Annotated in this window: 42 protein-coding genes, 1 other RNA gene and 1 pseudogene (1 of these 44 running past the window's edge); 10 read left to right on the top strand and 34 right to left on the bottom strand. The window is 72.7% G+C overall.

What is annotated here, in order from left to right; translation table 11 throughout:
• From HHL19_RS00220 to HHL19_RS00185, 8 genes are all read right to left on the bottom strand, one after another.
• A protein-coding gene (locus HHL19_RS00220) for a (2Fe-2S)-binding protein (protein WP_169084307.1) crosses the window boundary here: on the bottom strand, window positions 1-294 show its 5' portion. It extends 1068 nt beyond the left edge of the window; the window shows 294 of its 1362 coding nt (coding positions 1-294); the start codon lies at window positions 292-294; its stop codon lies off the left edge, out of view.
• Window positions 291-1166 carry an FAD binding domain-containing protein gene (locus HHL19_RS00215; RefSeq protein WP_169084305.1) on the bottom strand — a complete coding sequence of 292 codons (876 nt, stop codon included), beginning with the start codon at window positions 1164-1166 and terminating at the stop codon, window positions 291-293. Before HHL19_RS00215 ends, HHL19_RS00220 begins: the two co-directional genes overlap by 4 nt.
• 304 nt (window positions 1167-1470) lie before the next feature.
• Entirely contained in the window at window positions 1471-3096 is a 1626-nt protein-coding gene (locus HHL19_RS00210; protein ID WP_169084303.1) for a beta-N-acetylhexosaminidase, read from the bottom strand.
• Between the two features lie 4 nt (window positions 3097-3100).
• A complete protein-coding gene (locus HHL19_RS00205; protein WP_346768216.1) occupies window positions 3101-3958 on the bottom strand; it encodes a carbohydrate ABC transporter permease in 858 nt (285 codons plus the stop codon).
• On the bottom strand, window positions 3955-4920 hold the full coding sequence (locus HHL19_RS00200) for a sugar ABC transporter permease (RefSeq protein WP_169084301.1): 966 nt from the start codon (window positions 4918-4920) through the stop codon (window positions 3955-3957). The genes HHL19_RS00205 and HHL19_RS00200 overlap by 4 nt, the downstream gene beginning before the upstream one ends.
• 5 nt (window positions 4921-4925) lie before the next feature.
• Window positions 4926-6230, bottom strand: a complete 1305-nt coding sequence (locus HHL19_RS00195) for an extracellular solute-binding protein (protein ID WP_169084299.1) — start codon at window positions 6228-6230, stop codon at window positions 4926-4928.
• Window positions 6231-6445: 215 nt separating this feature from the next.
• On the bottom strand, window positions 6446-6742 hold the full coding sequence (locus tag HHL19_RS00190) for a DUF3039 domain-containing protein (protein WP_043227505.1): 297 nt from the start codon (window positions 6740-6742) through the stop codon (window positions 6446-6448).
• Window positions 6743-6772: 30 nt separating this feature from the next.
• On the bottom strand, window positions 6773-7333 hold the full coding sequence (locus HHL19_RS00185; protein WP_169084297.1) for a YqgE/AlgH family protein: 561 nt from the start codon (window positions 7331-7333) through the stop codon (window positions 6773-6775).
• Window positions 7334-7621: 288 nt separating this feature from the next.
• On the opposite strand from HHL19_RS00185, the gene murA reads away from it, so the two are divergent.
• Window positions 7622-8962, top strand: a complete 1341-nt coding sequence (gene murA, locus HHL19_RS00180) for a UDP-N-acetylglucosamine 1-carboxyvinyltransferase (protein ID WP_169084295.1) — start codon at window positions 7622-7624, stop codon at window positions 8960-8962.
• Window positions 8963-9048: 86 nt separating this feature from the next.
• Here the strand turns inward: murA and HHL19_RS00175 are convergent, their stop codons facing one another.
• From HHL19_RS00175 to HHL19_RS00145, 7 genes and pseudogenes are all read right to left on the bottom strand, one after another.
• A complete protein-coding gene (locus tag HHL19_RS00175; protein ID WP_017237029.1) occupies window positions 9049-9330 on the bottom strand; it encodes an HU family DNA-binding protein in 282 nt (93 codons plus the stop codon).
• A 314-nt stretch (window positions 9331-9644) separates the two neighbouring features.
• Window positions 9645-11060, bottom strand: a complete 1416-nt coding sequence (locus tag HHL19_RS00170) for an NAD-dependent malic enzyme (RefSeq protein WP_169084293.1) — start codon at window positions 11058-11060, stop codon at window positions 9645-9647.
• A gap of 388 nt (window positions 11061-11448) precedes the next feature.
• Window positions 11449-13728, bottom strand: a complete 2280-nt coding sequence (locus tag HHL19_RS00165) for a UvrD-helicase domain-containing protein (RefSeq protein ID WP_169084291.1) — start codon at window positions 13726-13728, stop codon at window positions 11449-11451.
• A 62-nt stretch (window positions 13729-13790) separates the two neighbouring features.
• Window positions 13791-14224, bottom strand: a pseudogene (locus HHL19_RS00160) (GNAT family protein).
• A gap of 365 nt (window positions 14225-14589) precedes the next feature.
• On the bottom strand, window positions 14590-15708 hold the full coding sequence (locus tag HHL19_RS00155; RefSeq protein WP_169084289.1) for a uroporphyrinogen-III synthase: 1119 nt from the start codon (window positions 15706-15708) through the stop codon (window positions 14590-14592).
• An 84-nt stretch (window positions 15709-15792) separates the two neighbouring features.
• Entirely contained in the window at window positions 15793-17148 is a 1356-nt protein-coding gene (locus tag HHL19_RS00150; protein ID WP_169084287.1) for a nitrate/nitrite transporter, read from the bottom strand.
• Between the two features lie 109 nt (window positions 17149-17257).
• A complete protein-coding gene (locus HHL19_RS00145) occupies window positions 17258-18241 on the bottom strand; it encodes a LysR family transcriptional regulator (protein WP_346768215.1) in 984 nt (327 codons plus the stop codon).
• Between the two features lie 84 nt (window positions 18242-18325).
• Here HHL19_RS00145 and HHL19_RS00140 point away from each other — a divergent pair, with 84 nt between their 5' ends.
• Window positions 18326-19570, top strand: coding sequence for an MFS transporter (locus HHL19_RS00140; RefSeq protein WP_240981365.1), 1245 nt, complete (start codon window positions 18326-18328; stop codon window positions 19568-19570).
• Window positions 19571-19746: 176 nt separating this feature from the next.
• Here HHL19_RS00140 and ssrA read toward each other — a convergent pair.
• From ssrA to ftsE, 5 genes are all read right to left on the bottom strand, one after another.
• Window positions 19747-20115, bottom strand: a transfer-messenger RNA (tmRNA) gene (ssrA, locus tag HHL19_RS00135).
• Window positions 20116-20195: 80 nt separating this feature from the next.
• Complete coding sequence (gene smpB, locus HHL19_RS00130) at window positions 20196-20732, bottom strand: SsrA-binding protein SmpB (protein ID WP_206324451.1); 537 nt, start codon at window positions 20730-20732, stop codon at window positions 20196-20198.
• An 18-nt stretch (window positions 20733-20750) separates the two neighbouring features.
• Window positions 20751-21923 (bottom strand): S41 family peptidase, encoded by a 1173-nt coding sequence (locus HHL19_RS00125; RefSeq protein ID WP_169084282.1) that lies wholly within the window; start codon window positions 21921-21923, stop codon window positions 20751-20753.
• 78 nt (window positions 21924-22001) lie between these two features.
• Entirely contained in the window at window positions 22002-22919 is a 918-nt protein-coding gene (ftsX, locus tag HHL19_RS00120) for a permease-like cell division protein FtsX (protein WP_169084280.1), read from the bottom strand.
• Window positions 22920-22940: 21 nt separating this feature from the next.
• A complete protein-coding gene (gene ftsE / locus HHL19_RS00115) occupies window positions 22941-23630 on the bottom strand; it encodes a cell division ATP-binding protein FtsE (protein ID WP_053648390.1) in 690 nt (229 codons plus the stop codon).
• A 237-nt stretch (window positions 23631-23867) separates the two neighbouring features.
• Here ftsE and HHL19_RS00110 point away from each other — a divergent pair, with 237 nt between their 5' ends.
• Entirely contained in the window at window positions 23868-24050 is a 183-nt protein-coding gene (locus HHL19_RS00110; RefSeq protein WP_169084278.1) for a hypothetical protein, read from the top strand.
• Window positions 24051-24132: 82 nt separating this feature from the next.
• On the opposite strand, the gene HHL19_RS00105 is transcribed toward HHL19_RS00110, so the two are convergent.
• The 4 genes from HHL19_RS00105 to HHL19_RS00090 all read right to left on the bottom strand — a co-directional run bounded on the left by HHL19_RS00105 (window position 24133) and on the right by HHL19_RS00090 (window position 29886).
• Window positions 24133-25206, bottom strand: a complete 1074-nt coding sequence (locus tag HHL19_RS00105; protein WP_169084276.1) for a hypothetical protein — start codon at window positions 25204-25206, stop codon at window positions 24133-24135.
• A 365-nt stretch (window positions 25207-25571) separates the two neighbouring features.
• Window positions 25572-26681 carry a peptide chain release factor 2 gene (prfB, locus tag HHL19_RS00100; RefSeq protein ID WP_169084274.1) on the bottom strand — a complete coding sequence of 370 codons (1110 nt, stop codon included), beginning with the start codon at window positions 26679-26681 and terminating at the stop codon, window positions 25572-25574.
• 81 nt (window positions 26682-26762) lie between these two features.
• On the bottom strand, window positions 26763-28022 hold the full coding sequence (locus tag HHL19_RS00095) for a serine/threonine-protein kinase (RefSeq protein WP_169084272.1): 1260 nt from the start codon (window positions 28020-28022) through the stop codon (window positions 26763-26765).
• 148 nt (window positions 28023-28170) lie between these two features.
• Window positions 28171-29886 (bottom strand): serine/threonine-protein kinase, encoded by a 1716-nt coding sequence (locus HHL19_RS00090; RefSeq protein ID WP_169084270.1) that lies wholly within the window; start codon window positions 29884-29886, stop codon window positions 28171-28173.
• Between the two features lie 636 nt (window positions 29887-30522).
• Between HHL19_RS00090 and HHL19_RS00085 the strand changes: the two genes are divergently transcribed.
• On the top strand, window positions 30523-33879 hold the full coding sequence (locus HHL19_RS00085; RefSeq protein ID WP_169084268.1) for an FHA domain-containing protein: 3357 nt from the start codon (window positions 30523-30525) through the stop codon (window positions 33877-33879).
• Between the two features lie 339 nt (window positions 33880-34218).
• Entirely contained in the window at window positions 34219-35355 is a 1137-nt protein-coding gene (locus HHL19_RS00080; protein WP_169086139.1) for a glycosyltransferase 87 family protein, read from the top strand.
• A 150-nt stretch (window positions 35356-35505) separates the two neighbouring features.
• Here the strand turns inward: HHL19_RS00080 and HHL19_RS00075 are convergent, their stop codons facing one another.
• Window positions 35506-40467 carry an NAD-glutamate dehydrogenase gene (locus HHL19_RS00075; protein ID WP_169084266.1) on the bottom strand — a complete coding sequence of 1654 codons (4962 nt, stop codon included), beginning with the start codon at window positions 40465-40467 and terminating at the stop codon, window positions 35506-35508.
• Window positions 40468-40894: 427 nt separating this feature from the next.
• On the opposite strand from HHL19_RS00075, the gene HHL19_RS00070 reads away from it, so the two are divergent.
• Entirely contained in the window at window positions 40895-41449 is a 555-nt protein-coding gene (locus HHL19_RS00070; protein WP_169084264.1) for a DJ-1/PfpI family protein, read from the top strand.
• Between the two features lie 52 nt (window positions 41450-41501).
• Here the strand turns inward: HHL19_RS00070 and HHL19_RS00065 are convergent, their stop codons facing one another.
• Entirely contained in the window at window positions 41502-42164 is a 663-nt protein-coding gene (locus HHL19_RS00065) for an HAD hydrolase-like protein (protein WP_169084262.1), read from the bottom strand.
• Window positions 42165-42188: 24 nt separating this feature from the next.
• Entirely contained in the window at window positions 42189-42695 is a 507-nt protein-coding gene (locus HHL19_RS00060; RefSeq protein ID WP_169084260.1) for a hypothetical protein, read from the bottom strand.
• A 217-nt stretch (window positions 42696-42912) separates the two neighbouring features.
• On the opposite strand from HHL19_RS00060, the gene HHL19_RS00055 reads away from it, so the two are divergent.
• On the top strand, window positions 42913-43434 hold the full coding sequence (locus HHL19_RS00055; RefSeq protein ID WP_346768214.1) for an Rv3235 family protein: 522 nt from the start codon (window positions 42913-42915) through the stop codon (window positions 43432-43434).
• Window positions 43435-43532: 98 nt separating this feature from the next.
• Here the strand turns inward: HHL19_RS00055 and secA are convergent, their stop codons facing one another.
• Window positions 43533-46337, bottom strand: a complete 2805-nt coding sequence (gene secA / locus HHL19_RS00050) for a preprotein translocase subunit SecA (protein WP_169084258.1) — start codon at window positions 46335-46337, stop codon at window positions 43533-43535.
• 238 nt (window positions 46338-46575) lie between these two features.
• On the opposite strand from secA, the gene HHL19_RS00045 reads away from it, so the two are divergent.
• Both HHL19_RS00045 and HHL19_RS00040 read left to right on the top strand, forming a co-directional pair.
• Window positions 46576-47214, top strand: a complete 639-nt coding sequence (locus HHL19_RS00045) for a GNAT family N-acetyltransferase (protein ID WP_169084256.1) — start codon at window positions 46576-46578, stop codon at window positions 47212-47214.
• A gap of 9 nt (window positions 47215-47223) precedes the next feature.
• On the top strand, window positions 47224-48438 hold the full coding sequence (locus HHL19_RS00040; protein WP_169084253.1) for a crosslink repair DNA glycosylase YcaQ family protein: 1215 nt from the start codon (window positions 47224-47226) through the stop codon (window positions 48436-48438).
• Window positions 48439-48458: 20 nt separating this feature from the next.
• On the opposite strand, the gene HHL19_RS00035 is transcribed toward HHL19_RS00040, so the two are convergent.
• The 6 genes from HHL19_RS00035 to mtrA form a co-directional block, all read right to left on the bottom strand.
• Window positions 48459-49223 (bottom strand): response regulator transcription factor, encoded by a 765-nt coding sequence (locus HHL19_RS00035; RefSeq protein ID WP_169084251.1) that lies wholly within the window; start codon window positions 49221-49223, stop codon window positions 48459-48461.
• Window positions 49224-49424: 201 nt separating this feature from the next.
• Window positions 49425-50111 carry a ribosome-associated translation inhibitor RaiA gene (gene raiA / locus HHL19_RS00030; protein ID WP_169084249.1) on the bottom strand — a complete coding sequence of 229 codons (687 nt, stop codon included), beginning with the start codon at window positions 50109-50111 and terminating at the stop codon, window positions 49425-49427.
• 295 nt (window positions 50112-50406) lie between these two features.
• Complete coding sequence (locus HHL19_RS00025; protein WP_169084246.1) at window positions 50407-51288, bottom strand: ComF family protein; 882 nt, start codon at window positions 51286-51288, stop codon at window positions 50407-50409.
• A gap of 119 nt (window positions 51289-51407) precedes the next feature.
• Window positions 51408-53228, bottom strand: a complete 1821-nt coding sequence (locus tag HHL19_RS00020) for an LpqB family beta-propeller domain-containing protein (RefSeq protein WP_169086135.1) — start codon at window positions 53226-53228, stop codon at window positions 51408-51410.
• Between the two features lie 49 nt (window positions 53229-53277).
• Window positions 53278-55302 carry an MtrAB system histidine kinase MtrB gene (gene mtrB / locus HHL19_RS00015; protein WP_169084244.1) on the bottom strand — a complete coding sequence of 675 codons (2025 nt, stop codon included), beginning with the start codon at window positions 55300-55302 and terminating at the stop codon, window positions 53278-53280.
• Between the two features lies 1 nt (window position 55303).
• Window positions 55304-55981, bottom strand: a complete 678-nt coding sequence (gene mtrA / locus HHL19_RS00010) for a two-component system response regulator MtrA (RefSeq protein ID WP_030498730.1) — start codon at window positions 55979-55981, stop codon at window positions 55304-55306.
• A gap of 331 nt (window positions 55982-56312) precedes the next feature.
• On the opposite strand from mtrA, the gene HHL19_RS00005 reads away from it, so the two are divergent.
• A complete protein-coding gene (locus tag HHL19_RS00005) occupies window positions 56313-57476 on the top strand; it encodes a hypothetical protein (RefSeq protein ID WP_169084243.1) in 1164 nt (387 codons plus the stop codon).
• Window positions 57477-57671 lie beyond the last annotated feature (195 nt).

The following is a 57671-nucleotide window of genomic DNA, read 5'->3' as shown; positions in this document are numbered from 1 at the left end:
GTGCGGAAGCGACTCCGGAAGCGACTCCGGCAGCGGTTCGGCAAGCGACTCCGGCTCCGGCTCGGGCGCGAAGAACTCCACGCCCTCCGCGCGCGGCTGGAGCGGCAGGATCATCGGCGGCGTGTAGCCGTGACCGGGGGCCTCCAGGGGGATCCCGTCCAGCATGAACTCCGGCGGCAGCTGCACGAAGGCGGTCGCGCCCTCGTCGTACCCCTCGCTCTGCGGGATCGGCTCCCAGCCGCCCGGCGCGGCGGGTGCCACGGTCTCGTTCGGCTCGTTGTTGCCGGTGTTCACGACAGGGCCCTCCCCAGTGCCCGGCGGGCGAGAGTGGCGACGGTGCGCCGGAGGTGCAGGACGGCGGGCGACGGCTGTTCCCCGCCCGGCGGATCGGGGACGCAGGCGGCGGCCACGTACTCGCCGAAGGCGGTCAGCGCCTCCGGGGCGAGCCCCCGGTCGTTGTCCCAGTCGACCAGGGAGGCGATCCAGCGCTCGGCCTCCAGCGGGCGCAGCGGCATCGGGGCGACCGCGCCGACGGCGCAGCGGACGCCGCGCCGGGCGGGGTCGAGGACGACGGCGACGGAGGCGGTGGCGCGGGCCGGGCCGGTGCGCCCTGTGGCCTTGAGGAAGACCTGCGGGGCGTGCAGCAGCGGCACCCGGACGAAGGCGACGAGCTCGCCGGGGGCGAGGAGGTCACGGCCGGCGAGGAGGTGCGAGACGGGGATCTCGCGGCTGCCGAGCGGGCCGACGACGACGAGGTCGGCCTCCAGGGCGGCGAGCACGGGCAGCGAGTCGCCGGTGGGGGCGGCCGTGACGACGTTGCCGCCGAGGGTGCCGGCGTTGCGGATCTGGGGCGGTCCGGCCGCGCGGGAGGCGGCGGCGAGGGCCGGGATGAGGGCGGCGAAGTCGGGGCGGCCCATGCGGGCGTGGGTGAGGCCGGCGCCGAGGAGGGCGTGGCCGTCCTGGTACTGCCAGCCGCGGATCTCGTTGATGCGGCTGAGGCCGACGAGTCCGGCGGGGCGGAGCTGACCGCGGTTGACGGCGGCCATGAGGTCGGTGCCGCCGGCGACGGGGACGGCCGCCGGCATGGCGGTCAGCGCGGCCACGGCCTCGTCGAGCGAGGCGGGCAGCGTCACGGACTGCGCCGTCTGTGGTGCGTGCGTGGTCAACCCGCTGCCCCTTCCCGGTTGTCCCGGTCCGTCCCCGACTGTGCCCGGCCGCCGCGCGTGCGAGCGGGCGCACGGCGCGCCTGTGTGTGGGCGTACCGTACGTGCTCACAGGCCGGACGTGGCAACTCTGGCACAACTTCCGAGCCGTCCGGAGCGAGGGGCCGCGCGGGACCCTTCGCCCGGGACACCCGGCACGCCCGGCTTGTCCTCGGACACCCCGGACGCCCTGGACGCCCCGGACGCCCTGACAGAGAAGGTAACTCCCGTTTCGCCGCTCCCGGGTGACCCCGGGAAGCGAGCTGGCTCACACGATCGGGGGCGGTCCGTCCTTCGGGCGGCCGAGGAGACCGGGGCGGCGCTGCCAGGGCGCGGGTCCGGTGGGCGGGCGGTAGGCGACGCCGAGGGCGTCGAGGCGCCGGTAGTGGGTCTCCATGCGGCGCAGGAATCCGGCCGTGTCGCGCGCGTCGGGGGCGGGCAGCGTCGACCAGGCGACCTCGGCGAAGGCGGCGAGGCGGGGGAAGACCTGGTAGTCGACGCGGTCGCGGTTCTCCATGACCTCGGTCCACACGTTGGCCTGGGTGCCGAGGACGTGCCGGGCGGCCTCCTCGGAGAGGCCGGGCGGGACGGGCTCGAAGCGGTACACGTCCTCCAGGGTGCGGACGAAGCCGATCGGCACGGGCTCGTCCGGGCCGCCGTCCTGCCGGTGGTCGAGGTAGACGTGCTGCTCGGGGCACATGACGACGTCGTGCCCGGCCTCGGCGGCGGCGATCCCGCCGCCGTACCCGCGCCAGGAGGAGACCGCCGCGCCCTCGGCGAGGCCGCCCTCCAGGATCTCGTCCCAGCCGATGAGGCGGCGGCCCCGGTCGGCGAGCCAGCGGTCGAAATGGCGGATGAACCAGGACTGGAGCCCGTCCTCGTCGCCCACCCCGAGCTCCACGATCCGGGCCTGCGCGGCCGGGGACTCCTTCCACTGGTCCTTGGGGCACTCGTCGCCGCCGACGTGCACGAAGGTGGCCGGGAACAGCTCCAGGACCTCCTCGAAGACGCCCTCGTAGAAGCGGAGCACCTCCTCGGTGGGGGCGAGGACGTTCGGGTTCACGCCCCAGGTGTCCCAGACGGTGAGGGCGGCGGTGTCGACGGCGTCGGTGTTGCCGAGCCAGGGGTACGCGGCGATGGCGGCCTGCGAGTGGCCGGGGAGGTCGATCTCCGGGACGACGGTGATGTGCCGCTCGGCGGCGTACGCGACGATCTCGCGGATGTCGTCCTGCGTGTAGAAGCCGCCGTGCGGGGTGTCGTCCCAGAGCGGCGAGGCGCGGTGGCCGCGCTTGGAGCGGGCCCGCCGGGCGCCGACCTCGGTGAGGCGCGGGTGGCGCCGGATCTCGATGCGCCAGCCCTGGTCGTCGGTGAGGTGGAAGTGGAAGACGTTCAGCTTGTGCGCGGCCATCAGGTCGAGCAGCCGCAGGACGTCCTCCTTGGCGGTGAAGTGCCGGGACACGTCGAGGAGGAGGCCGCGCCAGCCGAAGCGCGGGCGGTCGGCGACGTCCGTGTGCGGCAGGCTCCAGGTCCGGCCGGGCAGCGGCGCCCGCCGGTACGCGTCGGGGCCGAGGAGCTGGCGCAGGGTCTGGGCGCCCCAGAAGAGCCCGGCGGGCCCGCCGCCGTCGAGGCGGACGCCGTCGCCGGTGACGGAGAGCCGGTAGCCCTCGGAGCCGTACTCCTCCTCCGTCTCGGGCGGGATCCGCAGCCGGATGGCACCGGCCCCCGTGCCGTCGGGGAGCGGCAGGCCGGTGGCCGCGCCGAGGACGGCGCGGAGCCATCGGGCGGCGGGCCCGGCGCCGGGTCCGGCGTCGAGGGCGGTGGCGGCGTCGAGCGGGAGCAGGCCCTCCCCGTGGACGGCCGCCAGGGGGGCGGGGATCAGATCCGTGTCTGCCATCGCGTCAGTCCTTCACCGCCCCGCCCAGTCCGGAGACCAGGCGGCGCTGTACGAGTACGAAGAAGACGAGCACCGGGACGGTCATCACGGTCGATCCGGCCATGATTCCTCCCCAGTCGTTCTCGTCGGGCTTGAAGAAGACGAGCAGCGCCATCGGGAGGGTGGACTGCGAGGTGTCGCTGATGAGGAACGACTTGGCGAAGAGGAAGTCGTTCCAGGTCGAGATGAACGAGAAGACGCTGGTCGCCACGAGCCCCGGCAGGACCAGCGGGAAGAGGATCGTCCACAGGAAGCGGGCGTGGCTCGCGCCGTCGATCCTGGCCTGTTCCTCCAGCGCCTCCGGCACCGCCCGGACGAAGCCGCGCAGCATCCAGATCGCGAAGGGCAGCGAGAAGGCGAGGTGCGGCAGGACGAGCGAGCCGAGGGTGTTGAGGAGTCCGGCGTCCCGCATGAGGAAGAAGAGCGGGATGGTCAGCGCCTCGACCGGCACCATCTGCGCGGCCAGGAACATGACGAGGATCGTGGTGCGGAACCGGAAGCGGAAGCGGGTGACGGCGGTCGCCGCGAGGAAGGCGACCGCGGCGGAGGCGAGGACGACGGCGGTCGCCACGAGGAGGCTGTTGAGGAAGTAGCGGCCGAAGTCCTGCTGCTCGAAGACCCTCCGGAAGGAGTCGAGGGACGGGGAGAGGGTCCAGGGCCGGGCGTCGGTCGACTGGATCTCGCCGGCCGGCTTGAGCGCCGAGAGCACCATCCAGTACAGCGGGAAGGCGACGACGACGGCGGCCAGGAGGGCCGTGGCCTCGGCGAGCAGCCGCCCGGGACGGCGTACGCCGGGTATCCGGAAGGCACGGAAACCGGTCACAGGTCCTCCCCCTGCCGCCGCAGGATCCGCAGGTACACCAGGGTGACCGCGAGCAGGATCAGCAGCATGACGACGCCGATGGCCGCGCCCAGGCTGTACTGGGAGGAGGCGAAGGCCTGCTGGTAGGCGTAGACGTTGAGGACGAGGTTCTGGCCGGCGATGCCGCCTCCGCCCGTCATGACGTAGATCTGGGTGAAGACCTTGAAGTCCCAGATGACGGACTGGATGGTGACGACGGCGAGGATCGGGCGGAGCAGGGGCGCGGTCACGGTGCGCCAGATCCGCCACGGGGAGGCGCCGTCGAGGGCGGCGGCCTCCAGGATCTCGGTGGGGACGGCCCGGATCCCGGCGTAGACGGTGACCATCACGAAGGGGAACGAGCACCAGACGACTTCGAGGAGGACGAGCGCGAAGGCGCTGTACCGCCCGTAGGTCCAGGAGAAGTCGCCGAGGCCGAGAAGCTTGTTGACGGGGCCGAAGTCGGCGTCGAAGAGGAAGACCCAGACGGTGGAGCCGGTGACGGCGGGGGTGGCCCAGGCGCCGAGCGCGGCGAGCATCAGGGCGAGCCGGGGAAGCGCCCGGACGCGGGTGAGGAGGACGGCGAGGGCGCAGCCGACGGCGAGGGTGCCGGCGACGCAGGCGGCGGCGAAGACGACGGTGGCGAGGAGGACCTGACGGAACTGGGGGTCGTAGAGCAGCGACTTGTAGTTGCCGAGGCCCTGGAAGGAGGTGGGTTCGCCGCCGCTGACCTGGGCCTGGGTGTACTCCAGGAAGGAGATGAGGCCCAGTTGGTAGACGGGGTAGAGGAGGAGTGCGCCGAGGACGGCGAGGGCGGGCAGGAGGTAGAGCCAGGGGGTCCAGGCGGAGGTGCCGGTGCGGGCGGTGCCGGTGCGGGTCTTGCCGGTCCCGCCGGTCTTGCCGGTACGGCTCCGGGGCCGGCGTTCGGTGAGGGTGGCCGTCATCGGGGTCAGCCCGCCTCGGCGAAGGCCGCGTCCATCTTCTTCGCCGCGTCGCGGGCGGCGGTCTTCACGTTCTTCCGGCCGCTGGCGATCTCCTGGAGCATCGTGGGGACGACGAGCGAGGAGTCGATGCGGCCCCAGGCAGCGGTGGCGGGCACGAACCTGGTGCCGGCGGCGAGGGTGTCGATGAAGGGCTTCACGAAGGGCTTGCGCCGGGCGGCGGCGGCGCGGACGTCGGTGAAGGTGGGCAGGAAGCCCATGGCGTCGAAGAGGGCGGCCTGGCTCTCCTTGCCGGCGAGTTCCTTGGTGAGTGCGACGGCGAGGGTGCGGTGGGAGGTGGACCTGAGGACGCCGATGTTGTTGCCGCCGGCGAAGGCGGGGGCGACGGAGCCGGGGGTGGTGCCGGGCAGCGGGACGACGGCGTACCTGCCCTTGACCCGTCCGGCCTCGACGGCGGCGTGGCTGAAGTCGCCGGCGATGGCCATGCCGGCCTTGCCGGCGGCGAAGGCGGTGACGGTGGCGTTGCCGCCCATCTGGGCGCAGGTGGCGGCGGGGCAGTTGTCGTCGCCGAGGAGCGAGGTGTAGGCGGTGAGGCCCGCGACGGCGGCGTCGGAGCCGAGGGCCGCCTTGTAGGTGCCGGAGCCGTCCTCGGTGGCCAGGTCGCCGCCGGCGGCCCAGATGAAGGGGAGGGCGCCGTAGGTGTAGGCGCCGCCGACGGCGATGCCGTACAGCTCGGGCCTGGCCTTGCGGATCTTCCGGGCGGTGGCGGCGAGTTCGTCCTGGGTCTTGGGGGCGGCGAGGCCGAGCTCCCGGAAGACGTCGGTGCGGTAGTAGAGGGCGCGGACGCCGACGAAGAGCGGGGCTCCGTAGACCCTGCCGCCGACGGTGACGGACTTCCGGGCGGTGGGGTCGGTGTCCTCGGCCTGGTCCCAGGCGGTGAACTCGGCGGTGATGTCGGCGAGTCCGCCGTCCTTCACGTAGCCGGCGGTGTCGGTGTTGCCGTACTCGATGACGTCGGGGGCGGACTTCGGGTCGTTGAAGGCCGCCTTGACGCGCTGGGCGCGGGTCTCGACGGGGATGTACTCGACCTCGACGTCGGCGCCGGGGTGCTTCTTCTCGAAGGCGGCGACGGCCGCGTCGACCACCTTCTCCTTGGGCTGGTTGGCGACTTCCCGGAAGAGCCAGACGCGCAGGGTGCCGGTCTTCTCGTCCCCGCCGGCGGCGGGGGCGGAGGTCTGGGGCGCGCAGGCGGCCAGGACGAGGGCGGCGAGCGGCAGGGCGACGGGGGCGGTGATCCGGGCAGGAAGCTTCATGGCGGTTCCCCTCCGAGCGTGCGTTGCAACATACGCAACGAGCGTTTCGTGCTGCACAACAACAGCGGTGAGGTTAGGCGCGCCCGGCGATCACGACAAGAGGTCTCGACCACTTCAGCCCCCGCACAGGGACCCGGAAACGCGGAACGGCCCCCGTCGTGCGCACCGCTGGTGCGCACGACGGGGGCCGTCCCCGACGATCCCGGAGGAGGGGGTTACTTCCCCTTGCCGCCGTCCTTGCCGCCCTTGTCCTTGTCCCCGCCCGAGCCCATGGACTCGTAGATCTCCTTGCACATCGGGCAGACCGGGTACTTCTTCGGGTCGCGCCCGGGTACCCAGACCTTCCCGCAGAGTGCGACGACGGGAGTGCCGTCGAGGGCACTCGCCATGATCTTGTCCTTCTGGACGTAGTGGGCGTAGCGCTCGTGGTCGCCGTCACCGTGGGACACCTGCGGCGTCGGCTCGACGAGGGTTCCCGTACCTGCCCCGCGCTCGGGCTCGAGAGTGCTCATGGGACCCAAGGGTACTGAACCCCGCGGCCCTCAGTTGAGCGACGGGTCGTCGGGGTAGGTGGCGACCATGGCGAGGTCGCCGCGCTGGCGGCGCAGGACCTGGCGCCAGAGGGTCTCGGGGGTGGGCGAGGAGACGTCGCCGGGCTCGGACTCGACGACGTACCAGGCGCCCTCGGTGAGTTCGATCTCCAGCTGGCCGGGGCCCCAGCCGGCGTACCCGGCGAAGATGCGGAGCGCGCCGAGGGCGGGGCCGAGGAGTTCGGGCGGGGCCTCCAGGTCGACGAGGCCGATCGCGCCGAAGACCCGGCGCCAGCCGAGCGGGCCCTCGTCGCCGGGGATGACGGCGAGGCCGAGGGCGGCGTCGAGGGAGACGGGGCCGCCCTGGAAGACGACGCCGGGCTCGCCGGCGAGCCCCGCCCAGGGTGCGAGGACGTCGCCGACGGTGACGGGGGTGGGGTGGTTGAGGACGACGCCGAGCGAGCCCTCGTCGTCGTGGTCGAGCAGCAGCACCACCGCGCGGTCGAAGTTCGGGTCCGCGAGGGCGGGCGTGGCCACGAGCAGCCGTCCTGTGAGCGAGGACACCTCGGTCATGCGACACATGATCCCGCATCTTCGGCGCGTGCGGGGGTTCTCGGGCGGAATCCCGGGAAAGCGGGGAAGGCGGGGGCGAGCCTCGCAGGTCGGAAGGGGCGGGACAGGACCGCCCGGACCGCCCGCCCGGAACAACCGGACGGTGACACTCCGCAAGATCGCGGAAACGGAGGGTGTTGTGCCGAATTCATTACCTCTGACAGGCACCCCGACCGGCCCGATCGGGGTCCAATGGCCCCTTACCCTTTTCTCTGGCCACCCGACCGACGACTCCGGAACGCGAGATTCATGACCGGCACAGACGATGTCCTGCTTGTCCACGGCGGAACCCCGCTGGAGGGCGAGATCCGCGTTCGCGGCGCGAAGAACCTCGTGCCCAAGGCGATGGTCGCCGCCCTGCTCGGCAGCGGCCCCAGCAGACTGCGCAACGTGCCGGACATCCGCGACGTCCGCGTCGTCCGCGGCCTGCTCCAGCTGCACGGCGTGACGGTCCGCCCGGGCGAGGAGCCCGGCGAGCTGGTGCTCGACCCGACGCACGTCGAGTCCGCCAACGTCGCCGACATCGACGCCCACGCCGGCTCGTCGCGCATTCCGATCCTCTTCTGCGGCCCGCTGCTGCACCGCCTCGGCCACGCCTTCATCCCCGGCCTCGGCGGCTGCGACATCGGCGGCCGGCCCATCGACTTCCACTTCGACGTGCTCCGCCAGTTCGGCGCGACCATCGAGAAGCGCGACGACGGCCAGTACCTGGAGGCCCCGCAGCGCCTTCGCGGCTGCAAGATCCGCCTCCCGTACCCCTCGGTCGGCTCGACCGAGCAGGTGCTGCTCACCGCCGTCCTCGCCGAGGGCGTCACCGAGCTCTCGAACGCGGCCGTGGAGCCGGAGATCGAGGACCTCATCTGCGTCCTGCAGAAGATGGGCGCCATCATCTCGATGGACACCGACCGGACCATCCGGATCACCGGTGTCGACAAGCTCGACGGCTACACCCACCGGGCGCTCCCGGACCGCCTGGAGGCGGCCTCCTGGGCGTCCGCGGCGCTCGCCACCGAAGGCAACATCTACGTGCGCGGCGCCCAGCAGCGCTCGATGATGACCTTCCTCAACACCTACCGGAAGGTCGGCGGCGCCTTCGAGATCGACGACGAGGGCATCCGCTTCTGGCACCCGGGCGGCTCGCTGAACGCGATCCACCTGGAGACCGACGTCCACCCCGGCTTCCAGACCGACTGGCAGCAGCCGCTGGTCGTCGCCCTGACGCAGGCCGCCGGCCTCTCCATCGTCCACGAGACGGTGTACGAGTCCCGGCTCGGCTTCACCTCGGCGCTGAACCAGATGGGTGCCCACATCCAGCTGTACCGCGAGTGCCTCGGCGGCTCCGACTGCCGCTTCGGCCAGCGCAACTTCCTCCACTCGGCGGTCGTCAGCGGCCCGACGAAGCTCCAGGGCGCCGACCTGGTCATCCCCGACCTGCGCGGCGGCTTCTCGTACCTGATCGCGGCGCTCGCCGCCCAGGGCACCAGCCGGGTCCACGGCATCGAGCTGATCAACCGCGGCTACGAGAACTTCATGGAGAAGCTCGTGGAGCTCGGCGCCAAGGTCGAGCTGCCGGGCGGCGCGCTCGTCTGAGCCCTCCAGGGGGTCTGGGAAGGGCATACGGAAGGGCGGCCACCCCGGAAGGGGGTGGCCGCCCTTTTCGTGCGCCTACAGGCCGCTTACTTGCCCTTGGCGGCTTCCTTGAGCTTCGAGCCCGCGGAGACCTTCACGCTGTAGCCGGCCGGGATGTTGATCGGGTCGCCGGTCTGCGGGTTACGAGCGGTGCGAGCGGCACGGTGGGTGCGCTCGAAGGTCAGGAAGCCGGGGATGGTGACCTTCTCGTCGCCCTTGGCGACGACCTCACCGACGGTCTCGGCGAGGGCGGCCAGCACGGCGTCGGCGTCCTTGCGGGTCACCTCGGCGCGGTCGGCCAGCGCGGCCACCAGCTCACTGCGGTTCATGTTGTTACTCCCGTGTTCTTCTTGCCTGTGAGGCGTGAGATCGAAGCCGATGCTGCCAGGGGCCTCGGACAGTCCCCGCACTCGGGTCTGCCTCTCGTGGATCCCTCGCGCCCTGGGGGTTCCCCCCTGGACGAAGTCCTCGGGGGAGCATCCTGCCCCCACCAGCGGCGGGAACGCCAATCCGGCACCCTCTGGGGTCACACGAAAAGCGCCCGAGGCCCCTGGTGGTGACGTAGCGTCGACTCCCCGCAAACGGTGCGGAGCCGAAAAGCCACCCTAAAGGCGGGTTTACGGCTCCGCGAATCGCGACACGCTCAGGCGCCCGCGGCCGCCGCCTTGGCGGCGTTCCTGACGGCCCCCGCGACGGCGCCCGCGACCTTGTCGTTGAAGACCGACGGGATGATGTAGTTCGGGTTCAGCTCGTCCTCGGTGACGACGTCCGCGAGGGCGCTGGCGGCGGCCAGCATCATCTCGGTGTTGACCGTGCGGGACTGCGCGTCGAGCAGGCCGCGGAAGACGCCGGGGAAGACCAGCACGTTGTTGATCTGGTTCGGGAAGTCCGAGCGGCCGGTGGCGACGACGGCGGCGGTCTGCCGGGCGGCGGCCGGGTCGACCTCCGGGTCGGGGTTCGCGAGCGCGAAGACGATGGAGTCCTCGGCCATCGCGGCCACGTCCTCGGCGCCCAGCAGGTTCGGGGCCGAGACGCCAATGAAGACGTCGGCGCCGACGACGGCCTGCTTGAGGGTGCCGGTGACGCCCTCCGGGTTGGTGTTGTCGGCGATCCAGCGCAGCGGGGAGTCCGCCGGGGCCGCCACCAGGTCCTCGCGGCCCGCGTGGACGACGCCGTGGATGTCGGCGACGACCGCGTGCTTGACGCCCGCGGCGATCAGCAGCTTGAGGATGGCCGTGCCGGCCGCGCCGGCGCCCGACATGACGACCTTGACGTCGCCGATGCCCTTGCCGACGACCCGGAGGGCGTTGGTGAGGGCGGCGAGGACGACGATGGCGGTGCCGTGCTGGTCGTCGTGGAAGACGGGGATGTCGAGGGCCTCGCGGAGCCGGGCCTCGATCTCGAAGCAGCGCGGCGCGGAGATGTCCTCCAGGTTGATGCCCGCGAAGCCGGGGGCGATCGCCTTGACGATGGAGACGATCTCGTCGGTGTCCTGGGTGTCCAGGCAGATCGGCCAGGCGTCGATGTCGGCGAAGCGCTTGAAGAGGGCCGCCTTGCCCTCCATGACCGGCATGGCGGCCATCGGGCCGATGTTGCCGAGGCCCAGCACGGCGGAGCCGTCGGTGACGACCGCGACGGTGTTGCGCTTGATGGTGAGGCGGCGGGCGTCCTCGGGGTTCTCGGCGATCGCCATGCACACGCGGGCGACGCCCGGGGTGTAGATCATGGACAGGTCGTCACGGTTGCGGATGGGGTGCTTGGACGCCATCTCGATCTTGCCGCCGAGGTGCATCAGGAACGTACGGTCGGAGACCTTGCCGAGGACGACGCCCTCGATGTCCCGCAGCCGCTCGACGATCTCGTCGGCGTGCGCGGTGGAGGTCGCGGCGATGGTGACGTCGATCCGGAGCTTCTCGTGGCCCGAGGCGGTGACGTCGAGGCCGGTGACGGACCCTCCGTGGGACTCGACCGCCGCCGTGAGCTGCGAGACCGCGGTGCCGCTCGCGGGCACCTCCAGCCGGACCGTCATCGAGTACGAGACGCTGGGCGCCGTTGCCATGGCCGGATTCCTCTGCTTTCCCTAGCTTCGTTGCTACCCCGCCCCGGCTGGTTGCCCTGGCGGCGCCCTCCGATCGTCGCACCTACCCGCGGGTAGCAGGTAATGCGGTCATTTTGTTTTCGGAAAGTAGTTTCCACCATACGAGAGTCTCACGGACAACAGAAGAGGCCCCGGTCATCGGAAGACGACCGGGGCCTCAACTTCGTATGTACGTCTAAGTGACACCGACCCGCCATGCTCGCCTCGCGGCAAGTGGTCCCTCTGAGGGACGAAGGTTGGGCCCGGGGGCTTGGATCGAGCCGGTGTCACGACCAGGCTAACAAACCCTCCCCGAAGGTGATTCCCCCGGCGCGCGTTGACCGGAAATCATCCCCGGAGGGCCCTGGCCTCAGTCCCGCAGCAGGTCCGGGACCCCGGCCTCGTCCGGCAGGTCCCGCTCGCCCGAGAGCACCGTCAGCGCCTGCGTCGAACGGGTGAGGGCGACGTACAGGACGCGCAGGCCGGCCGGGGACTCGTCGGCGATCTCGGCCGGGGAGACGACGAGCGTGGCGTCGTACTCCAGGCCCTTCGCCTCCAGCGAGCCGAGCGCGACCACCCGGTCGCCCAGGCCGTCGAGCCAGCGGGCGGCCTCCGCACGCCGGTCCATGGCGACGACCACGCCGACCGTGCCCTCGACCCCGGCGAGCAGCCGCTCCGCCTCGGACCGTACGGCTCCGGCCAGGTCACCGCCCTTGCCGACGGCGACGAACCGGGGCTCGACACCCGTCGAACGGACCGCCCTCGGCGACTCCTTGCCCGGCATCGCGAGGGCGAGGACCTTCGCGGCCAGCTCGGCGATCTCCGCCGGGTTGCGGTAGTTCACCGTCAGCTCGAAGCGGCGGCGCGGCCGGGAGCCCAGCGCCTCGTCGCGGGCGGCGGCCGCCTCGTCCGGGTCGGACCAGGAGGACTGGGCCGGATCGCCGACGATCGTCCAGGTGGCGTGCCGGCCGCGGCGGCCGACCATCCGCCACTGCATGGGCGTCAGGTCCTGCGCCTCGTCGACGATGACGTGGGCGTACTCGGTGCGCTCGGCGGCCAGCCGCTCGGCCCGCTCCCGCTGGGTCTCCTCGCGCACCGGCATCAGCTCCTCCAGGCCGGTGAGCTGGTCCAGCGGGTCGTACTCCCGCTTCCGCTTCGGCCGGGCGGGGGCGCCGAGCAGGGTGTGCAGCTCGTCGAGGAGGGCGACGTCGTGGACGGAGAGGCCCGGGCGGCGCAGCGAGCGGGCGACCCGGCGGACCTCGCCCGGGTTGAGCACCCGGCGGGCCCAGCGGCCGAGCCGCTTCTCGTCGGCCATCGCGTCGAGGACCTGGCGGGGGGCCAGCTCGGGCCACCAGGCGTCGAGGAAGCCGAGGAAGGAGTCCTCGGTGGAGACGTCCTCGTCGAAGGAGGAGCGCAGCTCGGCGGCGAGCTCGGGGTCGCTGTGCCGGCCGGCCGCGCCCGAGCGGGCGTACAGGGCGTCGAGGAGGAGCCGGCGGGCGCGGGGCCGCAGCAGGTTGACGGGGGCGGTGCCGGAGAGCACGTTCTGCCGGATCCGCCGCAGCTCGTTCTCCTCCAGCTCCAGGCGCCGCCCGAAGGCGACGACGCGCAGCAGCTTCGGCGAGTCGGGCCGGTCCAGGGCGCCGCGGGAGGCCTTGCGGAGCACGGCGAGCATCCGCGACGAGCCCTTGACGCGGGAGACGGCGGGCTCGTCGTACGCGTCGGCCTCGGCCCCGTCGACCAGATTCCCCAGCGCCCGGATGGCGACCTGCCCCTCCTCGCCGAGCGAGGGCAGCACGCCCTCGGTGTACGAGACGAGCAGCGGCGTCGGGGAGACGATGAGGATGCCGCCGGCGTACCGCCTGCGGTCCTGGTAGAGCAGGTACGCGGCCCGGTGCAGCGCGACGGCGGTCTTGCCCGTACCCGGCCCGCCCTCGACGTACGTGACGGAGGCGGCGGGCGCGCGGATGACGAGGTCCTGCTCGGCCTGGATGGAGGAGACGATGTCCCGCATGGTGTGCGAACGGGCCTGCCCGAGGGCGGCCATCAGCGCGCCGTCGCCGATGACGGGCAGCGCGGCCCCGCCCAGACTCGCCTTCAGCTCCGGCCGCATCAGATCGTCCTCGACGCCGAGCACCCTCCGCCCCTTCGAGCGGATGACGCGGCGGCGGACGACCCGGCCCGGCTCCACGGGCGTGGACCGGTAGAAGGGCGCGGCGGCGGGGGCGCGCCAGTCGATGACGAGCGGGGAGTAGTCGGCGTCGAGGACGCCGATGCGGCCGATGTGCAGGGTCTCGCCGATGTCGGCGGTGTTGTCGGCCCGGATGGCGTCGTCGGCGGGCTCGACGGACGTGTAGGCGCCGTCGGGCCCCTTCACCCCGTCCTTCCCCTCCAGCAGGTCGATCCGCCCGAACAGGAAGTCCTCGAACTCGTTGTTGAGCCGGTTCAGGTGGACCCCGGCGCGGAAGACCTGGGCGTCGCGCTCGGCGAGGGCGCCGGGCGTGCCGACGTGCCCCTTCTGCGCGGCGTCGTTCATCAGGAACTCCGCCTCGTGGATCTTCTCCTCCAAGCGGCGGTAGACCTGGTCCAGATGTTCCTGCTCGACGCCGATCTCACGGTCTCTGACCGTGTCGACGGCTTCCTGCGCGGCCACTAAGGCCCCCTTCTGACGTGCACTGGGCAGCCGTCAAAGGTACGCCACCGGTGGCCGCCGTGTCAGGCGCGGGGCGGGGGCTGATCGTGCAGAATCCGCTGGAAGAGGAAGTGGTCGCGCCACGCGCCGGCGATGTGCAGGTACCGGGGGGCGTATCCGATCCGCTCGAACCCGGCCTTGGCGAGGACCCGCTGGGAGGCGTGGTTGTCCGGCAGCGTGCTCGCCTCGATCCGGTGCAGCCCGAGCTCGTCGCGCGAAGCGCGCAGCACCTCGTCGACGAGGCGGGAGGCGATGCCGCGGCCCGTACGCTCCCCGTCCACCCAGTACCCGAGCGGGCGCTCCGGAAGGGCCCCAGCGCGATCCCCGAAAGGATCGCGGCCCCGACGATCCGCTCCCCCTCCACCGCGAACCACCGCCGTCCGCCGTCGGCCAGCCGCTCGGCCTGCCCCTCGGTGGTGTAGTACCGCTCCGCCCGGTACGGCTCGGTGGCCCTCATGTGCCCCCGATTCCGCCGGAGCGCCTCCGCCAGCGCCCCCGCGTCCCCCTCCGACGCCCCCCGAACCCCCACCGATCCATCCACCCGAGCAACCTACCCCGCCGCCGTTTCGTTGTGGGCATACGTTCCGCTAGGGCGGAACGGGTGGGCACAACGGAACGGCACCCTTTGCGGGTGCCTCCGCACATGCGCCTGAACCCGCACCGGTACGGACCCGTACATCGTGGTGCGGGTTCAGGCACCGGAGCCTGGGCGCGGCAGGGGCGCGCCGTGCCGTGTGCCCACCCGTCCCGCCCTGCGGGACGCCTGCCCACACGGGGGTGCGGCGAGGGCGCCATCCGCACCAGTACCAGGCGCGGCCCTCGTCACGGCGTCGGGTCGACCGAGAGGCGGTAGCCGCGTTTGACGACGGTCTGGATGAGCTTGGGGGTGCCGAGGGAGGCACGGAGCCGCGCCATCGCCGTCTCGACGGCATGCTCGTCCCGCCCGGCCCCGGGCAACGCCCGCAGGAGGTCCGCCCGCGAGACGACCCACCCCGGCCGCCGGGCAAGCAGCCCGAGGAGGGCCATGCCGGCCGGCGGCACGGGCCGGAGCGCCCCGTCGACGAGCACCGCGTGCCCCCGGATCTCGACGCGGTGCCCGGCGACCGGCAGCACCCGCGCCCGCCCGGGCAGCTCCGTGCAGAGGAGCTGCACGAGCGGCCCGAGCCGGAACCGTTCGGGCTGGTGCGTGGGGATGCCCTCGGCCTGCAGCGGCAGCGCCGTCACGGGCCCCACGCACATCGCCGGCACCTCGTGCCGCAGCGCCTCCACGAGCCGCTCCCGCACCCCCCGCTCCGCGGCCCGCGCGAAGAGCGAGGCGGCGGCCGGCGCGCTGGTGAAGGCGACCGCGTCGACGGAGCCGGCGAGGACCGCGTCGAGGAGCCGGTCGAGCGGCCCGAGGTCCTCCGGCGGCATCCAGCGGTAGACGGGCACGCCCACGACCGTCGCCCCGGCCTCGGTGAGCGCCTCGACGAAGCCGGGGAGGGGCTCACCGTGGAGCTGGACGGCGATCCGCCGCCCGTCGACGCCTTCGGCGAGGAGCCGGTCGAGGACCTCGGCCATGGACTCGGACGAGGGCGACCAGGACTCGGTGAGCCCGGCGGCCCGCACCGCGCCCTTGACCTTGGGCCCGCGGGCGAGGAGTTCGACGCCGCGCAGTGCGTCGAGGAGCTCGGAGCCGTATCCCCATCCCTCCGCCGCCTCGACCCAGCCGCGGAAGCCGATCGCGGTGGTGGCGACGACGACGTCCGGTGTGTCGCCGATGATGTCCTTGGTGGCGGCGAGGAGTTCGGTGTCGTCGGCGAGGGGGACGATCCGCAGGGCGGGGCCGTGCACGACGGCCGCGCCGCGCCGGCGCAGCAGGGCGATGAGCTCGTCCGCGCGCCGGGCGGCGGTGACGCCGACCGTGAAGCCGGCCAGGGGTCCGTGTTCGTGCTGGTCCATGGGGATCGAGGGTGGCGCGGACGCGTGACAGTCGGGGTTCACGCGTATTTCCTGGCCGTTACGGTACGCGCCCCGCACCTCCGCTCACACCTTCGCGTATCCGGGCCGGGTCTCCGGCTCCTCGGCGGACTCGGCGGTGTCGGGGACGACGGGCGGCCGCCGAAGGTATACCGCCCAGGTGACGGCCATGCAGGCGGCGTAGAAGGCGAGGAAGGCGACGAAGGCGGCGGTGCCGCTGCCGACGGTCTGGAAGGACTGCCGGAAGGCGAGGTTGATGCCGAGGCCGCCGAGGCCGCCGATCGCGCCGATGACGCCCATGGCGGCGCCGGAGAGCCGCCGCCCGTAGGACTGGGCGGCCTCGCCGGACAGGCCCTTGCGGTGGCCCTGGGCGAGGAAGATCGCCGGGATCATCTTGTAGGTGGAGCCGTTGCCGAGGCCGGTGAGGACGAAGAGGGCGATGAAGCCGACGAGGAAGACGGCGAGGGACTCGGTCACGGAGGCGTAGATCACCACGCCGGTGGCGGCGGCCATGGCGGCGAAGGTGCCGAGGGTGATCCGGGCGCCGCCGTGCTTGTCGGCGAGGGAGCCGCCGAGGGGGCGGATGAGGGAGCCGAGCAGCGGGCCGATGAAGGTGAGCGAGGCGGCCTGGAGCGGGGTGCGGCCGAACTGGGTCTGGAGGACGAGTCCGAAGGCGAAGCTGTAGCCGATGAAGGAGCCGAAGGTGCCGACGTAGAGGAAGGACATGATCCAGGTGTGGCGGGCCTGTACGGCTTCCCGGAAGGCCCCGGAGTCGTTCCGCACCGGCGCGAGGTTGTCCATGAAGAGCGCGGCGCAGACGGCGGAGACCAGGATCAGCGGCAGGTAGACACCGAGGACGATCCTCGGGTGCATGGCTCCGGCGGTGCCGATGACGAGGAGGCCGACGAGCTGGACGACGGGGACGCCGACGTTGCCGCCGCCCGCGTTGAGGCCGAGCGCCCAGCCCTTCTTACGGAGGGGGAAGAAGGCGTTGATGTTGGTCATCGAGGAGGCGAAGTTGCCGCCGCCGACCCCGCTGAGGACGGCGACCAGCAGGAAGGTGGTGTACGAGGTGCCGGGCTCCATCACCACGTAGGCGAGGGCCGTCGGCACCAGGAGCAGCAGGGCGCTGAAGACGGTCCAGTTGCGGCCGCCGAAGCGGGCGACGACGAAGGTGTACGGGATCCGGATGAGCGAGCCGACGAGGGTGGCGGCCGCGATCAGGAAGAACTTCCCGGCGGGGTCGACGCCGTACTCGGGTCCCATGAAGAGGACCATCACCGACCACAGGCTCCAGATGGAGAAGCCGATGTGCTCGGAGAGGACGGAGAAGGCGAGGTTCCGCTTCGCGATCCGCTCACCCTTCTCCCGCCAGAAGGTCTCGTCCTCCGGCTCCCAGACGTCGATCCAGCGTCCGCCCATCGCGCACCTCCAGGATGTGGGATCCGGTTCCGGATCCTCCTGGGAACGAACGCTAGAAGTACCGCGTTTCAGTCCGGTGCCGTGAGGTGACGCCGACGGAACCGTGCTCTCACCCGCCCGCCCCGGTACCTGTGAGCGGCAGCCCCGGTTCTCCCTCCGGGAGCCAGGAGCCGGCCGGGCGGTCGTGCCAGCCCTCGTGCCGCGCCAGTTCGGCGACGGCCTCGTGGAGGGCGTCGAGGGCGGGGTGGCGCAGGCCCTTGCGCCAGACGAGGCTGACGGGCGAGAGCGGGACGGGGTCGACGAGGGGGCGCAGGACGCAGCCGGGCAGGGGCGGGAAGCCGACGACGGCGAGGACCGGGTGGCGGTGCTTGGCCATGATCCGCTGGAACTCCTCCTTGCCGACGGCGAGCGGCGCGGGCGGCGCGAGGTGGATGCCGCGGCCGGCGAAGAGCCGGGTGGCGAGGTCGGTCCACTCGGGGGTGCGGTCGTTCCCGGCGCCGGCGTAGAGGCGTTCGCCGGCGAGCCGGGCGAGCGGCACCTCGGGGAGGGCGGCGAGCGGGTGGTCGTCGGGCAGCAGCACGGCCATCGGCTCGTACCGCACGAACCGCGCGTCGAGCCGGGCCCGGAGGCCGGGCGCGAGCCCGCCGTACCGGCCGAAGGAGGCGTCGAGCCGCCCGGCGAGGATCTCCCGCACAGCGCCGGTGAGCCCGGACTCGAAGCGGGCCATCAGCTCCTGTTCGGGGGCGAGTTCGCGGGCCCGGCGCAGGATGCGGTCCTGGACGAGGCCGGGCGAGTTCAGGTCGACGAGGAGGGGCCGGGCGCCGGGCCTGAAGGCGTCGCGGAGCGCGTCGTGGGCGTCGAGGACGCGGCGGGCGTACGGCAGGAGCCGCTCGCCGTCCGGGGTGAGCGCGACCTGCCGGGTGGTCCGTACGAACAGCTGGGCGCCCACCTCCCGCTCCAGGCGCCGGACGTCCCGGCTGAGCGCCTGCTGGGCGACGAAGAGCCGGCCGGCGGCGCGGGTGAAGTGGAGCTCCTCGGCGACGGCCGTGAAGGCGCGCAGCAACCGGGGTTCGATGTCGTACGGTGTGGCCACCCGCCGCATTCAACAACACGGGTGCGTGAATCGCGACCCGATGGGTGTTGGACGGTGCGGGCGGCCGGGCCGGAGCCTGGGTCCATGCCCTCTCAGCTCCTCGTCCCCACCCCGGCGGGCCCGGGCCTCGCCCCCCGCTACCGCGAGCGCCCCGCCACACCGCCCCGCAACCCGTACCTGCGGCTCTTCGCCCTGCCCGGCACGCGCGCGTTCACCGCGGGGAACCTGATCGCCCGGCTGCCCGCGGGGATGTTCGGGATCAGCGCGGTGCTCATGATCTCGGCGGCGTACGGCTCCTACGCGCTGGCCGGCGCGGTCAGCGCGACCGGTCTGGCGGCGGGCGCGCTGACCGCGCCCTGGATCGCCCGGCTGGTCGACCGGCACGGACAGGCGCGGGTCGCCGTCCCCGCCACGCTCCTCGCCGTCCTGGGCCAGCTGGCGCTGCTGCTGTGCGTCCGGGGGCACGCGCCCGCGTGGGCGCTGTTCTGCGCGATCGCGCTGACCGCGACCACCCCGAACACCGGCGGCATGTCCCGGGCCCGCTGGGCGCACCTGCTGCGCGGCGACGCGGCCGCGCTGCACACCGCGAACTCCTTCGAGCAGGCCGCCGACGAGCTGTGCTTCATGCTGGGCCCGGTGCTGGCGGCGGTGGCCTGCTCGGCGCTCTTCCCGGAGGCGGGCACGCTGGTGGCGGCCGTCCTCCTCCTGACGGGCGTGCTGCTCTTCGCCGCCCAGCGCTCGACCGAGCCGCCGGTCGCCCCGCGCACGACGGCGGGTTCACCGCTGCGGGCGCCCGGGATGGTGCCCCTGCTCGCGGTCTTCCTCGCGACCGGCGCGGTCTTCGGCTCGATGGAGGTGACGGCCCTGGCGTTCGTGGACGGCCCGGCCGCCGGCCCGGTGCTCGCCCTCCAGGCGGCGGGTTCCTGCGCAGCCGGCCTGCTCTACGGCCGGGCCCGCCGCACCGCCTCCCTCCGGCTCTGCCTGGCGGCGATGACCCTGCTGATGGCGGCCCCGCTGCTCATGGCGCGGACGGGTTCCCTGCTCGCCCTGGCGGCCGGCCTCCTGCTCGCGGGCATGGCGACGGCCCCGACGATGGTCACGGGCATGGCCGTGGTCCAGAAGCTCACCCCGCCCTCCCAGCTCAACGAGGGCATGACGCTGGCCGTGACCGCCCTCCTGGCCGGCGTCGCCACCGGCTCCGCCACCGCCGGCTGGACCGCCGACCACACCCCGGACCCGACCCTCGGCTTCTTCCTGCCGGTGACGGCGGCGGCGCTGGCCCTGGGACTGTGCGCGGCGACCGGGGTCGGCCGCCGCGCACGGGGGTGATCCGGTACGGGTTCAGCTCTGCCGTGCCGAGCCCCCGGGTGGAGGGCTTCTCGGCGGCCCAGACCATGTAGCCGAGCAGCCCGGGGGTGGTGCCTTCGGCCACTACTGACAGGCGCGGCAATGACAGAGGCCCGGCGGTCGCTCGCGCGACCACCGGGCCTCTGCCCACATGGGATGAGTGGAGATGGCGGGAATCGAACCCGCGTCCAACGGTGCGGAACCAGGGCTTCTCCGTGTGCAGTCTGGTGCGATTTTCTCAGCCCTCCGGATCACCCAGACAAGTCCGGAACGGGCTCAGTCACTGTTTGATTTCCCTCTTCACCCCGTGACCGGGATCAAGGTTTAGTTCCCTTCATGATGCCAGGATCCGGGTCGGGAACAGCCCCGGGCTGACACTTCGCAAGTCGCTACTTAGGCAGCGAGGGCGAAGGAATCGCGCTTGGTGTTGGCGATTATTGGTTTCGGCGCGTGGTTTACGAGATCATTGCCGCTTCCTCGACACGCTTCCCCTGCTTCGACATCCGCTGTCGAAACCGATCATCCCCATGTTGTGTTTTCAATGCGTGCACCCTCTGTGGGGTGCGTGGCCCATGGTACGTGACCGGCGGGCCCGGTTGCCAGCGTATTAACGCCCCTGGGCGCGCTGGCGCCGCTTCGCCGCCGCGATGGCGCGGGCGGTCTCGCGGGTGTCCTGCTTCTCCCGCAGCGTCTGCCGCTTGTCGTACTCCTTCTTGCCCTTGGCGAGCGCGATCTCGCACTTCACCCGGCCGCCCAGGAAGTACAGCGCGAGCGGCACGATCGTGTGCCCGGTCTCCGACGCCTTCTGCTCCAGCTTGTCGATCTCCGCCCGGTGCAGCAGCAGCTTCCGCTTCCGCTTCGCCGAGTGGTTGGTCCAGCTGCCCTGCATGTACTCCGGGACGTGGATGTTGTACAGCCACGCCTCGTGGCCCTCGATCTGGACGAAGCCGTCCACCAGCGAGGCCCGCCCCATCCGGAGCGACTTCACCTCCGTACCCATGAGCGCCACGCCCGCCTCGTACGTGTCGAGGATGAGGTAGTCGTGGCGCGCCTTCTTGTTCTGCGCGATGAGCTTGCGCTCCGGCGCCTTGTCGGCTGCCTTCTTCGCAGGCTTGCCCTGCACGTTGACGAGTCCCTTGGCCATAGTGCGGTCATTTTCGCACTACGAGCCCCCTCCGAGGCCACTCAATACCGTGCGGGCCCGCTCCTCCGCCCCCTCCGCGGCCGGCAGGTCGGGGGCGATGCCGCGCCCGTCGACCTCGTGCCCGGCGGGGGTGCGGTAGTGGCCCACGGTCAGCTCGGCGACCGAACCGTCCGGGAGGGTGCTCGGCATCTGCACCGAGCCCTTGCCGAAGGTCCGGGAGCCGACGGTGACCGCCCTCCCCCGGTCCTGGAGCGCGCCGGTGAGGAGTTCGGCCGCGCTCATGGTGCCGCCGTCGACCAGCGCGACCAGCGGCCGGCCGGTGTCGCCGCCCCGCTCCGCGTACACGGCCCGCTGCTCGCCCTCGACGTCGTACGTGGCGACCAGGCCGCCGTCGAGGAAGGCGGAGGCGGCGGAGGCGGCCTCGTCGACCAGGCCGCCGGAGTTGCCGCGCAGGTCGAGCAGGACGCCCGCGCCGGCCGGGGCCGTCCTGACGGCCTCCCGCACCCGGGCGCCGACGCCCTTGGTGAAGGCGGCGACCCGGATGACGACGGTCCGGGGGTCGGGGCGGGTGACGGTGACGGGCTCGGTCACGAGCCGCTCCCGGCGCAGCGTCTGGGTCCAGGTCATGCCGCCCCGGCTGATCCTCAGGGCCACCGTGGAGCCGGGCACGCCGTCGCCGCGCAGCAGGGAGACGACCTCGGAGGCGGACCGGCCGTCGGTGACCTGCCCGCCGACCGCGAGCAGCCGGTCCCCGACGCGTACCCCGGCCCGCTCGGCGGGACCGCCGGACCGCACCCGGGTGACCTCGACGCCGCCCTCCGGGGACGTACGGCCGGCGGAGAGGCCGACGCCGGTGTAGGCGCCGTCGAGGGACCGCTCGAACTCGGCGTACTCCCGCCGGTCGTAGACCGCGCCCCAGCGGTCGCCGCTGCGGCTGACGAACTCCTCGGCGGCCTGCTTGCCCGACTTGCCGTCGGCGACGGCCTCGGCGGCGAAGCGGTGGAGGGCGGCCCGGTCGAAGGCGGCCCGGTCCCCGGAGCCGGTACGGGGCTCCCGCCCGGCGTCGTCCCCCCGGGGCAGCGCGCCGGTCGCGGCGCCGGTCGCGAGGACCCCGGCGAAGACGAGCGTGAGAACGGCCCCGCGGACGACACCGCGGGGCCGGAGACAGAGGAGTGCGCGGCCGGCCGGCATGGCGCCCACTCTAGGACAGGGCGGCGGCGCCCCAAGGGCTTTGGCCCGAGGACGCCGTCCGCCGTCAGTGGTCTCTTCTCACACCTTCAGGTACTTGCGCAGCGCGATGAACGCGGCCACGGACGGCATCAGCAGTCCGATGACGATCACCAGCGGCAGCTGGGCGAGGACCACGTCCCAGCCGATGAAGTTCACCAGCGGCATCTGCTCGGCGAGGTTCAGACCGTGGTCGACGAGGAGGTAGCGGCCGGCCACGAGCAGCACACAGGCGAAGGCGCCGCCGATGAGGCCGGAGAAGGCGGCCTCCATGATGAACGGCATCTGGATGTAGAAGCTGGAGGCGCCGACGAGCCGCATGATGCCGGTCTCGCGGCGGCGGCTGAAGGCCGAGACGCGGACCGTGTTGATGATCAGCATCAGCGCGATCACCAGCATCAGGAGCATGAGCGCGACGGCCGCGTAGTTGACGCTGCGCATCATGTTGAAGAGCGTCTCCAGGATGTTCCGCTGGTCCTGGACCGACTCGATGCCGTCGCGCCCCTCGAAGGCGGTGGCGACCACCTTGTACTTCTCCGGGTCCTTCAGCTTCACCCGGAACGACTCCGGCATCTGGTCCGGGGTGATGACGGAGGCGATGGCGGTGTCGCCGTACTGCTCCTGGTAACGGCTGAAGGCCTCCTCGGCCGACTCGTAGTAGACGTTCTCGACGATGCTCAACTTCTTCAGATCGGCCTCGATCTGCTTCTTCTGCTCCGCCGTGACCGCGCCCTTGGCGCACTTGTCCCCGTTGGTCGCGTCGGCCTTGGTGCAGAGGTAGATCGAGACGTTGACCTTGTCGTACCAGTAGTCCTTCATCGTGTTGACCTGCTCGCGCATGAGCAGGGCACCGCCGAAGAGGGCCAGCGACAGGGCCACGGAGACGATGACCGCGAAGGTCATCGTCAGGTTGCGCCGGAGGCCGACGCCGATCTCGGAGAGCACGAACTGGGCGCGCATGGTGTTCTGGTTCCCCCGCCGTCAGTGCTGGTAGCCGTAGACGCCGCGCGCCTGGTCGCGGACGAGACGGCCCTTCTCCAGCTCGATGACGCGCTTGCGCATCTGGTCGACGATGTTCTGGTCGTGGGTCGCCATGACGACGGTGGTCCCTGTCCTGTTGATGCGGTCGAGCAGCTTCATGATGCCGACGGAGGTCTGCGGGTCGAGGTTGCCGGTCGGCTCGTCGGCGATCAGCAGCATCGGGCGGTTGACGAACGCGCGGGCGATCGCGACGCGCTGCTGCTCACCACCGGACAGCTCGCCCGGCATGCGGTCCTCCTTGCCGCCGAGGCCGACCAGGTCGAGCACCTGCGGCACGGCCTTGCGGATCTCTCCGCGCGGCTTGCCGATGACCTCCTGGGCGAAGGCCACGTTCTGCGCGACCGTCTTGTTGGGCAGCAGTCGGAAGTCCTGGAAGACGGTGCCGAGCTGGCGCCGCATGTGCGGCACCTTCCAGTTGGAGAGCCGGGCCAGGTCCTTGCCGAGGACGTGCACCTGCCCTTGGCTGGCGCGCTCCTCGCGCAGGAGCAGCCGGAGGAAAGTCGACTTTCCGGAGCCGGAGGAACCGACGAGGAAGACGAACTCCCCCTTCTCGATCTCCAGGGAGACATCCCGGAGCGCGGGGCGGTTCTGCTTCGGATAGGACTTGGAGACGTTGTCGAATCGGATCACGAATGCACCACGGTCGGCCGGGAGTAGGTGTGCGTGACCTTACGCGAACCAGGAAGCACCGCGCAGTCGCGGTCCTGGCTTGTGTGGTTTATCCTTTTTGGCCCTCGATGGCGGGGCGGGGGCGTTTGCGGCCGGGGCGCGCCGGAACCCCGTGGAGCTGGCAGAGTGGTAAGGGGAACGTCCGGATGGTGCCGGGCGTTGTCCTGGTGTGAGCCCCGTGCGGGAGGAGGAGAGCGTATGACCTACGACCGACTGGTGTGCGCCAATTGCGCGGCCCCGGTCGCCGAGGGTCGCTGCCCCGTCTGCCGGGCCAATCGTGAGCGTCTGACACCGCAGGGCCTGTCCCCGGCGATGGTGCTGACGCTGGTGATCGCCCTGCTGGGCACGCTGGCGCTGCTGGCGGCGGTCCGCACGGTCTGAGCGACACGAGACGGAAAGCGGAATGACGAAGGGCCGGGGAGGAAGCCTCCCCGGCCCTTCGCCGTCTTAGCGCTTACGCGGCTCAGGCAGCCGCGCCGCGACCGCCGGCCACCAGGCGCGGCAGGAAGCGGAAGCCGATGCCACCGGCGATCATGGTGGCGGCACCGATGATCAGGAAGGACGTCTCGGCCGCACCGGTCTCGGCGAGCTCTTCCTTGGCCTCGCCCTGCTGGACCGGCTGGGAGCCGGCCTGCTGGGTGTCGGTGTTGTTGTTGGAGCCGGTCGAGCCGTTGGAACCGGTCGTGCCGGTCGTACCGGCCTCGACGCACTCGACACCGTCGATGTCGACGGTGCAGTTGCCCGTGTCACCGGTGGACGAGCCGCCACCGGTGGAGGAACCGCCGGTCGTGGTGGCGGCGCCGGAGTCGTTGCCACCGTTGCCGTTCCCGTTGGAACCGGTCGAACCGTTGGAACCGTTGGAGCCGGAACCGCTGGACGAGTTGCCACCGTCGGTGGACGCGCCACCGTCGGTCGAGGCACCGCCGTCGGCAGCACCACCATCGGCAGCGCCACCGTCAGCGGCACCGCCGTCGGCAGCGCCACCGTCAGCCGCACCGCCATCGGCAGCGCCACCGTCAGCCGCACCACCATCGGCCGCACCACCGTCAGCCGCACCACCGTCAGCGGCACCACCATCGGCAGCGCCACCGTCAGCCGCACCACCATCGGCAGCGCCACCATCAGCCGCACCACCATCGGCCGCACCACCGTCAGCGGCACCACCATCGGCAGCGCCACCGTCAGCCGCACCACCATCGGCAGCGCCACCATCGGCAGCGCCACCGTCAGCCGCACCACCATCGGCAGCGCCACCGTCAGCCGCACCACCGTCAGCCGCACCACCATCGGCAGCGCCACCGTCAGCCGCACCACCATCGGCAGCGCCACCGTCAGCCGCACCACCGTCCTGGCCCTCGATGTTGCCGGCGATGTCGTTGCCCTCGCCCTCGGTGAGCGCGCCGACGGTCACCTCCAGCGTCGCGGCGTCCTCGCTGTTGACGGCCTGCGCGGCGCCCGCCGCGGTCAGGGACGCACCGGCGATGATCACGGCACCGGCCGCGACTCGCGCAAGGCGGACTCGCGTCTTGTTGGTCATCTGGTTGCTACCCCCAGTAGCTTCATCTCGTCATGGGGCAGCGCCAGGGGCCCCGGGCACGGGAAGCGTCATGGTTACTGGACCTGCCCCCGTTCACACGCGCCCCAGATATGCGCATGCCATCCAGCCACCCTTCCGAGTTTCCGAAGCAGCGTCAAGGCCGTTGCGCGTGCGATGCCCGAAAGATCACCAGTTGGACGGCATGTGACGATGCAACTGTGACGTAAACCCGGAACTACGGGCCTCGCGGCGGCAGTTCCCTTGTCGACAAAGCGCCCCGCTCGCCCGCGAACCGCTTGCAGCGGCGAACGCGCCGGGCCCCGCACCGAGAAGGTGCGGGGCCCGGAACGAACGCTGCGGGGCGGTTACTTCGTCTGCTCCTGCTGCTTGCGCCAGCGGATTCCGGCCTCCAGGAAGCCGTCGATCTCGCCGTCCAGGACCGACTGCGGGTTGCCGACCTCGAACTCCGTCCGGAGATCCTTGACCATCTGGTACGGGTGGAGGACGTACGACCGCATCTGGTTGCCCCAGGAGCTGCCGCTGTCCTTGAGGGCGTCCATCTTGGCCCGCTCCTCCTGGCGCTGGCGCTCCAGGAGCTTGGCCTGGAGGACGTTCATGGCGCTCGCCTTGTTCTGGATCTGCGAGCGCTCGTTCTGGCAGGAGACCACGATGCCGGTCGGGAGGTGCGTGATGCGCACGGCCGAGTCGGTGGTGTTGACGCCCTGGCCGCCGGGGCCGGAGGCGCGGTACACGTCGACGCGGAGGTCCGACTCCTCGATCTCGACGTGGTCCGAGGACTCGACGACGGGGAGGATCTCGACGCCCGCGAAGGAGGTCTGGCGGCGGCCCTGGTTGTCGAAGGGCGAGATGCGCACCAGGCGGTGGGTGCCCTGCTCGACGGAGAGGGTGCCGTAGGCGTACGGCGCCTTGACGACGAAGGTGGTCGACTTGATGCCGGCCTCTTCCGCGTACGAGGTCTCGTAGATCTCGGTCGAGTAGCCGTGGCGCTCGGCCCAGCGCAGGTACATGCGCTGGAGGCGCTCGGCGAAGTCGGAGGCGTCGACGCCGCCGGCCTCGGCGCGGATGTTGACCAGCGCCTCGCGCTCGTCGTACTCGCCGGAGAGGAGGGTGCGGACCTCCATCTCGTCGAGCGCCTTGCGCACGGCGGTCAGCTCGGTCTCGGCCTCGGCGCGGGTGTCCGCGTCGTCCATCTCCTCGGCGAGGTCGAAGAGGACGCCCAGGTCGTCGATGCGGCCGCGCAGCGCCTCGGCCTTGCGGACCTCGGCCTGGAGGTGGGAAAGCTTGCTCGTGATCTTCTGCGCCGCCTCCGGGTCGTCCCAGAGGGACGGGGCCGCGGCCTGCTCTTCGAGCACGGCGATGTCTGCCCTCATCTTGTCGAGGTCCAGGACGGCCTCGATCGACCCCATGGTCGAGGAGAGGGACTTCAGCTCTTCGGATACATCGACGACTGCCACGCGTCCAGCGTAACGGCTCCCGGCCCCGAGCCGAACCTACGGCTGCCCGGCCTGTGGACAACCCGATCCGAAAGGCGCTTCCTAGGGCTGCGGCGCGGGCTGGGAGGACGGGCGGGAGTCCGGTGGCGGGGTGCCGTCGTCGCCGGCGAGCGCCAGGTAGCCGCCGGTGCCGAGCGCCGCCGCGGCGACGGCGGCCGCGATGCCGAGGGCGATCCGGCGCTTGCGGACGGCCCCGGCCTTGTTGCGGGCCGAGCCGGGTCTGCGGGCGCCGGCGGGGCGGGGCGCGCGGGCGGTGCCGTGCGGGCCGCCGGACAGTTCGTCCGGCCCCGGCACCCGCATGGAGGTGTGGGTGTCGCGGTGGGAGTCGGCGGAGGCGCCGGGCACCAGCGGGACGGCGGCGCGGCGGCGGCCGGTGTCGGCGGGCGCGCCGGCGGAGGTGGCGTACGCGGGGTCCTCGTACGGCTCCGGGGCCGGCGCGGGCTCGGCGCCGGGCTCGTCCACGTCCAGCGGCGGGATGCCCTTGAGGAGCGGCAGGACGTCGGCGAGGCGGGCGGCCAGCTCGGAGGCGCGCAGCCGGGAGGCGGGCGCCTTGGCGAGGCACTGGACGAGCAGCTGCCACAGCTCCTCGGGGATGCCGGGGAGCGGGACGACGGTCTCGGTGACGTGCCGGCGCAGGACGGCGCCGGGGTGGCCGCCGCCGAAGGGCGTGAAGCCGGCCAGGAGCTCGTACAGGACGGTCGCGAGGGCGTAGATGTCGACGGCGGCGCGCGGCGGCAGGCCCTCGACGATCTCGGGGGCGAGGTAGTCGGGGGTGCCGATGATCCGGGTGGCCTTGGTGCGGCCGGGGGTGTCGATGAGCTTGGCGACGCCGAAGTCGGTGAGGAGGGCGGGGTGGGCGCCGCCGGGGCCGAGCGGGCCCTCCATGTCGAGGAGGATGTTCTCCGGCTTCACGTCCCGGTGGACGACGCCGGCCGCGTGCGCGGCGGCGAGGCCCTCGGCGACGTCCTTGATGATCGCGACGGCGGCCTCGGGGGCGAGGCGGCGCTCCCGGTCGAGGCGGGTGCGCAGGTCGGTGCCGCGGACCAGGTCCATGACGAGGGCGAGGTCGTTGCCGTCGACGACGAGGTCGCGGACCTTGACCACGCGCGGGTGGTCGAGTCCGAGCAGGGCGGTGCGCTCCCGCACGAAGCGGCCGACGAGCTCCTGGTCGGAGGCCAGGTCCTCGCGCAGCAGTTTCACGGCGACGGGCCCCTCGGGGCCCTCGCCGAGCCACACCGTTCCGGCGCTGCCCCGCCCGAGGATCTGGTGGGTGGTGTAGCGACTGCCGATGTTCCGTGCCAAGACTGCTCCCTCAGCGGCTGCGGTTCGCGTCAAAGTTACGCGTCCCGGGCCGCCGGACGTCACTCCCGGAGGGAAATCACCCCTCGGAAGTCGATAAATCGGCAGTACGACCGCGTTTCCGGTGGTCGTACTGCCTCCTTACCGACGGTTACTGGCCGGTGCCGCCGGATCCGCCGAGGGAGCCGGTGGCCTCCCCGATGCTGGAGATCCAGTCGGTGACGGTGGAGATGCCGTCGCCGATGGCCTCCCAGTAGCCCTTGCCCTGGGCGATCCAGTCCTGGAGCGGGGTGAGCTCCCAGACGAGCCAGCCGGCCACCACGAAGAGGACCACCATGATCAGGCAGCCCTTGAGGCAGCCGAGGCCGGGGATCCGCACCGGGTTGGCGCTCCGCTGACGCGGCGGGCGCGGCTCGCGCGGGGCGGGTGGCTGCGGCTGCGGCTGCTGGGGCTGCTGCTGGGGCTGCGGTGCGTACTGCTGCGGCGGGGGCTGCGGCGGCGCGTACGGCTGCGGGGCGGGCCGCTGGGGCTGCGGCGGACGCTGCTGCTGGTACGGCGGCGGCTGCTGCGGCTGCTGGTAGCCCTGGGGCTGCTGCTGGTACTGCTGCGGCGGGGGGCCCTGCTGGTACGGCGGGGGCTGCGGCGGCCGCTGCTGCTGCGGCTGGCGCGTGGGGCGGCGGCGCAGCGGGTCCTCGCTGGGGTCCAGGTACTGGACCTGGGTCTGCTCGTTGCGGTCGCGGGCCGCGCGGAGCTGGGTCTGCCAGGGGTGCGGGTCCTCCGCCGGCGGGTTCGGCGGCATCGCGGGCATGACGGCGGTCGGGTCCGCCGCGCCGGCGGGGCCGCCCGCGGGCAGCACCGTGGTCGGGTCGCCGGCGCCGGCCGGTCCGCTCGTGGGCAGGACGCTGGTGGCGGCGGCCGGGTCGAAGGCCGCGGGCGCGCCGGGGACCCGCGCCGGGTCGGGGTCCGGGGCGAGGAGGGCGCCGACGCCCTCGGCGGCCTCGATCTGGGCGGGCGAGGAGTGCACGCCGATGCCGGCGGCGACCGTGCGCAGGCCGCGCGCCAGGTTGACGGCGCTGGGCCGCTGGTCGGGGTTCTTGCTGAGGCAGCGCTCGATGACCGTCCACAGGGGCGCGGGCACCGTGGAGGGGCGGCGGGGCTCCTCGCTGAGGTGCATGTGGAGGACTTCGAGGGCGGTGCCGCCGGCGAACGGCGGGCGGCCGGTGACCAGCTCGTACAGCAGGATGCCGGCGCCGTAGACGTCGACGGCGGAGGTCTGCGGGCGGCCCTCGGCGGACTCCGGCGCCACGTACGCGGGCGTGCCGACGAACTCGTGGGTGCGGGTGAGGCCCGGGGAGTCGGCGAGGCGGGCGATGCCGAAGTCGGTCAGCATCGGGTGCATGGCGCCGTCCCGCTCGGCGAGCAGCACGTTGGCCGGCTTGAGGTCGCGGTGGACGACGCCGTCGGCGTGGCTGGCGGCGAGCGCGTCGGCGATCTGCGCGGTGAGCAGGGCGGCGGCGACCGGGGTCAGCGGGCCGCTCTCCCGCAGGTAGCGGTGCAGGTCGGGGCCTTCGACGAGGTCCATGACCAGGGCCAGGACGTCGCCCTCGACGACCAGGTCGCGGGTGCGCACGATGTTCGGGTGCGTGAGCCGGAGGAGGACGGACCGCTCGCGCAGGAAGCGCATCACGATGTCCGCGTCGTTGGCCAGCTCCTCCTTGAGGACCTTGATCGCGACGGTCTCGCCGGGCTGGCCGGCCACGGCCGCCTCGGCGCCCGCCGTCTCCCTCTGGCGGGCTCGCCAGACGGTGCCCGTGGCGCCGCGGCCGAGCGGCTCCTCGAGCAGGTACTTGCTGCCGATAGGCCGCACGTCACGCGCTCCCTGCTGATCGTGGCTGATCGTGGTCCTGGATGGCCGGTCCCGCTCGGTGCGACCGAGCCGGGCCCCGGAGGCCTCTTGCTTCTCTTCTGTGACCCGTCCGGGTGTCCGACCCACTCTAGTGCCGCCGAACGGGTCACCGGTCGGTCGTCCACAGGCGGATTCCCGCTGACACGTTCGAGCCGTCGAACGGTCGCGGAGGGCCCGGGGGGCCGCCCCCAGGATGGCCGAAGGCTTTCCCTCGCCGCCCGCGCACCGCGCCGGAATCCCACCCGGATCCCGGCGCGGACACCCACCCGGGTGGTGTCCCGGGTGACGTCCGAACTTGTCCGGAAGAAGACGCTCCCCCGGCCCGGATGGTTGCCACACCGGCCCCGCGCCGCGGGTCGACCTGGCGTTTTCGCGTCACACCGGACGACCGCCGGCAACAGTTCAAGATCAATTCGGGGTGACCCGGCGGCAGGCTGTCGGCCGCAGGTGCGAGGATGCCTCCAGCACGTCGCATCGGTGGGGTCGGGAGCCCCCGCGCCGTGCCGACCTGTACCGGGCGACGCGCCCGTGCCGGGTGGGGGGTGAACGGGGCGGTCCCCTGCCGGGCATGTCGCGCAGAAGGGACCGCTGACGGCGATGCAGATCCGGCTGACCGTCCTCGCGCCGCACGCCGGCCACGGCGCCGGCCGCGCCTGCGACGTGCTCGTCACGGCCCCCGCGGGCACGGCGCTGTCCGCCGTGGCCTCGAACCTCGCCGCCGCCGTCACCGGCCCCGACACCGCGGGCGGCACCGGCACGCCCGTGCTGTACGCGGGCGCGGAGCGCCTGGACGCCCGCCGCTGCGTGCTGGGCGAGCCGCCCCTGGTGGACGGCGCGGTCCTCGCCCTCCAGTCCCCCGACCCGGACGACCGCACCGACCTCGCCACCGCGGGCTCCGCCGCCCGGCTGCACGTCGTCGCGGGCCCCGACGCGGGCGGGGTGCACCTGCTGCACGGCGGGCCGATCAGGATCGGGCGCTCCGTCGAGGCGGACGTGCCCCTGGACGACCCGGACGTGTCGCGCGCGCACTGCAGGGTGACCGTCGCGGGCGACAGCCGGGTCACCGTCGCCGACCTCGGCTCCACCAACGGCACGACCCTCGACGGCGTCCCCGTGAGCGACCGCCCCGTCCGGCTGCGCCCCGGCGCCCTGCTCCGCCTCGGCGAGTCCACCCTCCGCCTCACGGCCCCGCAGGACGCCGCCGCGGACCCCGGCCCCCTCCCCACCTCGCCCGACGGCGAGGGCCACCTGCGCGTGCCCCTGGCGGCCGCGGCCGCGCCCGCCGAGGACGGCACGCCCGCGTGGACGGGCCGAAGCGGCGCGCAGGACGCCCCCCACGAAACCCCCACGGTCCCCGCCGGCTGGGCGGACACCGGCCACGCGCGGGCGCGGGAGCCCGAGGGCGGCGACGGCGGCGCGACGCACGCCCGCGTGCGCACGGCCCCCGTCGACGACACCGACCCGACGGGCCCGGCCACCCGCAGGACCGGCCGGCGCGGGCTCGGCGCGTGGGCGCGGAGGCTCGCGGGCGGCCGCGAGGCCGACCCGGCGGCCGGCGCCGGACCGTCCCCGACCGCCGAGTCGCCCTGGCCGTCCGAGGCCCCCGGCGAGACCGCCGCGCCCGACACCTGGCCCGATCCGGCGGCCGTCCTGCTCACCGCCCTCGGCCCCGGCCCCCGACTGTGGGAGCGGACGCCGGACCACCCCGAGGCCCTGACCGTCCGGCTCGGCACCGCCGACCGCGCGGAGCTGTCCGGGGTGCCCGTCACCGTGGCCCTGCGCGAGGCCGGCTCGCTGGGCCTGGCGGGCCCGGCGGACCGGCTGGCCGGCCTGGCCCGCGCCGTGGTGGCCCAGCTGGCCGCCCTGCACTCCCCCGCCGACCTGGAGATCGTCCTCGTCAGCGCGGACCGCAACCGCCCCCTGGAGGAGCGGCGGCGCGCCTGGGGCTGGCTCGGCTGGCTCCCGCACACGCGGCCCGCGCACGGCCAGGACTGCCGGCTGCTCCTCGCGTACGACCGCGAGCAGGCGCAGGCCCGTACCGCCGAGCTGACCCGCCGCCTGGACGACGGCCCGCTGGGTCCCGGCTGGGCCAGCGCGGACCGGACGACGGTCGCGAAGGCGGCAGCGGCGTACACGGGCCCGGCGACGGTCGTCGTCGTCGACGGCGACCCCGGCACGGCGGCGCTGCGCGAGACGGTGGCCCGGCTCGCGGGCGCGGGCGCGGCGGCCGGCATCCACCTGATCTGCCTCGCCGAGGCGCCCTCCGCCTCGCCCGCGTCGCCGGTCGCCGCGACGTACGAGACGGCCTGCGCGGCCTCCCTCGCCTTCCGCGAGTGCGGGGCGGCGGCGCTGCTCAGCGGTGACGTGGCGACGGCGCTGCGGCTGCTGCGGACCTCCGGCGGGCGGGTCGCGGGCCACGGCACGGTCGGGGTCGTGGACGCGGTCTCCGTCGCCTGGGCGGAGCGCTTCGGCCGGGCGCTGGCCCCGCTGCGTACGGACGCGGCGGCTGCGGCGCAGGGGCGGACGGCCGCCCTGCCGCTCTCCTCCCGCCTCCTGGACGAGCTCGGCCTGGCCCGGGCCACCCCGGCGTCCCTGATGGCCCGCTGGGCGTCGGCCGGCGAGGGCACGGCGATCCTGGGCGCGGGCCCGCGCGGCCCGCTCGCCGTCGACCTCACGGCGGAGGGCCCGCACCTCCTGATCGAGGGCCCGGCGGGCAGCGGCCGCACGGAACTCCTCCGCGCCATCGCCGCCTCCCTCGCGGCCGGCGGCCGCCCGGACCGGCTCGGCCTCCTCCTCGTGGACGGCGCGGGCGGCGAGCGCGGCGAGGGCCTCACGGCCTGTACGGAGCTGCCGCACGTCACCGAGCACCTGGTGGCGTCGGACCCGGTCCGCATGCGGGAGTTCGCGCAGGCGCTGGGCGCGGAGCTGAAGCGCCGCGCCGAACTGCTCGGCGACGGCGACATCGCCGACCTCCGCAGCACCCGCACCCTCATCGGCCAGCGCTCCCCGAGCCCCGCCGAACAGCTTCCCGCCCGCGCCGCCGCCGACCTCACGGACCGCCCCAGCGGCCGCACCCTGCGCACCGGCGCCGGCACGGTGGGCGACACCGCCCCCGGAACCCGCACCCCCTACCAGTCCCCCCGCACCCCCGAAGAGCTCCCCGACACCCCCGGCGACCGCCTGACCCGCGGGGCGTACCAGAGCGCGGGTGACATCCCCGGCACCCCCAGCGGCCGTACGGCGTACCCGGCCACGAGCGGACGACTCGGCGGGCGCTCGGCGGGCGCCGCGGACCTCGGGGAACGGACCAGCGGACGGACCCTGCGGACGGACGAGGCCAGGCCCGGCCCGCTCGGCGCCGCGCGCGTGCCCCGCCCCGCGAGCGAGGAGGCCCACCTGACCGCGCCTCGCCCCGGCGCCCCCCGCACCCCGCTCCCCCGTCTCGTCGTGCTCGTGGACGACTACGACGCCCTCGTCGCCCCCGCCCTCGGCGCCCCCGGCCGCCCCGCCGCCGGCTCGGTCGTCCGAGCCCTCGAAGCGGTCGCACGCCACGGCGACCGCCTCGGCGTCCACCTGATCGCGACCTCCGCCCGCCCGGACCGCACCGCCGACACGGACCTGGCCCACGGCGCCCGCCTCCGCGTCGTCCTGAACGCCCCGCCGAACACCCCGGGCCCCGACGTACCGGCCCCGGGCCGAGGCCGCCTCGGCCACCCCGACGGCCGCGTGACGCCCTTCCAGGCGGGCCGCGTCACCGGCAGGATCCCCCGCACGGCGACCCTCCGCCCGACGGTCGTCCCCCTGGAGTGGGAACGCATGGGCGACCCGCCCACCCGCCGCCCGGTCCGCGAACTCGGCAACGGCCCCACAGACCTGGCCCTCCTGGCCAGCGCCCTCGACCGCGCCTCCCGCTCAGTGGAAGCCACCCCCATGCCCCCACTGACCCACGCCTGACCACATGGCCAACAGCCACCCGCGCCGCGCCCTCCGGCCGGAGGCCGGGACGCTGCGGACGGACGGACGGGCCGGCGGAGGAGGTGGTGGCGTACGAGGAGTTCACCGGGACGGACGCCACCCGGCCCTACAAATAACGCATATGCCTCACGTCAGACCTATCGTCAGAACGTGACGCCGCCCGATCACCACAGACAACCCCAGGCCTCCGCCCCCTCGCCCCCCTCCCTCACCCGCTCCCCCTTCGAGTCGGACTCCTTCACCTCCGCCACCTTCGTCACCGTCGGGCGCGGCCCCGCCCTCGCGCTCACCGTCGTCTGGCTGGTCACGCGCGTGGGCATGCTGGCGCTGCTCGCGAGCGACAGCCTCGGCATCGGCGGGGTCGGCAACGAGGTACGGCTCCTCTACCGCCACTGGTACGGCTTCTTCGCCGACGGCACCTTCCCGCCCGCCGACCCCACCTGGCAGTACCCGCCCGGCGCCGGCCTCGTGGTCATGGCACCGGGGCTGCTCATGCCCTGGCTCGGCTACACGCAGGCGTTCGTCGTCCTGACCCTGCTCGCCGACGCCGCCGTCACCCTCGGCCTGGCCGTCGCCGACCGCTCACGCCTCACGCACGGCGCCTGGTACTGGGTGTGCGGCCTGCCGCTCCTCCTCCACCTGCCGCTCGCCCGGTACGACGTCCAGGCCACCGCCCTCGCCGTCCTCTCGCTCCTCCTGCTCAAGGGCCGCGCCCCCGCCGCGCACCGGCTCGGCGGGGCGCTCGCGGGGCTCGGGGCGCTGGTCAAGGTGTGGCCGGCGCTCGCGCTGATCGGCACCCCCCGGGGGCGTACCACCCGTGAGGCGTGGACGGCCGCGGCGGTCACCGCCGCCACCCTCCTCGCCGTCCTCGCGCTGTTCTTCTCCAGCTCGCTCGGCTTCCTGCGCGGGCAGGGCGCCCGGGGCATCCAGGTGGAGTCCCTGGGCGGCACCGCGCTCGCCCTCGGCCGCGCGGCGGGGCTCTGGCCGGGGACGGCGGAGGTCCGCTACGGCGCCTACGAGTACGTCGGCCCGTACGTCTCCACCCTCGGCCACCTCTTCCTCCTGCTGACCGTCGCCGCCGTCCTGTGGCTGGTCCTGTGGCGGCTGCGCGCCACCCGCTGGAGCGAGGCGACCCCGCTCGACGCGGCCCTCGCCGCCGTCCTGCTCCTCACCGTCACGAGCCGGGTGATCAGCCCCCAGTACCTGGTCTGGCTGCTCGGCCTCGCCGCCGTCTGCCTGACGTCCCGGCGGACGGTGATGCGCCCGGTGGCGCTGCTGCTGCTGCCGGCGGCGGCGCTCAGCTCCCTCGCGTACCCCGTCCTGTACGCCGAGGTCGTCACCGGCACCCCGCTCGGCCTGGCCGTGATGGCCGCCCGCAACGGCCTCCTCCTCGCGGCCGCCGCCGTCGCCGCCCACCGCCTGTGGCGCGCGACGGTGACCCCCGTACAGGAATAGCCGAAGCCACCGGAAACAGCCGACGGCACCGGCGCAGCCGACGGCCCGGGAACCGTCAGCGGTCCCGGGACCGCCCGCGGCCCCGGGAACCACCGAAGGGCTCCGCCGGACGCGTCCACGTCCGGCGGAGCCTTTCCGCGTCACAAAGCGTCAGCTGTGCGCCCTCAGCAGCGTCCGCATCGTCCGCATCGCCACCGACAGGTTCGCCAGGTCAAAGGTGTCCGAGCCCTGGATCTCCTCCAGGGTCGTCCGGGCCCGGCTCAGGATCGGCGCGTTCTTCTCCTCCCACGCCTTGAAGCGCTCCTCGGGCGACGCGGTGCCGTTGCCGGCGGCCAGGACGTCGGAGGTGAGCGCCGCGTGAGCGGCGAAGAGGTCCTCGCGGATGGAGGCGCGGGCCATGGACTGCCAGCGGTCGGCCCGCGGCAGCTCGATGATCCGGTCCATGAGGTCGGTGATCCGCAGGCGGTCGGCGAGGTCGTAGTAGACCTCGGCGACGGCCAGCGGGTCCTTGTCCATGCGGTCGGCGACGGCGACGATGTCGAGCGTCGGGAAGGCGGACGAGAAGCCCGCGACGCGCACGGCCAGCTCCTCCGGGACGCCGAGGCCGGTCAGGTCGTCGAGGATCGACCGGTACCACTCCGCGTCCGAGCCGCGCAGCAGCTGCGGCAGCTGCGCCCGCACCCGCTCGACGCGGTCGGCGAAGAACTCGATGGTCTCGCCGATCGCGAGCGGCTGCGGCCGGTTGTTGAGCAGCCAGCGGGTGCCGCGCTCGACGAGCCGGCGGGAGTGCAGCCGCATCCGGGTCTGGACCTCGGCCGGGACCGTGTTGTCGAGGGCCTCGACGGCGTCCCAGATCTCGCCGAGCCGGAAGATGGCACGGGCCGCGGTCTGGGCGCGGACGATCTCCTCCAGGGACGCGCCGGTCTCCTCGCGGAGGCGGTGCAGGAAGGTCGAGCCGCCGGTGTTGACGGTGTCGTTGACCAGGACGGTGGTGATGATCTCGCGGCGCAGCGCGTGGTTGTCGACGGCCTCGCCGAACTTCTCGCGCAGCAGCGTCGGGAAGTAGGCGTGCAGCAGGCCTGCCAGGTACGGGTCGTCGGGCAGCCCGGTGCCGATCAGCTCGTCGGCCACCGTGATCTTGGTGTACGCGAGGAGGACGGCGAGCTCGGGCTGGCTGAGGCCCCGCTCGGTGTTGAGCAGCTCGCGGATCTGCCGGTCGTTGGGCAGGAACTCCAGCGAGCGGTCGAGCGCGCCCTCACGGCCCAGGCGGCGCATGAAGCGCTGGTGGGCGTGGAGCAGGGACGGCGACTGGGCGACGGCGTTGGCGAGGGCGGTGTTCTGCGCGTAGTTGTTGCGCAGGACGAGCCGGCCGACCTCGTCGGTCATCTCGGCGAGGATCTTGTTGCGCTGCTTGACGGTCATGTCGCCCTCGGCGACGAGCCCGTTGAGCAGGATCTTGATGTTGACCTCGTGGTCGGAGGTGTCGACGCCGGCGCTGTTGTCGATGGCGTCGGTGTTGATCTTGCCGCCGGTGCGCTCGGGGCCGCCCGCGCGGGCGAACTCGATGCGGCCGAGCTGGGTGGCGCCGAGGTTGCCGCCCTCGCCGACGACCTTGGCGCGGACGTCCTGGCCGTCGACGCGGATGGCGTCGTTGGCCTTGTCGCCGACCTCGGTGTTGGACTCGACGCTCGACTTCACGTACGTGCCGATGCCGCCGTTCCACAGCAGGTCGACGGGCGCCTGGAGGATCGCCTTCATCAGCTCGGCCGGGGTGAGCTTGGTGACGCCCTCCTCGATGCCGAGCGCGGCCCGGACGTGGGCGTTGACCGGGATGGACTTCGCGGTACGGGGGTGGATGCCGCCGCCCGCGGACAGAAGCTCCGACTTGTAGTCGGCCCAGGAGGAGCGGGGCAGGTCGAAGAGGCGGCGGCGCTCGGCGTACGAGGTGGCCGCGTCCGGGTTCGGGTCGATGAAGATGTGGCGGTGGTCGAAGGCGGCCACGAGGCGGATGTGCTCGGAGAGCAGCATGCCGTTGCCGAAGACGTCGCCGGACATGTCGCCGACGCCGACGACGGTGAAGTCCTCGGTCTGGGTGTCGTGGCCGAGCTCGCGGAAGTGCCGCTTGACGGACTCCCAGGCGCCGCGGGCGGTGATGCCCATGCCCTTGTGGTCGTAGCCGGCGGAGCCGCCGGAGGCGAAGGCGTCGCCGAGCCAGAAGCCGTACTCCTCCGCGACGCCGTTGGCGATGTCGGAGAAGGTGGCGGTGCCCTTGTCGGCGGCGACGACGAGGTAGGTGTCGTCCTCGTCGTGGCGGACGACGTCGACCGGGGGCACGACCTCGCCGGCGACCAGGTTGTCGGTGATGTCGAGCAGCGCCGAGATGAAGGTCTTGTACGAGGCGATGCCCTCGGCCAGCCAGGCGTCGCGGTCCGCGGACGGGTCCGGGAGCTGCTTGGCGACGAAGCCGCCCTTGGCGCCGACGGGCACGATGACGGTGTTCTTCACCATCTGCGCCTTGACCAGGCCGAGGATCTCGGTACGGAAGTCCTCGCGGCGGTCGGACCAGCGCAGGCCGCCTCGGGCGACCTTGCCGAAGCGCAGGTGGACGCCCTCGACGCGCGGCGAGTACACCCAGATCTCGAAGGCGGGGCGCGGCGCCGGCAGGTCGGGGATGGCCTGCGGGTCGAACTTCATCGACACGTAGGAGTGCGGCCGGCCGTCCGCGGACCTCTGGAAGAAGTTCGTCCGCAGGGTCGCCTTGATGACGGTGAGGAAGGACCGCAGGATCCGGTCCTCGTCCAGGCTGGCGACCTGGTCGAGGGCGCCGTCGAGCTCCTCCAGGATGCCGTCGATGAGCTCGGTGCCGGCGCGCTGGCGCTCCGGCGCCATCCGGGCCTCGAAGAGGGAGACGAGCAGCCGGGTGGTGTGGACGTTGTTGCGGAGGGTGTCCTCCATGTAGTCCTGGCTGAACGGCGAGCTCGCCTGCCGGAGGTACTTGGCGTAGGCGCGCAGCACCATCGCCTCGCGCCAGGTGAGCCCGGCGGAGAGGACGAGGGAGTTGAAGTTGTCGTTCTCGGCCTCGCCGGTCCAGGTGGCGGCGAAGGCCTCCTGGAAGCGCTCGCGGGCGTCGTCGCCGACGAAGTCGCCGCCGTTGCCGGTGGGCGCGGGCATCCGCAGGCCGAAGTCGTAGATCCAGGCCTGGGTGCGGTCGGCGCAGCGGAGCTCGTACGGCCGCTCGTCGGTGACCTCGACGCCGAGGCGGTTGAGGACCGGCAGGACGGCGGAGAGGGAGACCTGCTCGCCGGTCTTGTAGATCTTGAAGCGGCGCTCGCCGGGGCCGGCGGCGACGGGCTCGTACAGGGAGAGCGCGAAGTCCTTGCCGCCCGCGATGAGGGCTTCCATGCGGACCAGGTCGGCGACGGCGGCGCGCGGCGAGTGGTCGGCCTTGTAGCCCTCGGAGAAGGCGTTGTTGTAGCGGCGCAGCAGCTCGGCGGCGCGCTCCTCGCCCAGCTCGGCGTTGAGCGCCTCGCCGAAGCCGTCGGCCCAGGAGCGTGCGGCCTCGACGAGCCGGGCCTCGATGCGGTCCACGTCGGCGTCGGTGAGGGCGGCGAGCTCGGTGCCCGGCTTGACGCGGATGACGAAGTGGAGGCGGGAGAGGATCGACTCGGTGTTCCAGGCGGTGAAGTCGACGGAGGTGCCGTTCAGCTCCTCCTTGAGGATCTCGATGATCCGCAGCCGGACGCGGGTGGTGTAGCGGTCGCGCGGCAGGTAGACGAGGGCCGAGTAGTAGCGGCCGTACTCGTCCTGGCGCAGGTAGAGCCGCAGCCGGCGCCGCTCCTGGAGGTACAGGACGCTGGTGGAGATGGACTGGAGCTGGTCGACCGGGGTCTGGAACAGCTCGTCGCGCGGGTAGGTCTCCAGGATCTGGAGCAGGTCGCGGCCGTCGTGGCTGTTCGGGGAGAAGCCGGCGCCGGCGAGGACCTCCTGGACCTTGCGCTTGACGACGGGCACGCGGCGCACGGACTCGGTGTACGCGGCGGAGGAGAACAGGCCGAGGAAGCGGCGCTCGCCGATGACGTTGCCGTCGGCGTCGAACTTCTTCACGCCGACGTAGTCGAGGTACGAGGGGCGGTGCACGGTCGCGCGGCTGTTGGCCTTCGTCAGGATGAGCAGCTTGTGCTCGCGGGCCTTGGCGCGGGCGTCGGCGGGCAGCCGGCTGAAGGACGGGGAGACCGGGTGGGCGTGGTGGCCGGACTCGCCGTCGGTGTGGTGCGGGTCGGCGCGCAGGATGCCGAGGCCGGTGCCGGGGACGGCGGCGAGCGCGTCGCCGTCGACGAGCTCGTACTCCCGGTAGCCGAGGAAGGTGAAGTGGTCGTCGGAGAGCCAGCGGAGCAGCTCCTGGGCCTCCTCGACCTCGGTGGGCCGCAGGTCGGAGGCGGTGGGCTCGGCGGGGAGGCCGTCGGCGATGCGCAGCGCGGCGTCGCGCATCTTCTCCCAGTCCTCGACGGTCTCGCGGACGTCGGAGAGGACCCGGAGCAGGTCGGCGGTGATCTGCTTGAGGTCGGCCCTGTCGGTCTCGCGGTCGATCTCGACGTGGATCCAGGACTCGGCGAGCGCGTCGTGCGGCAGCTCGCCGTGGATCTGGGCCGACAGGACCTCGATGAGCTTGCCGGTGATGTCACGGCGGACGAGGACCTGCGGGTGGATCACGACGTGGATGCCGCGGCCCTGGCGGGACAGCTCGTTGGTGACGGAGTCGACGAGGAAGGGCATGTCGTCGGTGACGACCTCGACGACGGAGTGGCTGCTGGTCCAGCCGTTCTCCTCGACCGTCGGGGTGTGCACGCGGACGTTCGCGGTGCCCTGGGGCCGGTTCTCCGCGAGCTTGTAGTGGGAGAGCGCGGCGCCGAAGACGTCGTCCGGATCGCGGTCGGAGAGGTCCTCGGGGGCGGTGTGCAGGTAGTAGCGCTGGAGATAGTCGAGCACGGTGTCCCGGTCCGGGCGGTCGCCCTCCGGGCCCGTCGGAAGTCGCCCCCCGACCGGGCTGTGCTCAGCTACGCGGGCGGCCCTTTCGAGCAGCTCGGCCTTTGCTTCGTCCAGCTTGGTCTGCATGTCCTCTGCTCCTGTCGCGCGCCGTTGCGTGACGTCGGTGGAAGAAAGAAAGGGCACAACGCCTCGACGCGGTGATTCCGATCGAAGGCGACGTTATGCCCTGATGAGAGATGCCCGGATCGAAACCGGCCACGGAGGGCGGGGTTTCCGGACGGAGGGGATCGGCGAACGCACGGTCGGCCCGGCCGCGTGAGCGGACCGGGCGGCAGCCGGGGGCCGCACTGCCCCCGCGGCGTATCGCGCTGATCACGGGAAAAGCCTATCGCTCAAGCCCCCTGCCTCGTCATGAGCCGTATGTGTACAAAAGCGGGGGTGGAAGTTTGACGTTCTGGACAGCGACACATGCACTCTTGGCGGATCGCGCGGAACGGTGCAGCGTGGACGCGTGCACGACGAGGACCGACCGTCCCTGAGACTCGGGAGAGCCATGGCGAAGATCTTGATCGTGACGGGCGACGCGGCGGAGTCGCTGGAGGTGTTGTACCCGTACCAGCGCCTGCTCGAAGAAGGGTACGAGGTCGACATCGCGGCCCCCGCGCGCAAGCAGCTCCGGTTCGTGGTCCACGACTTCGAACCCGGCTACGACACGTACACGGAGAAGCCCGGCTACACCTGGCCCGCCGACCTCGCCTTCTCGGAGGTCGACCCGGGCGACTACGCGGCCGTGGTGATCCCGGGCGGCCGCGCCCCGGAGTACCTGCGCAACGACCCGGAGCTCCGCAAGATCCTGAAGTCCTTCTTCGACGCGGACAAGCCGGTGGCGCAGATCTGCCACGGCCCGCTGCTCACGGCGGCGGTCGGCGGCCTGGAGGGCCGCAGGGTCACCGCGTACCCGGCCCTGGAGCTGGACATGCAGGCGGCGGGCGCCGACTTCCAGGACTCGGCGGCGGTCGTCGACGGCCTGCTCGTCTCCTCACGGGCCTGGCCGGACCACCCGACCTGGATGCGGGAGTTCCTGAAGGTCCTGCGCGCGAAGGGCTGAGGCTGAGGCGGGGGGGCCGGGGCCGTCCGGAGGACGGCCCCGTACGCCGCGGCTAGGCCAGCTCCTCCGCGACCGCGACGGCCTCCTCCAGGGAGTCCACGACCGGCACGCCGACCCGCTCCAGCGAGGCCCGGCTGTGCGAGCCGCCGGTGTAGAGCACCGCCCGCGCCCCCACATGGCTCGCGGCCACCGCGTCGTCCGCGGCGTCACCGATGACGACGATCCGCTCGACGGGGACGGCCAGCGCCTCCAGGTGGCGCACCATGTGCCCGGACTTGCCGTCCGTGGAGCTGTCGGGGCGCCCGTCGACCCGGACGAACCGCTCCTCGATCCCGTGCCGCCGCACCAGCGGCAGCAGGTCGGCGTGCGGGGCGAGCGAGAGCAGCGACTGGGTGGCCCCGGCGGCCTGCCGGGCCGCGAGCAGCTCGGCGGCGCCCGCGGTCAGCCCGCAGCCCTCCGCGCGCTCCCAGTAGTACCGGTGGAAGGTCCCGTCCATCAGGGACCACTCGGCATCGGTGGGCAGCCGCCCCATCAGCCGCTCGTAGAACTTCGGCACCGGGACGGTGTACAGCTCGCGGTACCGCTCCAGCGTGATCTGTTCGAGGCCGAGCTCGGCGAAGGCCGCGTTGGTGGCCCCGATGACCGCGGCGATGTCGTCCAGCAGGGTGCCGTTCCAGTCCCAGACCAGATGCTTCTTCATGTGGTGCTTCCCCATGGAGCGACGGTACAGGCCGCCGGCTCAGCCGAGGAGGGAGGGGATCTCCTGGATTCCGAACCAGAGGAGCTCGTGGTCCTCGGCCCCGTCCACGACGAACCGCGCGTCGTCGTCGCCCTGGTCGGCGGCGCCGAGCGCGGCGGCCGCGGCGGTCACGTCCGCCTCGGCGTCGTCGGCGTCGGCGTGCACGGCGGCGGCCTTCGCGAGGACCACGGGCCCGGCGATCCGCACCTCGCCGATCGCGCCGGCGTCGAGCCCCCGGTCCGGGTCCACGGTCGCGTCCTTGTCGGCGACGTCGACGGCCACGACCACCCGGCGGCGCGGCGCCTCCGGGTCGCCCGCGACGAGCCGCAGCGAGGCGGCGGCGGCCCGGCTGAGGGCCGCGTACTCCAGCTCCTCGATGTCGTCGGAGACGTACCACTCGCGCAGCGCGGGGGTCACCGCGTAGGCGGTCAGCGGCCCGGGCCCCACCTCGCCGGCCTTGTGCGCCTGTGCGAGACCGGGAAGGGTCAGAGGGACGTACACGCGCATGGCTGGCCGCTTTCGTAGTCGGAAACGCCCTCAGGATACGTCCGCCCCGACTACCCCGGGATGTCCACCCGTAGCCCGGGATCACCCTGATAGGCGAATCACCGTACGTGTCCGCCCCGGCCCGCACCCCTCTTGCGGGCCCCGCCACCCACCCCGTACAAGATCCCTACGGAAAGTTACCGACCGGTATCTCACGGTCACCCTCCGAAGGGATCCCATGCGCCACACCATGACCACCACCACCCCCGAACCCCAGCCCCGCCGCACCCACGTCACGCCCCCGGCCGCCGCCCGCCCGACCGTGCCCGGGCAGGGCGGTCCCGGCCGGCGGCCCCGGCGCCCGGGCTCGGGATCGGGCTCGGGCTCGGGCTCGGGAGGCGCCTCCCGCCGCACCCTCCCCGTGCACACCGCGTTCGCCGAGCGCCTCGTCGCCGTGCTCAGCGGGGAGCGGCCCGTGCACTCGATGCTGGGGCTGACCGTCGGAGAGGCCTACGAGCAGCTGGTGCGGCTCGCGCCGAGGACCGTGTCGCGAGGGCTCGGAGCCCGGCCCGTACTGCGCCGGTGCGCCGCGCAGCCGCACTCCGGGGACGCCGTCCTGGAGGTCTTCGCCTCCCTCGCCGCCGGCCACCGCGTCCGCGCCCTCGCCTTCCGCCTGGAACGCGGCGACGACCACCGCTGGCGGTGCGCCGCCGTCGAACTCGACGGCCTCGGCCGACTGGTCGGCGGCGCCCAGCCATGACGAAGGGCCCCGCCGGACGGATCCGGCAGGGCCCTTCGACCGCACTCGACAGGTCACTGCTCAGCGGGTCACCACTCAGCAGGTCACCACTCAGCGGGTCACTTCTTGCGGCGACGCCCGCCCGCGCTCTTCTGCGCCTTGCGGCGCTCCGCCCGCGTCAGCCCGTCGCCCGCGTCCTCGCCGTCCGACTCGAAGTCGCCCTCGACGACACCCCCGTCACCGTCCACCGACGGCGCCGAGAAGTGCAGCCGGTCCGGCCGCTGCGGGGCGTCCAGGCCCTTCGCGCGGATCTCCGGACGGCCACCCGCCGGCACCGCCTCGCCCTTGTCCAGGGACGGCGCGCCCGCCTGCACCGGAACCTCCTCGACCTGCTGCTCGACCTGGACCTCCAGGTTGAACAGGTAGCCGACGGACTCCTCCTTGATGCCCTCCATCATGGCGGTGAACATGTCGAAGCCCTCGCGCTGGTACTCGACCAGCGGGTCCTTCTGCGCCATCGCCCGCAGGCCGATGCCCTCCTGGAGGTAGTCCATCTCGTAGAGGTGCTCGCGCCACTTGCGGTCCAGGACCGACAGCACGACCCGGCGCTCCAGCTCGCGCATGATCTCCGAGCCGAGCTGCGCCTCCCGCGCCTCGTACTGGGCGTGGATGTCGTCCTTGATGGACTCGGCGATGAACTCCGCGGTGATGCCCGCGCGGTCGCCCGCCGCGTCCTCCAGCTCCTCGACCGTCACCTTCACCGGGTAGAGCTGCTTGAACGCGCCCCACAGCCGGTCCAGGTCCCACTCCTCCGCGAAGCCCTCGGCGGTCTCCTGACGGATGTAGTCGTCGATGGTGTCGTCCATGAAGTGGCGGATCTGCTCGTGCAGGTCCTCGCCCTCCAGGACGCGCCGGCGCTCGCCGTAGATGACCTCGCGCTGACGGTTCAGCACCTCGTCGTACTTCAGGACGTTCTTGCGCGTCTCGAAGTTCTGCGTCTCGACCTGCGACTGCGCGGAGGCGATCGCCCGGGTGACCATCTTGTTCTCGATCGGCACGTCGTCCGGCACGTTGGCCATCGCCATGACGCGCTCGACCATCTGCGCCTTGAAGAGCCGCATCAGGTCGTCGCCCAGCGACAGGTAGAAGCGGGACTCGCCCGGGTCGCCCTGACGGCCGGAACGACCGCGCAGCTGGTTGTCGATACGCCGCGACTCGTGGCGCTCGGTGCCCAGGACGTAGAGGCCGCCGAGCTCCTTGACCTCCTCGAACTCCGCCTTCACGGCCTTCTCGGCGCGCTCCAGGGCACCGGGGAGGGCCGCGGCCCACTCCTCGACGTGCTCGACCGGGTCCAGACCCGCCTGCCGCAGCTCCGCCTCGGCCAGGTCGTCCGGGTTGCCGCCCAGCTTGATGTCGGTACCGCGGCCGGCCATGTTCGTGGCGACGGTGACCGCGCCCCGGCGGCCGGCCTGGGCGACGATCGTGGCCTCGCGCTCGTGGTGCTTGGCGTTCAGCACCTCGTGCGGCACACCGCGCTTCGACAGCTGCTGCGAGAGGTACTCGGACTTCTCGACGGACGTGGTGCCGACGAGGACCGGCTGGCCCTTCTCGTGCTTCTCCACGATGTCGTCGACGACCGCCGCGAACTTCGCGACCTCGGTCCGGTAGATCAGGTCGGACTGGTCCTTGCGCTGCATCGGCTTGTTCGTCGGGATCGGGACGACGCCGAGCTTGTAGATCTGGTGGAACTCGGCCGCCTCGGTCATCGCCGTACCGGTCATGCCGGACAGCTTGTCGTAGAGGCGGAAGAAGTTCTGGAGGGTGATCGTGGCGAGCGTCTGGTTCTCGTCCTTGATCTGCACGCCCTCCTTGGCCTCGATGGCCTGGTGCATGCCCTCGTTGTAACGGCGGCCGGCGAGGATACGGCCGGTGTGCTCGTCGACGATCATGACCTCGCCGTCGATGACGACGTAGTCCTTGTCCTTCTTGAACAGTTCCTTCGCCTTGATGGCGTTGTTCAGGTAACCGACGAGCGGGGTGTTCACCGACTCGTACAGGTTGTCGATGCCCAGCCAGTCCTCGACCTTGGCGACACCGGCCTCGTGGATGGCGACCGTGCGCTTCTTCTCGTCGACCTCGTAGTCGCCGGTCTCCTCGATGCCCTTCAGCGGGTTGCCGGGCTCGCCCTTCGTGAGGCGGGTGACCAGCTTCGCGAAGTCGCCGTACCACTTGGTGGCCTGGTCGGCCGGGCCGGAGATGATCAGCGGCGTACGGGCCTCGTCGACGAGGATCGAGTCGACCTCGTCCACGCACGCGAAGTTGTGGCCGCGCTGCACCAGCTCGTCCTTCGACCACGCCATGTTGTCGCGCAGGTAGTCGAAGCCGAACTCGTTGTTCGTGCCGTACGTGATGTCGCAGGCGTACTGCTCACGGCGCTGCGCCGGCGTCATGTTGGCGAGGATGCAGCCGACCTGGAGACCCAGGAACTTGTGGACCCTGCCCATCATCTCGGAGTCGCGCTCGGCCAGGTAGTCGTTCACCGTGATCAGGTGCACGCCCTTGCCGGACAGCGCGTTCAGATACGCCGGAAGCGTGCCGACGAGGGTCTTGCCCTCACCGGTCTTCATCTCGGCCACGTAGCCGAGGTGCAGCGCGGCACCGCCCATCAGCTGGACGTCGTAGTGACGCTGGCCCAGGACGCGCTTGGCGGCCTCACGGACGGTGGCGAAGGCCTCCGGCAGCAGGTCGTCGAGGCTCTCGCCGTCGGCGTACCGCTGCTTGTACTCCTCCGTGAGCGCCCGCAGGTCGGCGTCGGAGAGGTTGACGAAGTCCTCTTCGATGGAGTTGACCTGGTCCGCGATGCGGTGCAGTTTGCGCAGGATCTTGCCTTCGCCTGCACGCATGAGCTTGTTGAAGACGGACACTGAGGCTGGTCTCCTTGCCGGTCGGGCCTGGCACTGGGTCTTGTACGGACACGAGCGCGGGCACGGCAGGTGGTCCCCACCGCAACGGCCATCGTAAGCGAGACCACCCTCGCGGAGGGAGGCCCGCATCGCCGCCACCGCACGTCCGCCCGCAAAGAGAACGCACAAGGTGGTCGGAAGGTGCCGCGCCATCCGAAAAGTGTTCGCTTCCGCCCCGCCCGGTCCTCACAATCCGGGCATGGATCCCATCACGCTCACCAGCGACCGCCTCCGGCTGCGCGGATTCGTCCCCGAGGACGAGGACATCGTGTACGCCCACTGCCAGGACCCCGCCATCCGCCGCTGGACGACCGTCCCGGACCCGTACCCCCGCGAGGCCGCCACCTTCTTCCTCACCCGGCTCGTCCCCGACGGCTGGCGCGACGACTCCGACTACAGCTTCGCCGTCGAGCCGCTGGAGGGCGGCCCGCTCTTCGCCGCCGTCGGCCTCCACAACCGCGGCAACGGCGTCTGGGAGGTCGGCTTCTGGCTGGCCCCCGGCCACCGCGGCCAGGGCTATATGACCGAGGTCGTCCGCACCGTCGCCCACTGGGCCTTCACCGGCCTCGGCTGCGTCCGCCTCATCTGGCGCGCCGAGGTCGGCAACACCGCCTCCCGCGCCGTCGCCGAACGCGTCGGCTTCGCCCTGGAGGGCGTCCAGCGCGCCGGCCTCCTCCACAACGGCACCCTCAGGGACGCCTGGACCGGCGCCCTGCTCCCCTCCGACTTCGGCCTCCCCAGCCCCGTCCCGTACCTCCCGCCCCGCGAGGCACCCCCCGCCGTGGCCCCCCGCCCGACCACCCCGGACACCCCCGGCGCTGTCGGTCCCGGGGCCTAGGGTTTCCCCATGACGACCGTGCCGAAGACCGTGCCGAAGACCGCCCCGCCGACCTCTCCGAAGCCCGCTCCGAAGCCCACCGCCGCCCTCTCCGCCACCGAGGCGCGCAGGATCGCCCTGCGCGCCCAGGGCTTCCTCGGCGCCCCCGACCGCAAGGCCGGCGTCCGCGGCGTACTCCGTCACCTCGGCCAGGTCCAGCTGGACACCATCTCGGTCCTCGCCCGCTCGCACGAACTCATCCCCTACGCCCGCCTCGGCGCCGTCGGACGGACCACCGTCGAGGAGGCGTACTGGTCCGACGGCCACGCCTTCGAGTACTGGTCGCACGCCGCCTGCGTCCTGCCCGTCGAGGAGTGGCCGCTCTTCGCCTTCCGCCGCCGCGCCTACCGCGCCCGCCCGCACTGGTACCACGAGCTGCCCGAGGGCGCCTACGCCAAGGTCGTCGACCAGCTGCGGTCCGAGGGCCCGCGGACCGCGACCGAGCTCGGCGGCGCCAAGAACAAGGGCGAGTGGTGGGACTGGTCCGACACGAAGATCGCCGTCGAGCGGGCGCTGATGTACGGCGACGTCGTCGTCACCGAGCGGCGCGGCTGGAAGCGCGTGTACGACCTCGCCGAGCGCGCGATCCCGGAGCCGCTGCGCCACGACGACCTCGACGACACCGAGTGCGTACGGCGCCTCGTACGGCAGGCGGGCGAGGCGCTCGGCGTCGGCACGCGCGCGGACATCGCCGACTACCACCGGCTGAAGGCCGAGCAGTTCGACGCCGTGGTCGCCGACTCCGGTCTGGTGCCGGTCGAGGTGGAGGGCTGGGGGAAGCCGGCCTGGGCGGACCCGGCGGCCCTCGCCGCCCCGCCGCGCGGCCGCCACCGCACGACGCTCCTCTCCCCCTTCGACTCCCTCATCTGGGAGCGGGCGCGCACCGAGCGGATCTTCGGCTTCACCCACCGCCTGGAGGCCTATGTGCCGAAGCCGAAGCGGGTGCACGGATACTTCGCGATGCCGGTCCTCGCCGGCGGCCGCCTCGTCGGCCGCGTGGACCCGGCCCGCGAGGGCCGCACCCTCGTCGGCAGGCAGGTCTCCCTGGAGGGCCCCAAGGCCGTGGAACCGGTCGCCCAGGCCCTCCGCGAGGCCGCCGCCTGGGTCGGCTGCGACACGGTACGCGTCGAGCGCCTGGACCCGCCGGAACTCACCCCGGCCCTGGTCAAGGCCCTGAACGCCTAGGACCCACCTCCGGATCCGGCCTAGCGGATCTCCAGGATCTTCTCCCGCATCGCGTACACCACGGCCTCCATGCGGGAGTGGAGCTGGAGCTTCTCCAGGATGTTCCGCACGTGGTTCTTCACGGTGTTCTCGGAGATGAACAGCTCCTTGGCGATGTCCCGGTTGTTCATGCCGGTCGCGACCAGCTTCAGTACCTCCAGCTCGCGGTCGGTGAGCCGGGGGGCCGGCACCAGCCGGCGCTCGTCGGTGCGCTGGATCATCGACTTGAACTCGGTGAGGAGCTTCGAGGCCATCGACGGGCTGATCTGGGACTGCCCGTCGGCCACGGCACGGATCGCCGTCGCGACCTCGTCCGTGGAGATCTCCTTGAGCAGGTAGCCCGTCGCGCCCGCCTTGATCGCGTCGTACAGGTCCGCCTCCTCGTCGCTGATCGTCAACATGATGATCTTCGCGCTGGGGGCGACCTCCTTGATGGACGTGCACGCCTCGATGCCGCCGCGCCGGGGCATCCGTACATCCATCAGGACGATGTCCGGCAGCAGATCCGCCGCCTTGTCGACCGCCTCCGCCCCGTCACCCGCCTCGCCGACGACCTGGATGTCCTCCTCCTGCGCGAGGACGATCTCCAGCCCCCGCCGGAACAGCGCGTGGTCGTCCACGACGAGGACCCGGATCGGCTCCCGGCGATAGACGTCGGCGGCCGAATCCGCTCCTTCCGGAACACCCTCATGGGCGAGCGCACCGCGCTCGTGCCCGCCGAGCACCGGGCCGAAGCTGTCTGCCATCGTTCCTCCCCCTGAAGGCCGTGGCCTGAATTCGTTTCCGGTCCTCCAACCACTGCCCAGGAAGCACCGGTTGGCGTGCACGCCATGATTTCATGCCCGGACGGCCCCGGGGTGTCCCCAGTACCGCACAGGGGTGCCCCTGGGGGCGCGAGGGGCGCTCCAGGGGCACCGAAAGAGACGGTCAATCAGCCGTTCGACGGGTCAGCCGCCGAGCGCGCCGCCCGCTCCGCCGCTGTTCTCGGCGAGCGGGTCGTTCTCCAGGTGGATGACGCCGTAGTCGTAGGCGTGGCGCCGGTAGACGACGCTCGGCTGCTTGGTCTCGGCGTCGACGAAGAGATAGAAGTCGTGCCCGACCAGTTCCATCTCGTAGAGGGCCTGGTCGAGTCCCATCGCGGCGGCCCGGTGCGTCTTCTCGCGGACCACGAGCGGACCTTCGCCCTGGACCTCGATCGAACCCATCATCGTGGTGGGCACGGCACCGGCGGTCTCGTCGGCCACGAGCTCTCCCTGCCCGTTCAGCTGCGCCGCACCGGGGACGACGTCGCCGACCTCGGCCGCGGACAGCCGTCCGTTGCCCCTGCGGGTGTAACGCTTGTCGTGCTGCTTGCGGAGCCTGGCCTCCAGCTTGTCGCTGGCCAGGTCGAGGGCCGCGTACGGGTCGCCGGCCGACGCTTCCGCCCGGATGACCGGGCCTCGGGAGTGGAGGGTGATCTCCACGCGGTCGGACCTGTCGGCCTGCCGCGGGTTGGGCTCCTTGGACACCTCGACGTCGAGGCTGATCACCTTGCCGTCGAGCTTCTGGATCTTCTCCAGCTTCAGCTTCTCGGCCACGTGCTTGCGGAACCGCTCGGGCACCTCGGTCTTGCGGCCCTTGACGACGATGTCCACGCAGAACTCCGTTCCCGGATCGCCCGCCCGGCTCCTAGGCCGGCGGGCATCTCCCTTTGCACCAGCTCCGGCGGTTTCACCGGAGCTCGGACTTGGCGACTTCGACCTCCTCCTCCCCAGCCGACAAGATCGCCACCCCGTCGACGGGAGGTTAATTCGCCTTTAACTCCTGTCCTGTGCGCAACCATGTAGACGTTGAGGGGACCGGGCTTTCGCCCGCCCCTCACAACCGAACATAGCCCCTTCGGACGGGTGTCGGCACCCGCTGCCGCGACTTACCTCCATTCGGAGGCTTTCACCTCTCACCACCTGCAACGATCCAAGTTCCTGGCGAGTTCCGGTTTATTTCGAACGAGGCGGGAGATGATGCGATCACAGCCGCCACCCGCTGTTCGAATTCATGCTGCGCGAAATCACTTCCGGATCTTTCCGCCGCCCCGGAGGGGAACGCGGGAGTGAACGCGGGATGGACGAATCCGGGGCCCACGCCCCCGCCGCCCCCGCCCTCACCCCCCACCCTGCCCGGGACCCCGGCCCCGACCGCACGCGCCGCCTCCGCGAGCGTCGCCCCGGTCGTCATCAGGTCGTCCACGAGGACCACCCGTCCGGCCGCCAGGAGCCGCGCACCGCCCGGCACCACCTCCAGCGCCCCCGCCAGGTTCAGCCGCCGCCCGCGCGCCCCGAGCCCTGCCTGGTCCGCCACGGCCCGCCGCTGCCGCAGCACCGGCACCACCCGCGCCGGCCGCCCCGCCCGCCGCAGCCGCGCCGCCGCGGCCAGCGCCACCCGCCGCGTCGGATCGTGCCCCCGTGCCCGCACCGAGCCCCGCGAGGACGGCACCGGCACCAGGAGCAGCGGACGGCCCCCGACACCGCCCACGGCCCCCACAACCCCCTCCACGGCCCGCGCGAGCGCCCCGCCCAGCGGCCCCGCAAGCCCCAGCGCCCCCCGCTCCTTGTGCGCGATCAGCAACGCCCGCACCGCACCCTCGTACGGCAGGGCGGCGTGCACCAGGGGCAGCCCCTCGGGCTCCGGCAGGGGGGACACCCGCCCACCCCCTCCCCCCTCCCCCGCCAGCTCCCCCGCGCACCCCGCGCACAGGGCCGTCCTGGCGGCCCCGCAGCCTTCGCAGGTGCTCGGCAGCACCAGTCCGGAGATCTCGCGCCACCAGCCCCGCATGGCTCCACTGTGGCGGGAAGGGGCGGGGGGTGCCACCCCTGTGGAAAACCCCCTGTGGACAACGGTGGAGGGGGCGGTGCCTGCCGGCACCGCCCCCTCCACCGTTGTCTCCGTCCGGGCTATCCGGGGAAGACCGGCGCGCTGCCCGACTTCACCATCGGCTGCCAGTTCGCGCCGGGCATCAGCCGCACGATGCCGTCGTTGCCGGAGGCGGCGACGAGCGGCTCGGTCTCCCGGTGGGGCGCGGCGACGGAGCTGACGCCGTTGAGGCCGGGGAGCACGGAGCTGGCGGAGGTGGAGCCGTCGGTCTGGAGGAAGCGGATCTGCTGGACGCCGCCGGCCTCGCGGCCGACGACGACGAGCCGGCTCGGGCCCGCCCAGGAGACGGACGAGACCGACTCCATGCGCGGCGCGGCGGGCTGGAGGTCGACCACGGACACGATCTGCTGGTCCCCGCCGTCCTGGCGCTCGATCCGGCCGATCTGGAGGGTGGTGCGCCCGTCGCGGGTGATGAGGAGCGCGATCCGCACCCCGTCGGCCGAGACGCGCAGCGACTCGACCCGGGTGTCCTCGTTCAGCCACGGCGTGCGGACCTCGAACCACTTGCCGGTGCCGTCGGGCACGACCACGAGCCGCTGGTGGCCCTTGGCACGGTCGGCGACCCACAGGTCGCCCCGGCGGCCGTCCCAGCTGGGCTGCGAGAGCCCGTTGCGGGCCGCCGCCGGGCCCACGGCGGCGCTCTTGAAGACGGGCGGCAGCTGCTCCTGCTCGGTGGTGATGGAGGAGACGTACATCGAGGTGCCGTCCTCGGACACGCCGGCCGCCCGCGTCTCGCCTCGGGCCACGGCGACGGAGCCCAGCGGCACCGCACCCTTGCCGAACGGGCCGGGCACGGGGATCGGCGGGACGCCGTCCTTCCTGCCGGAGGCGAGCGCGATCATCCGGCCGTCGTCGTCGACGAAGTACGGCGTCTCGGGCTGCCCCGAGTCCCTGACCGCCTGGAACTCCTCGGCCTGCCCCATCCCGAGCCGGCAGACGGCGCCGCCGCCGTCGGCCTGGAGCTCGACCTGGTCGACCCGTACGGAGGGCAGGTCGCCGAGCGTGACGAGCATCTGGGCCGCCAGCCGCCGGCACACCTCGCCGCCGAACCGGTCGGCCTTCACGTTGAGCGGCACCTTGAGCGTGAACTGGTCGTCGGTCGTCAGCGTGGTGACGTCCGCGTCCAGCTCCGTCCCGGACGGGAAGGGCGCGTCGACGGCCGGCCGCAGCCAGTGCGTCGGGCCTTCCAGGAGCGCCTTCACGGTCTGCGTCACGGGGTCCATACGGGTGATGGGGTCCTGGCGCTGCCGGATGTAGACGGGGTCGGCGACCAGCCAGTCCTCGCCGGAGGCGAAGTAGTACTTGTTGACCGAGCGGTAGTTCCGCAGGAAGTCGGCCTCGCCGAGGACCAGGCCGGGCGGCAGGCCGTCGATCCGCCACTCCTTGCCCTTGCCGTCGGCCGCGGCCTCCTGCACGACGTGGATGGCCTGCGTGTACTCGACGGGGCTGTTCGGCTGGTACGCGTGCCGGGCGTCCACGGTCGCGATCTTCCGCCCGAAGATCGAGTACGCGCGCCCCTGGCTCTCGGGGTCGGCGTTGCGGTCGGCGCCCTTGCGGTCGGGCGCGGTGGCGAGCACGGTGATGCTCTGCTCCGGCTTCCAGCTGTTGGCCGCGTGCGCGGTCAGGTACTTGCGGGCGGTGGCGAACCCGGGGTCGTCACTGGTCATGGCCTCCAGGAAGCCGTCGACGATCTCGTCCGGGTTCGCGTTCTCCCGGGGGGCGACCGCGTAGACCCGCACCTGCGAGTCCCCGGGGTTGGCCCCTCGGACGGGCTGGACGTCGCCGCTGTCGGGAATGGTGGCGCAGCCCGTGGCCAGGACTCCGCCGCAGACGGCGAGCACCAGCGCCCGTCCGGCCCGTTCCCGCCCCGCCCGCAGCCGCTTCAGCGCGTCAGCGCTCACGTGTGCCGTCCTCCCGCTCCGCGTTCCCCACCCTGCCCGTACCCGAGCCCGCGCCCGCGCCGGTGCCCTGTTCCGTCTCGGCCGCTGTCCGTGCCACCACCCGGGCGCCGTTGCCGGGCAGCGCCGCCGGGTCGACGGCCGCGCTCGGCGGCGCCGGGATCCTCGGCGGCACACCGGGCAGCGGGGCCCGTTCGCCTACGGGCTGGGCGGGGACGGAGGCGGTACGCCCCGACTCCTGCGCCCGGCCCGCGGCGGCCTGCTCACGGTTGCGCCGGGAGTCCTCGGGCTCCAGCGGTATCGGCGAGCCCCGCAGCGGCTCGTCGGCCGTGCGCGGCAGCGTGAGCCGGAACTGCGAACCGCCGCCGGCCTCGCCCCACGCCTGGAGCCAGCCGCCGTGCAGCCGCGCGTCCTCGACCGCGATGGACAGGCCGAGGCCCGTTCCGCCGGTGGTACGCGCGCGTGCCGGGTCGGCCCGCCAGAACCGGTTGAAGACCCGGGTGGCCTCGCCCGGCTTCAGTCCGACGCCGTAGTCGCGTACGGCGACGGCGACGGCGCCGCCGGCCGCGGCCAGCTTGACGACGACGTCACGGCCCTCGCCGTGCTCGACGGCGTTGACGACGAGGTTGCGCAGCACCCGCTCGACGCGGCGGGCGTCGGCCTCGGCGACGACGGGCTGCTCGTCGCCGACGACGACGATCCGGGTGCCCTTGCGTTCGGCGAGCGGCTCGGCGCCGCCGATGACCCGGCGCACCACCTGCCGCAGGTCGATCGGCTCGGCCTCCAGGGCGGCGGCGCCCGCGTCGAAGCGGCTGATCTCCAGGAGGTCGGCGAGCAGCGACTCGAAGCGGTCGAGCTGGTCGCCGAGGAGTTCGGCGGAGCGCGCGGTGACGGGGTCGAAGTCGACGCGGGCCTCGTGGATGACGTCGGCCGCCATCCGGACGGTGGTCAGCGGGGTCCGCAGCTCGTGCGAGACGTCGGAGACGAACCGCCGCTGCATCCGCGACAGCTCCTCCAGCTGCTGGATCTTGAGCTGGAGGTTGGAGGCCATCTTGTTGAAGGCCTCGCCGAGGCGCGCGATGTCGTCCTCGCCGGTGACCTTCATCCGTTCCTGGAGCCGTCCGGCGGAGAGCCGCTCGGCGATCCCGGCGGCCATCCGTACGGGGGTGACGACCTGCCGCACCACGAACCAGGCGATGGCTCCGAGCAGGACGACGACGAAGAGTCCGGCGGTCGCCAGGGTCGTCTTGACCAGGGTGAGGGAGTCCTCCTCCTGGGTGAGCGGGAAGAGGTAGTAGAGCTCGTACTGCTTGCCCTCGGCGTCGTTGAGCCGCTTGCCGATGACCAGCCCCGGTTCGGACGGCTTGTCGCTGGTGTAGTGGATGCGCCCGAACTTCTGGTACGGCGAGTTGCCCTGCTCCACCTGGCGCCGCAGGTCGGCGGGGACGGACCGCACGGGGTCGACCTCGCCGGAGGCGCGGGCGCCACGGCTCGCGGAGTCGCTGGAGTCCAGCGAGAGCGCCACCACGTTGAACGCGTTCTGCCCGCCGCTGGCGAGCTGCTCGACGAGCGTGGAGCGCCAGTTCACCGAGGATCCGGCGCGTACGCCCTCCTGCCCGGGCGTCGACGGCGTGGTCGCGGCCCGGTCCTGCGCGGCGGAGAACCCGCCGGCGGCCTGGACCTGGGCGGCCTTCTCCTTGGTGTCGAGCAGACCGTTGCGGACCTGTCCGATGACGACGAGGCCGAGCAGCAGCACGACGCCGAGGGACATGAGGAGGGTGCCGGCGACGACCCGCAGCTGGATGTTCCGCCGCCACAGCCGTACCGCCGGAAGCAGCGGACGGCGCACCAGCCGGGCGACGATCCTGAAGACCCTGCCGCCCGGCGTCCCGTCCTGGAGGAGCCGTCCACCGCGCCTGAGGCGGCCGGAACGCGAGCCCCCCCGTCCCGGTCCGGCAGCCCGCCCGGTACGGCCCCCGGCGGCCGGGGACTCCGGAGCAGTACTGCCCTTGCTCATATCAGCTCGGTCCCGCCTTGTAACCGACGCCACGGACGGTCACTACGATCTCCGGCCGCTCCGGGTCCTTCTCGACCTTGGAGCGCAGCCGCTGGACGTGCACGTTCACCAGCCGGGTGTCGGCCGCGTGCCGGTAGCCCCAGACCTGTTCCAGGAGCACCTCGCGGGTGAACACCTGCCACGGCTTGCGGGCCAGCGCCACGAGGAGGTCGAACTCCAGCGGCGTCAGCGCGATCGACTGCCCGTCCCGCTTCACGGAGTGCCCGGCCACGTCGATGACGAGGTCGCCGATGGTGAGCTGCTCCGGCGCGGGCTCCTCGGAGCGCCGCAGCCGCGCCCGGATGCGGGCGACGAGCTCCTTGGGCTTGAACGGCTTGACGATGTAGTCGTCGGCCCCGGACTCCAGGCCCACGACGACGTCGACGGTGTCGCTCTTGGCCGTCAGCATCACGATGGGCACGCCGGACTCGGCCCTGATGAGCCTGCACACCTCGATGCCGTCCCGTCCGGGCAGCATGAGGTCGAGCAGCACCAGGTCCGGCTTGGCCTCCCGGAATGCGGCGAGGGCCTTGTCTCCGTCCGCCACGAACGACGGCTCGAACCCTTCACCCTTGAGCACGATCCCGAGCATCTCGGCCAGTGCGGTGTCGTCGTCGACGACGAGAACGCGTCCCTTCATATCGACATCATCCCATTTCCGTATCAGTCTCAAGGCGGCTGGTGAGATACCTCACTGACCTGCGACAACGTCCCGGTCGGAGTCTCTACTCCGCGTGTCCGAGCGCCCCGCCGCCAGTAACGACTGTCACCCCCGTGCCCCCGTGGTCGCCCAGAACCGTACCCCGCCGGGCCGCGAACGCCCACGTTCGGGACGGTCCTTCCTGCCCGGTCCATGCCGGGGTCCACCGTGACACGATGGCAGCCGGCCCGCCGCCCGACCGTGGACGGCCGCCGTGACCAGGCCGGTTCGCCGACCGGCACCGCGACCCAATCCTTCGAGGTGGACGACCGTGAACGACACTCCGGGCCGGAACACGCCCGGATCCGCCCCTTCCGACGGCCAGGACGGCTCCGCGATCCCCGGGCAGCCCTCCGCGCCCGAACAGGACGCCTCCGGCCCCCAGTGGTCGAAGGACCAGCCGCCCTCGGGCCGCTGGTCGCCGCCTCCGGGCGGCCCGAACCCGCCGCCGACTCCCGGCCGGGCCTGGGGGAACCCGCCCCCGCAGCGCGGCTGGGGCGGCTACGGCGCCCCCGCGGCCCCGAAGCCGGGTGTCATCCCGCTGCGTCCGCTGGGCGTCGGCGAGATCCTCGACGCCGCGGTCGCGACCCTCCGCCGCTACTGGCGTACGGTGCTGGCCGTCACGGTCCCCGTGGCCGTCGTCACCCAGGTCGCCCTGGTGTTCGTGCAGCGCTACCTCTCCGCGGAGTTGCCGGCCCTGCACGCGGACGCGACGCCGACGGAACAGCTGGAGGCGGCTTCCGAGTACCTCCGGGCCTCCTTCACCGAGCTGGCCCCGACGATGCTGGTGTCCGTGGCCGCCTCGGTCTTCACCAGCGCCCTGCTCACCATCGTGGTCAGCCGGGCGATCCTGGGCCGGCCCGTGACGGTCGCCGAGGCCTGGCGGGAGGCGAGCCCGCGGCTGCCGCAGCTCCTGCTCCTGTCCCTGGCCCTGCCGCTCGGCGCCGGAGCCCTCGCCTTCGTGGCGATGCTGCCGGGCCTGCTGCTCGGCGGTGCGGGCGGTGCGACGCTCGCCTTCCTCGGCGGCACGGCGGCCTTCGTCGCCATCGTCTGGCTCCTGATCCGCTTCGGCCTGGCGTCCCCGGCCCTCATGCTGGAGCGTCAGGGCATCGTCGCGGCGCTGAAGCGCTCGGCGAAGCTCGTCGACGGCTCCTGGTGGCGGATCTTCGGCATCACGCTGCTGACCCAGCTCCTCATCATGATCTTCACGATGATCCTGACGCTCCCGTTCACGGCGATCGCCTTCGCCCTCGACGGCGGCTTCGAGCTGACGTGGACGTACCTCTCCGTCATGGCCGTCGGCGGAATCATCACCAGCTCCCTCACGTACCCGATCGCGGCCGGCGTCTCCGTCTTCCTCTACGTCGACCAGCGCATCCGCCGCGAGGCCCTGGACCTGGAACTCACCAAGGCCGCAACCGGCACCGACAACTGACCCACCACCACGCCGGCCCCCGTCCCCTCGGTCCTGAGGAGACGGGGGCCGCCGCATGGGTGGGTCCTGCCGTGAACGCAGAAAAGCCCCGCACCATAAGGTGCGGGGCTTCCCCACAATGATTGTTCGGCGGCGTCCTACTCTCCCACAGGGTCCCCCCTGCAGTACCATCGGCGCTGAAAGGCTTAGCTTCCG

It is taken from the genome of Streptomyces sp. R302, assembly GCF_012927245.1.
Taxonomy (GTDB): domain Bacteria; phylum Actinomycetota; class Actinomycetes; order Streptomycetales; family Streptomycetaceae; genus Streptomyces.
Note: the sequence above shows the minus strand (reverse complement) of the source record. Positions and strands in the feature narration are given on the sequence as shown.

Bases quoted from the DNA above. Each gene is read 5' to 3' on its own strand.
- ftsX (WP_169084280.1), bottom strand. From the start codon at position 22,919: ATGCGCGCCCAGTTCGTGCTCTCCGAGATCGGCGTCGGCCTCCGGCGC.
- HHL19_RS00195 (WP_169084299.1), bottom strand. From the start codon at position 6,230: ATGAAGCTTCCTGCCCGGATCACCGCCCCCGTCGCCCTGCCGCTCGCC.
- mtrB (WP_169084244.1), bottom strand. From the start codon at position 55,302: ATGAGCAAGGGCAGTACTGCTCCGGAGTCCCCGGCCGCCGGGGGCCGT.
- HHL19_RS00085 (WP_169084268.1), top strand. From the start codon at position 30,523: ATGCAGATCCGGCTGACCGTCCTCGCGCCGCACGCCGGCCACGGCGCC.
- HHL19_RS00175 (WP_017237029.1), bottom strand. From the start codon at position 9,330: ATGAACCGCAGTGAGCTGGTGGCCGCGCTGGCCGACCGCGCCGAGGTG.
- HHL19_RS00045 (WP_169084256.1), top strand. From the start codon at position 46,576: ATGGATCCCATCACGCTCACCAGCGACCGCCTCCGGCTGCGCGGATTC.
- HHL19_RS00065 (WP_169084262.1), bottom strand. From the start codon at position 42,164: ATGGGGAAGCACCACATGAAGAAGCATCTGGTCTGGGACTGGAACGGC.
- mtrA (WP_030498730.1), bottom strand. From the start codon at position 55,981: ATGAAGGGACGCGTTCTCGTCGTCGACGACGACACCGCACTGGCCGAG.
- HHL19_RS00070 (WP_169084264.1), top strand. From the start codon at position 40,895: ATGGCGAAGATCTTGATCGTGACGGGCGACGCGGCGGAGTCGCTGGAG.
- HHL19_RS00075 (WP_169084266.1), bottom strand. From the start codon at position 40,467: ATGCAGACCAAGCTGGACGAAGCAAAGGCCGAGCTGCTCGAAAGGGCC.
- HHL19_RS00040 (WP_169084253.1), top strand. From the start codon at position 47,224: ATGACGACCGTGCCGAAGACCGTGCCGAAGACCGCCCCGCCGACCTCT.
- HHL19_RS00170 (WP_169084293.1), bottom strand. From the start codon at position 11,060: ATGGCAACGGCGCCCAGCGTCTCGTACTCGATGACGGTCCGGCTGGAG.
- HHL19_RS00055 (WP_346768214.1), top strand. From the start codon at position 42,913: ATGCGCCACACCATGACCACCACCACCCCCGAACCCCAGCCCCGCCGC.
- HHL19_RS00110 (WP_169084278.1), top strand. From the start codon at position 23,868: ATGACCTACGACCGACTGGTGTGCGCCAATTGCGCGGCCCCGGTCGCC.
- HHL19_RS00125 (WP_169084282.1), bottom strand. From the start codon at position 21,923: ATGCCGGCCGGCCGCGCACTCCTCTGTCTCCGGCCCCGCGGTGTCGTC.
- HHL19_RS00140 (WP_240981365.1), top strand. From the start codon at position 18,326: ATGCCCTCTCAGCTCCTCGTCCCCACCCCGGCGGGCCCGGGCCTCGCC.
- HHL19_RS00190 (WP_043227505.1), bottom strand. From the start codon at position 6,742: ATGAGCACTCTCGAGCCCGAGCGCGGGGCAGGTACGGGAACCCTCGTC.
- smpB (WP_206324451.1), bottom strand. From the start codon at position 20,732: ATGGCCAAGGGACTCGTCAACGTGCAGGGCAAGCCTGCGAAGAAGGCA.
- HHL19_RS00035 (WP_169084251.1), bottom strand. From the start codon at position 49,223: ATGGCAGACAGCTTCGGCCCGGTGCTCGGCGGGCACGAGCGCGGTGCG.
- HHL19_RS00080 (WP_169086139.1), top strand. From the start codon at position 34,219: ATGCTGGCGCTGCTCGCGAGCGACAGCCTCGGCATCGGCGGGGTCGGC.
- HHL19_RS00105 (WP_169084276.1), bottom strand. From the start codon at position 25,206: ATGACCAACAAGACGCGAGTCCGCCTTGCGCGAGTCGCGGCCGGTGCC.
- HHL19_RS00025 (WP_169084246.1), bottom strand. From the start codon at position 51,288: ATGCGGGGCTGGTGGCGCGAGATCTCCGGACTGGTGCTGCCGAGCACC.
- murA (WP_169084295.1), top strand. From the start codon at position 7,622: ATGACCGGCACAGACGATGTCCTGCTTGTCCACGGCGGAACCCCGCTG.
- HHL19_RS00200 (WP_169084301.1), bottom strand. From the start codon at position 4,920: ATGACGGCCACCCTCACCGAACGCCGGCCCCGGAGCCGTACCGGCAAG.
- HHL19_RS00155 (WP_169084289.1), bottom strand. From the start codon at position 15,708: ATGGACCAGCACGAACACGGACCCCTGGCCGGCTTCACGGTCGGCGTC.
- HHL19_RS00150 (WP_169084287.1), bottom strand. From the start codon at position 17,148: ATGGGCGGACGCTGGATCGACGTCTGGGAGCCGGAGGACGAGACCTTC.
- HHL19_RS00185 (WP_169084297.1), bottom strand. From the start codon at position 7,333: ATGACCGAGGTGTCCTCGCTCACAGGACGGCTGCTCGTGGCCACGCCC.
- HHL19_RS00060 (WP_169084260.1), bottom strand. From the start codon at position 42,695: ATGCGCGTGTACGTCCCTCTGACCCTTCCCGGTCTCGCACAGGCGCAC.
- HHL19_RS00210 (WP_169084303.1), bottom strand. From the start codon at position 3,096: ATGGCAGACACGGATCTGATCCCCGCCCCCCTGGCGGCCGTCCACGGG.